The organism is Herbaspirillum sp. Her2, assembly GCF_057961375.1.
Genome location: NZ_CM176331.1, coordinates 1,885,127 through 1,942,797, shown reverse-complemented (window position 1 = coordinate 1,942,797; position 57,671 = coordinate 1,885,127). Strand labels below are relative to the sequence as shown.

The following is a 57,671-nucleotide window of genomic DNA, read 5'->3' as shown; positions in this document are numbered from 1 at the left end:
AAGTCTTCGGCGCTGATGCTGCGGGTGGGGGCTTCTGCAGAAACGTTCATTACGCGCCCCGTCCAAGCCGATTCAGCAGCAGGCGCCCGGCAAACGTGATGTAGGGCTCGTCGGCAAAGCGGCGCATGAGCGTGGTCACCGGACCGATGGCTGCCGGCGTGCCGATGGTGGTCAGCACTTCCAGCGCGGCACCGCAGACGTTGACATCGGTCTCGGCATCGATCAGTTGCAGCAGCCAGTCTTCCACTCGCGCATGGCGCAGCGTGTCGAGGATGCCCACGGCCAGGATGCGGATATCGTTTTCCGGATCAATGAGCATGTGCGCAATCACGGGAGCCACCTGCTCGGGCATGCCGCGCAGGAGGTCGATGGCGGCGTTGCGCAGCCACGCGTCCTCGCTGCGCAGGCAGCCGGCCAGGGCTTGCACGGCCTCATCGCCGGGCGTGGCCGCCAGGGAATCGAGCAGGGCCGTGCGCACGGCCAGGCTCGATTCGCGTTCCAGGGCATCGAGGATGACCGGTACCGCCTCCGGCTGTCCGGCCAGGGTCTGGGCCGCACTGCGGCGCAGCGCCGGGTCCGCCGCCTGCAGGCTGGCCAGGGCCGTGGCGCGGGCCACTTCCGGGATACTGGCGCTGGACATTCCTGTGGACTTGTTCAAGGGCATGATGGATTCCGTGTCAGTGTGAGTCGTGTTGGGTGAAGGGGCACAGCCACTGGATCAGCTGGCCCGCAATCCGGTCGGCCGGCAGTACGCTGCTGGCGCCGCCACGGCGGATCAGTTCAGCCGGCATGCCGAAGACCACGGCGGATTGTTCGCTTTCGGCGATGGTGCGTCCGCCGGCTTGCCGGATCTCGGTATAGGCCTCGGCCCCATCGCTGCCCATGCCGGTGAGCATGACGCCCACGATGGCCTGGGGCGGATACAGCTGCAGGGCGCTGGCCCCCAGCAACTGGACCGAGGGATGCCACAGCTGGGTCGCGTCCGGCGGGCGGCTGACCAGCGTGGGTCTGCCGTTGCGCGTGGTGAAGATGCTGTCGGCACCGCCCTTGCAGACATAGACCGTGCCCGCTTCCAGAGGCATGGGCTGCGCCGCCTCGACCACGCGCAGGGCGCACAGACGGCCCAAGCGCTCGGCGAAGGGCGCAGTAAAACTGGTTGGCATGTGCTGCGCCACCACCACCGGCCAGGGGAAGTGCGCCGGCAACTGCGGCAGGATGCGCTCCAGCGTGCGCGGGCCGCCGGTAGAGACTCCGATGACCACCACTCCTGGCTGGCGGGCATCCAGCGGCGTGGAGGGGGCTGGTGCCACTGCCGCTGATCCGACAGGATCGGCCGGCCGTGCAATGGTGCGGGTACGGGCTGCGCTGCGCGGCGAAGGGACCGGCGGCACTGCGTCGGGCCCGCGCACCTTGGCCTTGGCAGCGCCCCGTACTTTGGCCACCAGTTCGGTGCGAAGCACATCGATGCCCAGGCTGATGGTGCCGCCCGGCTTGGCCACGTAATCCACCGCCCCCAGGGCCAGGGCTTCGAAGGTCGCCAGCGCCCCCTGGGCAGTCAGGGAGGAGAGCATGATCACCGGCACCGGACGTTGCAGCATCATTTCCGCCAGCGCTGAGAGACCATCGAGTTCGGGCATGTTGATGTCGAGGGTGACGACATCGGGCGCGAATTCCAGGTTCATGCTGACGGCTTCGCGGCCATTGCGAGCAAAGGCCACCGCAAAGCCACCGGCCTGCTCGAAGAGCTCGCCCAGCTGCTTGCGCATGAGGGCTGAATCATCGACGATGAGCAGCTTCATCCTTCTCTCTCCTGTCCTTTCTCGTGCGTAGGCTTACGCGGCTTGTCCCATGCCGGCCAGCAGGGCCAGCTCTTCGCCTTCCACCAGGTAGCGGGGTTCCACCAGCTGGATCATGCGTTTCTGTTTCTCGATGTTGGCCATGCGCGAGAGCAGGCGCACCTGCTGGCTCGACAGCGAAGGCGCGGGCCCGATGGCGCGGCGTTCAATTTTGAGGACCTCGGCCACCGAATCGACGATGAAGCCGGTGCACACCTGGTCGATCAGGAACACCATGATGCGCTGGCGATCACTGCGCTCCAGCCGCGGCAGGCCCAGCCGCATGCGCAGGTCGATCACCGGCAGTACGGCGCCGCGCAGATTGATGACGCCTTCCACAAATGTCGGGGCGCGCGGTACGTGGGTGAGTTGCTCCGGCACGCGCACGATCTCCTGCACACTGTCGATGGGCACGCCGAATTCCTCCTCGCCGAAGCGGAACACCACGACCTGCTCCTCATCGTCGCTGCGGGTCTCGGGCTGCTTGTCCTGGTTCATCTCGTTGTCCTCCAGCAGGGTTTCGATGGCCGGTTGGCGCAGCAGGCTCACGGCATCGATCACCGACACCAGCCGCTTTCCGTTGTCCAGCCGGCAGATGCGGGCGATGTCAGCCATCCCCTGGTCGCGCGCCAGCAGCGTGGGAACCGCTTCCACGGTGTTCAGCGCCACCCGCAGCACTTCGTTGACGGTATCGATGACCACTCCCACGGCGCCTGCCGATTCCCCGGCCGCCGGCGCGACCACGGCGATGCGGCTGCTGTGGTCCTGCTGCCGCGGCGGCAGGCCGAACATGTGGCGCAGCGATACCAGTGGCAAGAGCCGGTTGCGCAGGGTCATGATGCCCAGCACGTGCGGCTCCGCATGCGGCACTTGCACGATGGTCTGCGGCATCTGCACGATTTCCTGCACGTCTTCGATGGCTACCGCATATTCCTGGCCGGCCACCATGAAGCTGACCAGTTGCAGTTCGTCGCCACCCTGAGCCTGCACTTCCTCGGCGCTACCGCCATCCATGGCGGCCTGGCCGGCGCGCGTGCCGGTAGCGGCTTCGGCAAATTCGGCCGCCACCAGGCGGGTAAAATCCAGCACCATGATCATGGGGTGGCCGCCGACGTCCTTGATCAGGCCGGACAGCAACTCGGTGCGCACCGAGGAGGCGATGCAGGCCACGTCTTCGATCTGGCGCAGGTCCACGCCGACCACGCTGGCCACGTGATCCACCACGAAACCCAGCGGCTGGCCAAGGTCGATCACCACGGCACGGCTGGCATCGTCGGCCGGCCGGTCCGGCAGCCCGAAGATGCGGCTCAGGCTGACGATGGGCAGCACCTTGCCACGCAGGTTGGCCAGGCCCAGGAGGGCCTGCGGGGCCAGCGGCACATGCACCACTTCCGGCACGCGGATGATTTCCTGTACCGGCGCCATGTCCACGCCAAACACCTCGTCGCCTACCGTGAAGGTGACGAACTGGCGCAGTTCGGTGTCGCCGGCGGCTGGCGGGGGCAGGTCGTCGTCGGCTGTGCCGGCGTAGGCCGGCGGCGTCGCTGCGCCGGGTGCGGGCGCGATGGCGGCCGGGGCCACCTCGCGCTCGATGAGGGATGCGTCATTCATGTTGTGTGTGCCTTTCTCGGGTCCACGGGTTCACTGGAGCAGCGAGTCAGGTGCTTTGCAGCTCATCGGCCAGCGAGGCCACTTCCTCGACGGCGGCGGCCAGTTGCTCGGCCCCTTGGGACTGCTGGCGCGCGGCGGCAGCGGCTTCGGTGGCGGCACGGTCGGCTTCCTGGGCGGCGGCGGCAATCTGCTCGGTGCCGGTGCGCACCTGCACGATGGCCGCAGCCACCTCGCTGGCGGCCGACAGGATTTCCTGCGTGCCTTGCTCCACGGCGGCCACATCGCTTTCGATGCTGACCAGGGCGCTGGTGATGGCCTTGGCTTTTTCGGCTTCGCCGATGGCAGCGTCGGCAATTTCTTCCAGGTCGCGTTCGACCACGGCGATCTGGTCCTGCACTGCCTTGACCAGGTCCTTGATGTTGTCGGCATTGCCGGCCGAGTCGTGGGCCAGGTTGCGGATGTCTGTCGCGACCACCACGAAGCCCTTGCCGAACTCGCCGGCGCGGGCCGCTTCGATGGAGCCGTTCACGGCCAGCATGTTGGTCTGGATGGAGACCGTGGTGATGGCATCGACGATCTTGTCGATGCGGCGCGAAACCAGAGCCAGGTCCTTGATCTGGCGGATCGAGGCGCGTGAGGCGTCGACCGAATTGGCGATGCCGGCGATGAGCGAATCGACGGCCTTCTTGTTCTCGCCCAGCAGCGTCCGGATCGCGGTGGCGCGTTCGCCGCTGGTGCCGGCCCGTGCTTGTGCCACCTGCAGGCCGCGTGAGATCTGTTCGATGGCCGTGGCCGATTCTTCGGTGGCCACTGATTGCACCTGCGTACCTTTGCGGATCTGTTCGATGGCCGACATGATCTGGGCGCTGGCGCGGCTGATTTCCTGTACGGCCGCCGAGAGTTCTTCGGCACTGGCGGCGACTTCTTCGGCACTCTTGGCCACATCGGTGGAGTTCTTGAGGTCTTCGGACAGTTCCGAGAGCGCTTGCGAGGTGGTTTCTGCTTCCGACAATGCCTGGCCTTGCTCGGCCACGGTCTTGGCGGATTCGACGGCAGCGGCCGATTGTTCTTCGGCGGCAGCGGCGATTTCCTGGGCGCCATCAAGCGCCTGCTTGGTCGCGGCGACCGACTGCTGGGCGCCTACGGCAATCTCTTGCACGCCGGCGACGATCACCTGGGCATCGCGGCGGATGTTCTCCAGCTGGGCGCTGATCATCTTGCCGCTTTCGACCTCGCCCAAGACAGTGGTGGCGGCCGCGCCGATGCCTTCGACCACGGCCTTGACTTCACGCTGGATCTGGCCGACCAGCTCCTGGATCTGCTTGGCGCTTTTTTCCGAGGTCTCGGCCAGGGTGCGCACCTCGTCGGCCACCACCGCAAAGCCCTTGCCATGCTGTCCGGCGCGGGCCGCTTCGATGGCCGCGTTCAGGGCCAGCAGGTTGGTCTGGTCGGCGATGCGGGCCACGGCCTTGACGATGTCGCCGATGTTGGCGGCCTGCTTTTCCAGTTCGGCCACCATGGTCACCGAGCTGGACTGGCGCTGGGCGGCGATGCCCACGTTGGTGACCAGGGTGGCGATATCGCCGCTGGTGCGGGTGACCTGGTTCTGCACGGCCAGCATGCGCGCCTGGCTTTGATCGGCATTCTGCAACTGGCGGCCGATGGCCTGCTCGACCTGACGGAAGGCCGCCAGCGACTCCTGGGCGGCGCTGGAGGCCTGTTCGGCGCCGCGCGCGATCTGGTCGGAGGCGCTTTTCAGTTCTTCGGTGGCCGCCGAGGCCTCCGAGATGCCGGCGCTGAGTTCGGCGGTGGCGGCGGCGATACGCTCGGCGGCCTGCTGCTGCTTGGCCAGGGTGCGGGCCTTCTTGCGCAGGGCATCGGCCTGGCGCGAAGTCGAGGCGGCCGCGCGCTGGTCGGTTGCACCCTCATAGTTGGAGTTCTGGATAGTCTTGACGAGCGCCATGTGCGCCTCCTGGAAAAAAGTTGTGCTCAAACGGACGGTCTTGCAGGAGAAATGGTAGGCGGCAATATTGCCGGGCGGAATCGGTTCTGGTCCTAGGAGATACATAGGAAATTTCCTAGGCAAACCGAGCAGCCCGGTTGCGCTTGCCTAGGGCCGTGTTGACGCCTTGGCCATGTGCGCAGGACCGCGCTTTGCGCAAGGCAAGCGCGAAAGCACGCGTGCCGCGGTCAGCGGGCGCTGGTCCGTACAAAGGATGGGGTGGAAAGTCGCCGCACTGGCGTACCGGGTGGCAGGAGCGGGGACAGACAGGGCGCGGGAAGTTGCGCGAAGAGATCAGGAAAAAACGGCTGCAGCAGCTGCTGGAGGAGGGCTCAGGTCTGCCGTTCCACCAGGTTGTTCTTGACGGCCCACAAGACCAGCCCAACCACGTCGCGCACGCCGATGCGGTCCATGATCTGGGCGCGGTGGGCGGCGATGGTCTTTTCGCTCAGGTCCAGTTCGTAGGCGATTTCCTTGGTCGTCTTGCGATGGGCGATCATGGCCAGGATCTGGTGCTGACGCGGCGTAAGCGGATCGGCCTGGGTTTGCCGGGCGGGCCCCGTGTAGAGGCAGTGGCTGATCATGGACTTGGCCACGGCCGGGGTCAGGTAGCACTCGTTGCGGGCGACGGCCTGCAAGGCGATATCGAGTTCAGCGGGATTGGATTGCTTGAGCAGATAGGCCGCTACCCCCATGCGCATCACCTCGGCCAGCAGCTCGGCATCGGGCTGGTTGCCGACGATGACCACGCGGCTGGCAGGGCATTTGCTGCAGATGTCGGCCAGCAGGGCCAGTCCCTTGCGGGTGTCGGTGGAGATATCGATGATGACCGCGTCCGGCGCCACGCTCTGGATCACATGCAGGGCCACCGGCCCGGCTTCCACTTCGCCAATGACTTGTTGGCCTTCCAGCTTCTCGATCAGGCAACGCAGGCCCGCGCGCATCATGATCTGGTCGTCCACCAGAACTATGTTCATGTTCAGGATCCCCCACTGAGCAAATTGATGTGGCAACCCTCAGTGTGCCAGCGACAGCGCACGGCACGCGCAGCGGTCTCGGGATGCCTATTCTCAGCGGTGAATTTACCGGTTTTTCTTAATCATTTCAATCAAATATATCGAATAGCTGCAAATTCATCAAAAATATGATTTTTGATGAAGATGATCTGGTCATTCTGTTCACGTTCAGCACGCCCATTCGCGGCTGTTACGCCTCACCCATGAAAAAAACGGGCGCAATCATCATTGCGCCCGGTCCGTATGGCTTTGCGCTGCGCCGTCCTGCCTTGGGGGCCGGGCGGCGAGCACCTCATTGCGAGTGTTACTCGTGGATGTTGTTGCGCACGGTTTCCTTCACGAACAGCAGACCGATCACCACGGTGATCAGCGAGATCACGATCGGATACCACAGGCCGTAGTAGATGTCGCCCTTGAAGGCCACCAGTGCGAAGGAGGTGGTGGGCAGCAGGCCGCCGAACCAGCCGTTGCCGATGTGGTAAGGCATGGACATGGAGGTGTAGCGGATGCGGGTCGGGAACATTTCTACCAGGCAGGCGGCGATCGGGCCGTAGACCATGGTCACGTAGATCACCAGGATGAACAGCAGCAGCAGGACCATCGGCTTGTTGATCTGCTCCGGATCGGCCTTGCTCGGGTAACCGGCGGCCTTGATGTCGTCAGCCAGGGCCTTGGACAGTTCCTTGTCCTTGGCGGCGGCGTCTTCCTTGGACAGGCCGGCGGCATCATACGAGGTGATGACGCGGTCGCCGATCTTGACGGTGGCCACCGAACCCGGTGCACCAGCCACGTTCTGGTAGTTCACCGAAGCGGCCGACAGCTTGGCCTTGACGATGTCGCAGGACGAGGTGAACTTCTTGGTGCCGGTCGGGTTGAACTGGAACTGGCAGCTGGCCGGGTCGGCGGTGACGATCACCGGGGACTTTTGCAGTGCGGCTTCCAGCGCCGGGTTGGCGAAGTGGGTCAGGCCGTTGAAGATCGGGAAGTAGGTGACGGCGGCAATCAGGCAGCCACCCAGGATGATGGGCTTGCGACCGATCTTGTCCGACAGCGAACCGAAGAACAGGAAGAAGGGCGTCGCCAGCAGCAGCGCGGCGGCGATCAGGATGTTGGCGGTCGGGCCATCCACCTTCAGGGTCTGGGTCAGGAAGAACAGGGCATAGAACTGGCCGGTGTACCACACCACGGCTTGACCGGCGGTCAGGCCGACCAGCGCCAGGATCACCAGCTTCAGGTTCTTCCATTGGCCGAAGGCTTCGGTCAGCGGGGCCTTGGAGGTCTTGCCCTCGGCCTTCATCTTCAGAAAAGCCGGGGACTCGTTCATGGACATGCGGATCCACACCGAGATGGCCAGCAGCAGGATGGAGACCAGGAAGGGAATGCGCCAGCCCCAGTCGGCGAAGGCGGCTTCACCCACGGCCGTACGCACACCCAGGATCACCAGCAGCGACAGGAACAGGCCCATCGTGGCAGTGGTCTGGATCCACGCGGTGAAGGCACCGCGGCGGCCTTCGGGCGCGTGCTCGGCCACGTAGGTGGCAGCACCGCCGTATTCACCGCCCAGCGCCAGACCCTGCAGGATGCGCAGGATGATCAGGATGATCGGGGCGGTGATGCCGATCGAGTTGTAGTTGGGCAGCACGCCGACGATGAAGGTCGAGGCCCCCATGATCAGGATGGTCACCAGGAAGGTGTACTTGCGGCCGACCAGGTCACCCAGGCGGCCGAACACCAGCGCGCCGAAGGGACGCACGATGAAACCGGCAGCAAAGGCCAGCAGGGCGAAAATGAACGCGGTATTGGGGTCGGTGCCGGCAAAGAACTGCTTGGCGATGATGGCCGCCAGCGAGCCGTACAGGTAGAAGTCATACCATTCGAAAACGGTGCCTAGCGAAGAGGCGAAGATGACTTTCTTCTCCTCCGGGGTGATGCCGCGCGCAGTCGTATTGACTGATGCTGTGGTCATGTCTGTCTCCTTGGTTTTAATGAGTGTGCTACTGCATGGAATGCAACCAGGTACTCGGGGCAACAGGGCAACAATGCAACAGATGGCCGAATGGGGCGTTATGCAAGAACGCACCGGAGAACAAAGCATGAAGAGCATGCAAAGCATGAAACATCGACACCCCTCGCTTCCCCGTCTGACACAAACCGCGATATTGGCTTCGCATTGCTTGCGTAAGGACCCACTTGTCCATGCGGCGAGTGTGCGACGCCAAACTTACGCAGGACTTGCTCCAAACTTACACAAGCTTACAGCGCAGCAAGTCGATTTCTGGTTGCGACGCAGCAGCAAAAAGCGCGTCAGCCAAGGCCTTGCGGGGTGGTGGTGGATATTGCGGCGCAGCGACTGCAGCGCGCGGCTCGCCTTTTGGGGAGGATGCTCAAAAAGATTTTTCTGTCAGGAATCAGCACGGGCAAGTGAAGCGTCGTGCCAGGCATGCGGATCAGCGGCAGGCCCTCCCGGGCGGGACGGCAGGCGGGATGGCGGTGACAGGGCGGCATCACCGCCCTGTCACCGCTCAGGTGCGGGGATCAGGCCAGCGCGGTGGCCGGGGTTGCTTGCGCTGTCGGTGTGGGCAGGCTGTCGCCCTCCAGCAGCGCCTTGACCACGCGTTCGCCCAGGCCCAAGCCAACGCTCATGCCGATGCCGGTATGCATCAGTACCACCGAGGTGTGGTCGTCGATGGCCAGGGCCGAGAACGGGCCCGGGCCCTTGCTGCCGTAGACGCCTTGCCAGCGCTCGATCACCTGCACGCGCGAAGCCAGGGTATGTTCGACCAGGCCGATCAGCAGTTCATCGATTTCCTCACTGTTGAACGGGGGCGAATCGGTACCGTAGTGATGCGAATCGCCGACGATGAGCTCCTGATACGGGGTCGGGCTGACCAGAAGGTGGATGCCGTGCTTGTTCAGCAGCGGGGCGTTCGCCTCGATCTCCGCGTGCACTGCGCGGGCGGTCGGCAGGTCCGAGAAAGCGCCGTAGTGGGTGCAGGACAGGCCGGTCAGCACGGCATGGGTCAGCGGCACCGCTTCTTCAGTCTTCAGGCGCAGCATCTGCAGGCGGCACTGCTTCAGGTTCATCGGCTGCAGACGGTCGGCAAAGAGCGTCAGGTAATCGTGACCCGAGCACACCACCACGCGCTCGGCGCGGAATTCTCCGGCCGTGGTCGAGAGGCGGCCGTCGGCGGTGCCATGCACCAGCGTGTTGAAACGGAAATGCACGCCCTGCGAATGCAGGTAGGCCACCAGGGCCGGCATGGCTTCGCGCGAATACAGCTGCAGGTCTTCGGTGCCGTGCAGGGCCGAGCGGTGATGGCGGAAACGGCCGTTGTAGAGCGCGTCCAGCTTGTCGCCTTCGAGCAGGGAGGCGCGGTAGTCGTACTGGCGTGCACGCACGGTCATGAATTCCAGCAGCACGTCGTGCTCGGCTTGGCTGCGGGCAAACAGCAGGGTGCCGGCTTCGCGTGCGCTGAAGTGGGCACGCGCGGCCAGGTGCAGCCAGAGGGCGCGGCTTTCGCGGGCCAGGTCGAGCATGATGCCGGGGGGCTGGCCGGTCACCAGGCCCATGCCGAAGTTGCGTACGGACGCGCCCAGCGGCGTGCCGGTGCGTTCGAAGACGGCCACCTTGAGGCCGCGCTTGACGGCGGCATAGGCGTGGGCCAGGCCAAGGATGCCCGAGCCTACCACGGCCAGGTCGAAGTGCTGCGGATCGTGTTCTGAGAGGGAATTGTTCATGGGAAGTGCTCCATCGGAGTCAGTTGCGAGATGTCGTGTGGCGTCTTGTGCGGGGACGCTCTGGCGGCGTCCTGCGGTCCTCTCCGTGCGCCGTCACGGTGCGGCCCGAAGGTGTCGGGCCCGTGACGGCGCGGTATTGCGGGCAAGTCCTGGAATTACTGCTTCTTCTCCGACTTGCTTTCGTAACGCTTGCTCCACTCGGTCAGGATGCGGTCACGGCTGGTGCTGGCCCAGGTGAAGTCGTTCTTGATCAGGCGCTTTTCATAGTCGGCCGGCAGCAGCTCGTCCGGCTTGGCCACGCCAGGAATGGCGACCACGGCGAAGTTCTTTTCATACAGGGCCATGGCTTCCTTGCTGGCGGAGAAGTCGGCCAGTTTTTTGGCGGCTTCCAGGTTCTTGGTGCCCTTGACGATGGCGGTGGCTTCGATATCCCAGCCCAGGCCTTCAGACGGCAGGATCACGTCGATCGGTGCGCCTTCCTTCTTGGTCTTGACGGCACGGTACTCGAAGGCGATGCCGATCGGGAATTCACCGGTGGCGGCCTGCTTGCAGGGCTTGGAGCCGGAGTGGGTGTACTGGCCGATGTTCTTGTGCAGGGCGTCCATGTAGGCCCAGCCTTTTTCTTCACCCATCATCTGCAGCCAGGCCGAGACATCCAGGTAGCCGGTGCCGGAGGAAGCCGGATTGGGCATGACGATCTTGCCGGCATAGACCGGCTTGGTCAGGTCGGCCCAGGAGGTCGGCTTGGGCAGGCCCTGCTTTTGCGCTTCCACGGTGTTGAAGCAGATGGCCGAGGCCCACACGTCCATGCCGACCCAGGCCGGCGGATTGGCGGCGCTGCGGTACTTGGCGTCGATCGCTGACAAGCCTTGCGGGGCGTACGGGGTCAGCATGCCTTCCTTGTCCAGCAGGGCCAGGCTGGTGGCGGCCAGGCCCCAGATCACGTCAGCCTGCGGGTTGGCTTTTTCGGCCAGCAGCTTGGCGGTGACGATGCCGGTGGAGTCGCGCACCCACTTGATCTCGATGTCCGGGTTGGCCTTCTGGAACGCGGCCTGGTAAGCCTTGATCTGGTCGGCTTCGAGGGCGGTGTAGACGGTCAGCGTGGTAGCGGCGTGGGCCTGGGCCGAGAACAGCAGGCCGGCACCGATCACCGATGCGAACAGGGAAAACAGCTTGGTTTTTTTCATGATGGCCTTCGTCAGTGAATGGCTGGGTTGAAAACGCGTCGGGGACGCAAGGTGGAGAAATCGTAGGGCTGCCGGTCCGGCTCAATGCGCGCGTCCACGGCGCCAGGCCTGGGCCCGCGCCAGCCAGCGGCTGCCGGCCAGGTGCATGAAGAGCGAGGCCGCAGCCGAGGTCAGCAGGATCAGCGTGGACATGGCGGCCGCCGGGCCGACATCGCCGGCGTCGTCCATGTTCAACACCGCCACCGAGGCCAGTACCGTATCCGGGCGATACAGGAAGATCACCGCCGACACCGTGGTCATCGAGGAGACGAACAGGTAGCGGAAAATCTCCAGCATCTGCGGCAGGCACAGCGGCACCGTCACGCGCAGGAAGGTCTGCAGCAGAGGCACCTTCAGCGACAGCGAGGCCGCTTCGAATTCAGGATCGAGCTGCTTGAGCGCGGTGACGGCGGTGAGATGGGCCGTGGTGTAGAAGTGCACGATGGAGCAGAGCACCAGCAGCGTCATGGTCCCGTAGAGGAAATTGAACGGGTTGGACGGATGGTTGAAGAACAGCAGGCTACCCAGGCCCAGCACCAGCCCGGGCACGGCCATCGGCAGGAAACTCAGCATGCGCAGCAGCGGTGCGAGCCAGGCCTGGCCACGCGTCTTTTCCATCAGCCAGGCACCGGTAAAGATGACCAGGGTCCCGGCCACGCTGGTGCCGCAGGCCAGTTTCAGGCTGTTCCAGTAGGCCAGCCAGCCGCCGCCATCCATGTTGTCGAAGTCGTAGTGCTGCAGCGTCAGTTGCAGGTTGTAGGGCCACAGCTTGACCAGGGATGCCCCCATGGCCACCACGATCATCATCAGGATGGCCGCCGCGATCAGGGCCACCGCCAGCAGGTTGATGCCATCACGGCGCCAGTCGGGGCGGGGAACGTAAGCTTCGGAGCGGCTGCTCATGGTGGCGCGCTGGCGGCGCTGCAGCCAGGCGTCCAGGGCAAAGGTCAGCAGGGCCGGCACCAGCAGCAGCAAGCCGATCAGCGCACCGCGTCCGAACTGCTGCTGGCCGACCACGGCCTTGTAGGCCTCCACGGCCAGCACGCTGTAGGCGCCGCCGGTGATCTTGGGCACGCCGAAGTCGGTAATGGTGAGCGTGAACACCAGGCAAAGCGCTCCGAAGATGCCGTAGCGCGTGGCCGGCAGGGTGACGGTGGTGAAGATGCGCCAGCGCGATGCGCCCATGGCGTGCGCCGCGTCGTACAGACGGCCATCGGCCTGCGACAGCGCCGACAGCAGGATCATCATGGCGTGCGGGAAGGTGTAGAACACTTCGCCCAGCAGGATGCCCCAGAAGCCGTAGATGCTGCCATCCATCCACTCCTTGAACAGGCCCTGGTTGCCGAACAGGTAGATCAGTGCGATGCCGGGCAACAGCGACGGCGCCAGCAGCGGCAGCAGGCCGATGCCGCGCCACAGGCCCTTGAAGGGAATGCAGGTGCGCTGCAGGGCGTAGGCGAACACATAGGCCAGCGGCACCGTCACCACGGCGGTCACCGTGGAGACCCACAGGCTGCGCCCCAGCATGGGCAGGAAATTGATGTTGGAGAACAGCGTCACGAAAGGCTGGCTGCCCGCCCAGTTGCCCTCGGGCGTCAGCACGGCCTGCGCCAGGATGAACAGCAGCGGACCGCCCAGGCCCAGCAGGAGCAGGGCCAGCAGCATCCATTTCATCGCGCCCGGCAGCCACTGGCTGCGGTCGGTCAGGGAACGCCGCGCCGCCGGGGCGCCAGCTTGGGTGCGATCGCGCGCCAAGGCAGGCATGGGGGAGGTGGGCGGCAAGGAAGATTGCATCGTCATGAACGGTCCGGCTCAGGCAAAGACCTGCAGGGCCTGACGCGGCAGCGCCACCCACAGTCCGTCGTGCGCCGGCAAATCGGCCAGGCGCTCGTGCGATTCACCGCTGACATCGGCCAGCAGCGTCTGGCCCGGCAGGGCATCGGCCGCCAAGGCCAGGCGATAGCGGTTGCCGAGATAGATGCGATCGATCACGCGTGCCTGGAAGCGGTTGGCGCAGGACTCGGTGGCAAACAGTTCCACCGCTTCGGGGCGGCAGAACAGGCGACCGGTTTGCAGCTCCGCTTCTTCAGGGCGGACTTCGAAGCGCAAGGCCCCGACCGTGACCTGCGAACCCGAGATGCGCGAAAACGGCAGCCAGTTGGCGTGGCCGATGAAATCCGCCACGAAGGGCGTGGCCGGGCGACGGTAGATCTCGGCGGGCGTGCCGAACTGTTCGATGCGGCCATGCTGCATGACGGCGATGCGGTCGGCCATGACCATGGCTTCTTCCTGATCGTGCGTGACCATCAGGGTAGTGATGCGGAATTGCTTCTGCAGGCGGCGGATTTCCAGTTGCAGGTGTTCGCGCACCTGCGCGTCCAGGGCCGAGAGCGGTTCGTCGAGCAACAGCAGCGAAGGCGAGGGGGCCAGCGCGCGCGCCAGGGCCACCCGTTGCTGCTGGCCGCCTGAAAGCTGGCCGGGATACTTGGATTGGCTGCCGGCCAGGCCGACCATGGAGAGCATTTCCGTGACGCGCTCCTGGCGTGCCTGGCGCTTCATATTGCGCAGGCCGTAGGCGACGTTGTCGGCCACGGTCAGATTCGGGAAGAGGGCGTAGGACTGGAACAAAATGCCGTAATCGCGCGATTGCGGCGGCAGATCGGAAATGTCGCGGCCAGCGGCGAAGATCTGGCCGGCATCCTGGCGCTCCAGGCCGGCGATGGTGCGCAGCAGGGTGGTCTTGCCGCAGCCCGAGGGACCCAGCAGGCAGACCATCTCGCCTTGGCGCACTTCCAGCGAAACGCCGTCCAGCGCGGTGAAGGCGCCGAAGCGCTTGTCGATGCCGCGCACCGACAGGAAACGCTCGTTGCCGTCGGTGTCATCAGGCGGGCAAACCGGCATCGCAAGGGCGGCGGCGGAAGAGGGTGTCTGCATCATTTCGGAGGGTTTCCAGCTGGTTCGCGATGTTGCCCAAAGGCAGTCCCCATGCGGACTTTCGCCGGATGGACTGGCCCGTTCAGAGGCAAGCGGATGGTACGGGCCAAATATGACTGCTGGATGACACCCCCTGCTGTGATAGCAGCCCGGAATCCTTGCTATAGATTGAAGCTATGGATCATCTTGGAAGCTCTCGCGGCGAGGGAATCCGGGCGGCGCAACGCTGTCCAAATTCGGTCAGATCATTCATTGACGCCATGCGGCGAGTGAAGCAAGATCGGACAGTGATCAGGAGGAGAAAATGAACAAATACGGTAGGCCTGCCCGCCGGCCGGGCGTGCGCCTGGCGATGTCGGGCGTGGGCATTGCTGCCATGCTGGCGGCCTGCTCCGCACCCGAGAGCACCCAGCAGGAGCGCGATGCGCTGGCGCGCTCCCTGATCGAGCAGAAGAAGACCACCGAGGATGCCACCTCCACCGCCACCACCGTCGACGGCTACAAGGTCGACCTGGCCAAGCGCATTTCCCAGGTCAATTTCACCAGTGTCTACGTGGAACGCCCGCAGGCCTTGCTGCGCTCGGTGATCGTCATCAAGTACGTGGTCGATGGCGACGGCAATCTGGTCAAGAGCGAGATCCTGCGCAGCAATCGCGACAAGCACGCCGAAGCCAGCGCCCTGGGCAGCCTGAAATCGGCCGCTCCCTTCCCCAAGCCGCCGCCGGCGCTGCTCAAGCAGGGTCGCATCGAACTGTCGGAGAGCTGGCTGTTCAACAACGACGGCCGCTTTCAGTTGCGCAGCGTAGCCCTGGCCCAGATGGACCGCTAGCGGCAGCCTTGCCAAAGATGCCGCCCGGCATTGGCATGTGTATAATGTCGCGCGAGCACGACGGTGTGCGTTGTGTCTCCCGGGCCTGACGGGCCTGCGCCGGATCAGGGCGAACGCGAGTTCGCCTTTTTTCTTATGGGCGCGCACCAGCGGCAGTCTGCGCTGAACCCCGCTGTCCTTCATTGACCAGATCGTTTATTGATTGGCTATACATGTTTGATTTCATTCGTACTCACCAGCGTCTGATGCAGTTCCTGCTGCTGCTGTTCATCTTCCCGTCGTTCGCTTTCTTCGGCCTGGAAGGCTACAGCCGCCTGACCGACGACAACGGCGTGGCCAAGGTGGCCGGCCAGACCATCACCAAGGAAGAGTGGGACGCCGCGCATCGCCAGCAGCTGGACCGCATGCGCCAGGTGTATGGCAATCAGTTCGACAGCAAGATCTTCGACAGCCCGCAGGCGCGCCGCGCCATCCTCGACAACCTGATCGCCCAGCGCGCTCTGGGTGCCGAAGTGGTGGCCAGCAAGCTGGTGGTGCCGGACCAGGTGCTGCAGCAAAGCATCCTGCAGATCCCCGGCCTGACCAAGCCGGACGGCAGCTTTGACAACGAGCAGTACCGCGTACTGCTGGCCGCGCAGGGCATGACCCAGAAATCCTACGAAGCCGGCCTGCGCCGCGAGATGGCCCTGCAGCAGCTCAATGCCGCGATCCAGACCACCGCCTTCGCCCCCAAGACCGTGGCCGAGAACCTGTCCAGCCTGAACGACCAGGAACGCACGGTCCAGATGCTCAACTTCAAGCCGGACAGCTACGCTGGCCAGGCCAAGGTGACCGACGAGCTGCTCAAGGCCTATTACGACAAGAACGGTGCCCGTTTCGAGACCCCGGAACAGGCCGACATCGAGTACGTGGTGCTGGATGCTGCCGCCGTGGCCGCCCAGGCCAGCGTCACCGATGACGACATCAAGGCCTACTACGAGCAGAACCAGAAGCAGTACGCCACCGAAGAACAGCGTCGCGCCAGCCACATCCTGATCACCGTCAAGAAGGATGCGTCGGCCGCCGACAAGGCGGCCGCCAAGACCAAGGCCGAAGGCCTGGTGGCGCAGCTGCGCAAGAACCCGGGCGACTTCGCCAAGCTGGCCAAGGCCAATTCGCAGGATCCGGGTTCGGCCGACAATGGCGGCGACCTGGGTTACTTCAGCCGTGGTGCGATGGTCAAACCCTTCGCCGATGCCGCCTTCAGCCTGAAGCAGGGTGAGATCAGCGATCCGGTCGAATCCGATTTCGGTTATCACGTCATCGAAGTGACCGGTATCAAGCCGGCGTCGGTCAAGCCGCTGGAGTCGGTCAAGGCCGAGATCGGAGCCGAGATCAAGAAGCAGATCGCCGCCAAGAAGTATTCCGAAATGGCCGACCAGTTCAACAACCTGGTCTATGAAAACGGCGACAGCCTCAAGGCCGTCTCCGACAAGCTCAAGCTGAAGATCCAGACCGCCTCGGGCGTGACCCGCAATCCGAATCCGGCTGCCGGCGCTGCGCCGTACAACAATGGCAAGTTCCTGGCCGCCCTGTTCACCGACGATGTGATCAAGGCCAAGCACAATACCGAAGCCGTGCAGATCGCCCCCAACACCCTGGTGGCCGGCCGCATGACCAGCTACAAGCCGGTGGCCAAGCGTCCGTTCGAGGAAGTCAAGGCCGATGTGCAGAAGGCCGTTCTGTTGGCCGAAGAGCAGTCGCTGGCGGTCAAGGCCGGCCAGGAACGTCTGGCGCAGCTGCAAGCCAAGGATGATGCGACTGGTTTCAGCGATGCCAAGGTGGTCTCGCGCGTGAAGTCCGAGGGCTGGACCCAGGAAGCCTTCAACGCCGTCATGAAGGCCGATACCGCCAAGCTGCCGGCCTACGTCGGCGCCGAGACCCCGGGCATGGGCTACCAGATCTACCGCATCACCAAGGTGGAACAGCCCAAGACGGTCGACACCGCGCGCCGCAAGGCCGAGCAGGAACAGATCACCGCCGCCTTGTCGCAGCAGGAAGCACTGGGTTACCTGGACTATCTGCGCGAGAAGGCCAAGACCAAGCTGTTGAAGGGCGCCGCCGCCGTCAGCGCGGATGACGCCGCCAAGTAAGGTGAAGGGCATGGCCCGCCTTTGGGGCAATGCGTGCAGAGGGCGCACCGGGATCGTGAATCGGTGCGCAGTGCCGCCCCAAGGCGGGGAATTGTCGGCATGACTGCCACAATTTGCTAAAAAATTTACACGGGCCGCTTTTCCAGCGGCCCTTTTTGTTTCATCATGGACACCGGCGCTGCATTCGGGCGGGATGCACAAGGGAGCCGGCACCGGGGAATCCGCTTCATTTCTTCCATCGCCGTTGGCGTTTCGTCAGCTTTCCATCTAGCGGGAAAAGGCAGTTTTTGTGCTGTCGAGATGAATTTCCTGTCATCCGCACGTCATGTTGCGCCGTTTCGGAAACAAACGGCTGCCGTACTTGTTGTCGCTTTCTCCAGTCGACATTCGAAAAGCATCGCAGGGGGTATTTCCACGAGGAGTGCGTCCGATGCGAGTCTTGCCCTGAATACGACCACGTTTTTATGCCTGCCCCAGTCCTGATCATACAAACCGGCGATGCCAATCCCGCCCTCAAGACCAACTACGGTGGTTACGCCGACCAGATAGGCTGCGCCGCCGGCCTGTGCCACACCGAGATCGAAGTCGTCACCGTCTATGAAGGCCAGCGCCCGTCCTGCCCGCGCAGCTACCGGGCAGTCTTCATCACCGGCTCACCGGCCATGGTGACCGACAAGGAAGACTGGAGCGAGCGCACCGCCGAATGGATCCGCGACGCCGCCGAGCTCGACACCCCCATGTTTGGCATCTGCTACGGCCACCAGCTGCTGACCCACGCCTTTGGCGGCGAAGTCGGCTACAACCCGGCCGGCCGCGCGGCCGGCACCATGCACGTGAAGACGCTGGAATGCTGCCGCCAGGATGAATTGCTGGGCGTGCTGCCTTCGGAGTTCCCGGCCCACATGCTGCACATGCAGTCGGTGCTGCGTCCGCCCAAGGATGCCATCGTCATGGCGCGTTCGCCGATGGATCCCCACCACGTCATCAAGCACAAGCACAACGTCTATTCGACCCAGTTCCACCCCGAGTTTTCGCCGGAGTTCGTGCGGGCGCACCTGCATTACTACACCGATATCTATCGTGGCTGCGGCATCGATGCCCAGGCGCTGTGCGAGAAGGTGTGTGACACGCCGCAATCGACCGGATTGCTGCGGCGATTCCTGGAGTTGTACGCACGGCATTGAAGCGCCTGCGCTCAATGAAATAGCCCCTGTGGCCAGCGATGGCACAGGGGCTTTGTTTTTTGTCGCAACGGAGAGGGCGCTTACTTCACCCCGACCAGCGGCTTCAGATGCGGCCACACATTGTCCAGCAGCCTGGGCTGGGCCTGTTCATTGGGATGGATGCGGTCGGCCTGGAACAGCGAAAGATCGGCGGCAATCCCCTCGAAGAAGAACGGCACCAGTGCCACCTTGTTGCTCTTGGCCAGATCCTGGTACATCCCGGCGAAGCGGCGCGTGTAGTCGGGACCGTAATTGGGCGGAATCTGCATGCCCACCAGCAGCACCTTGGCCTTCTGCTGGCGCGCCAGGTCGATCATGGCCTGCAGGTTGTCCTGGCTGGTCTTCAGCGGCAGGCCGCGCAGGGCATCGTTGGCGCCCAGTTCGATCACCAGGACCTCCGGCTTGTGCTGCGTCATCAGCGCCGGCAGGCGGTTGCGCCCGCCGATGGTGGTGTCGCCGCTGATGCTGGCGTTGACCACCCGGTAATCCGCTTTGCTCTGTTGCAGCCGCTGCTGCAGCAGGCCGGTCCAGCCGGTGCCGCGCTGCAGACCGTATTCGGCCGAGAGGCTGTCGCCGAGCACGAGCAGGTTTTTTGGGGCAGAATAAGCGCTCGTCGCCGCGACCACCAGCGCGACGCCCGCCAGCAGCCGCACTGCCGCGCCCAACAGCGCCTTGCGCCTCGCCCCTGTTCCGGACCCTCTTGCCCGATTGCCCTGCATGCCTGCTTCCGCTCCTGCCAGTTCCGCCGTCATTGCCGCCATTGAAGTCCTTCAGTTATCCAAACACGTTGCCGATGTCTCCGCGCCTGCCGGCCGGCTGACCATCCTGAGCGACATCGATTTTACCGTGGCCGCCGGGACCACGGTGGCCATCGTCGGCGCCTCCGGCTCCGGCAAGTCCACCTTGCTGGGCCTGTTGGCTGGACTGGATACGCCCAGCGAAGGTTCTGTGCGGCTCGATGGTGAAGACATCTACGCCCTCGACGAAGACGGCCGGGCGCTGCTGAGAAAGCGCAAGCTGGGGTTCGTGTTCCAGTCCTTCCAGTTGCTCGGGCACCTCAATGCCCTGGAAAACGTGATGCTGCCGCTGGAACTGCGCGGGGACAGCCAGGCCCGATCCAAGGCTGAACAGATGCTGGGCCGCGTGGGGCTGGGCAGCCGGCTGAAGCACTATCCCAAATATCTCTCCGGCGGTGAGCAGCAGCGCGTGGCGCTGGCGCGCGCCTTCGTCACCGAGCCGCCACTGCTGTTCGCGGATGAGCCGACTGGCAGCCTCGATGCGGCGACCGGCGAATCGGTCATTCAGTTGATGTTCGAACTGAACCGCGAGCGCGGCTCCACGCTGGTGCTGGTGACCCATGACCCCGGCATCGCGGCGCGCTGTGAGCGCACCCTGACCATCGCGGCCGGACGGCTGGTGAAGTAATTCCGACCGATCAGACGGATTCCATCGGATCGGCCGGCGGCAGCGGGTGCGCCCGCTTGTGTTCGATATAGGCAATGCCGATGCCGCTGGTGCAGATGATGGCAATGCCCAGCACCGTGATCTGGTCCGGGAACTGCCCGAAGACCAGCCAGCCCATGCCGCAGGCCGAGATGATCTGGGCGTAGAAGAAGGGCGTGAGCACCGAGGCTTCCGCGTGCCGGTAGGCCGAGTTCTGCAGGAAATGGCCAATGGTGCTGGTGATGCCGGTCGAGACCAGGATCGCCAGTTCCACCACCGTCGGCGTATGGCTGGTCCAGAAGAAGGGCACCAGCAGAGTCGAGACGATGCTGCCCACCAGCGCGCCATAGAACAGCGTCACCATAGGATTGTCCGCCTGGCTGGCCTTGCGGTTGAGGATGGATAGCAAGGCCTGGGTGAAGGCCGAGACCAATCCCAGCGCCACGCCCACCGGCGGGATGTCGCCGCTGGGGCGGATCACGATCAGCATGCCCGTAAAACCGATCAGCACCGCAATCCAGCGTGACAGATAGCTGCGCTCGCCCAGCAGCCAGGGAGAAATCGCCAGCACGATCATGGGCGCGCAGAAGTTCATGGCCGTGCCTTCGGCCAGCGGTACGATCTTCAACACCGAGAAGAAAATCAGCGTCGAGGCCAGCAGCAGTGCGCCGCGCCCCAACTGCAGTCCCAGCCGGTTCGACTTCAGGATGCTGCGCCCGTGACGCCGCCGGTAAAGCGGTGCCAATGTGGCCGCCATGAAGAACAGGTTGATGGTGTAGCGCATCCACGCAATCATCACCACGTGATACCCGGCCAGCGCCAGCAGCTTGCCGGCCGTATCGAGCAGGGACAGCGTCCACAGGCCCGCGATGAGGAAAATGATGCCCAGCTTATGGTTGTGGGCGATGCGGATGTAAGGCAGGACGGCGCTGGACATGGTCTCGGAGGATCTGGTTGAACACGGCACGGATGGCCGGGATGAATTCGCTGGCGGTCAGCCCCACTGGCCCCTGGCCGGCAGCCACCAGCTGGTCGGCGGCGGCGCCATGGATCCAGGTGGCGGCCAGTGCCGCGGCACGGGTCGGCCAGCCCTGCGCCAGCAGTGCGCCGCACAGGCCGGACAGCACGTCGCCGGTGCCGGCGGTGGACAGAGCAGGATTGCCGCTGGGGTTGATGGCGATCTCGCCATCGGGGAAGGCGATGACGGTCCCCGCGCCCTTGAGCACGGTGATGACGTTGAACTGGCGGGCCAGCAGGCGCGCGGCCTGCGGGCGGTCCTGCTGGATTTGCTGGGTGGTGCTGTCGAGCAGGCGTGCTGCCTCCAGCGGATGGGGCGTGATGATGCTGCAGGCCTCCTTGCTGCGCTGGCTGCGGCGATGCAGCTTGTGCTGCAGCGTGGGTTCGGCCGAGATCAGGTTCAGGGCATCGGCATCGACCACGATGTCGGCTTCGCTGTCGAGCGCCCGCGCCAGGATGTCATGCGCATGGCGCGAGGTACCCAGGCCGGGTCCGATCACCAGCGCCGCGCTGGCGCCGAATTCGACACGGTCGGCCAGGCGGAACATCAGTTCGGGATGCTTGTCGTCATAGGCCGGGCCATCGTCGACGAAGGCCACATAGACCCGTCCAGCCCCGCCGAAGGCGGCGGTGCGCGCCGCCAGCACCGGCGCACCGGCCATGCCGCGCGCACCGCCCACCACGATGACGTCGCCGTAGCTGCCCTTGTGGCTGTTGTTGGCACGTGGCTTGAGCGCGGTGGCAAAACTCTGCGGACCATTCAGGAAGGCACGCGCCGGCGGCAGCAGGGCGGTGTGGATCTCCAGCGCGTCGACCACGATCTGGCCGCTGTGGTCGCTGCCGTCACAAGTGTGCAGTCCCGGCTTGTCGCCGATGAAGCTCAGGGTATGGGTGGCCTGCACCGCCACGCCCTCGCGGCCGCCCACGATGCTGCCGGTATCGGCATTCAGTCCGCTGGGGACATCGATGGACAGCACCGGGCAGCGCAGGCTGTTGATGTACTCGATGATGGGCCGCAGGGTCGGGCCCGGCGGGCGCGTCAGGCCGATGCCGAACAGTCCGTCGATCACCAGCGCCCAGGAGCGGGCGCGCAGCGGGACATCCCCCGTTCCTTCAATGAACTCCAGCTCGGCCTCGCGCGCCCGTGCCAGGGCACGGCGCGCATCGGCAGGCTGGCGGCTTTCATCGGCGTGCAGCTGAACGCTCACCTCGATGCCGGCTTCTTCCAGCAGGCAGGCGGCTTCCAGTGCGTCACCGCCATTGTTGCCGGGCCCGGCCAGTACCAGCACCGAGGGCGAGGAGGCCGTGGTCGAAGACAGCAACTGCTGGGCCTGCTCGGCGATGGCCGCGCCGGCGCGCTGCATGAGGGTGTAAGGAGGCAGGGCGGACAGGGCCGCTTGTTCAACCTGGCGGATCTCGGCAACGGAATGGAGCGCGCTCATGATCGGGGTGGCAGGGACGTTGAGTGGATGGGCGTCAGTGCAGCAGGCAGATCGCTGGAACCCGCTAAAGATCGGCGCTGGGGAGCCAAGTGCAGAAAAATTCACCTGCTCAAGCGCTGGTCACGCGGGTGCTTGATTTTAAGTGAATTGTTCTGCCAGCGCAGGCGCTTCGGCGATTTTCATCGATGAAAAGAATGCACGCGGTCGGGCTGCACCGCGTGGTTCGGCAACTGCTCGCTCAGCCGAGCACGTCACGCGGCAGCAAGCCTTCGACCGGGATTTCGCTGTCATCGCCGCTGATCATGTCGCACAACAGGCGCGCCGAACCGACGCTGGCGGCCCAGCCGGTGGCACCGTGGCCGACGTTGACGAAGACGTTGCCTTGCCGCGTCGGTCCCACCACAGGCAGGCCGTGCGGCAGCAGGGCCATGGTATTGCTCCAGAAATGCGCCTGGTTGTAGTTGGCGGCATTGGGGTAATAGTCGCCGGCAATCTTGAGCAGGTTGCGCAGCGCCTTGGGCGGCAAGGTCTGGCTCTGCGGCACGAAGCCCAGCAAACCACTGATGCGGATGCGGCTGCCCAGGCGCGTCATGCTGACCTTGTAGCTGTCGTCATGCAGGGCCATGCTGGGTGCATCATCCGGATTCTTCACCGGCACCAGCGCCGAATAGCTCTGCAGGGCCAGCAGCGGCAGGTCGGTATCGAGCGGACGCAGCAGTTCGGCGCTGGACATGCCGGCTGCCACCACAACGGCATCCACCCGCATTTGCGAGGCCAGATGAGGCGAGCTGACGTGCAGCGTCAGGCGGCCGCCGAATTCGGCGTTGATCGAGGTGACGGTGGAATCGAAATGGAAGCTCACCCCCAGCTCCTGGGCCGCATTGCGCATTTGCTTGGCAAACAGCACGCAGTTGCCGGCCATGTCTTCCGGGTAGTAGAGCGCGCCGGAGAGCTTCGCTTCCGACGAGAAGGCCGGTTCCAGTGTGCGGATGCCGGCCGTGTCCAGGGCCTGGTGCTTGAACTCGCATTGGCCGGCGGCTTCCTCCAGCTGCGCCATGCGGGCCGCTTCGGCCGGTTGGCGGAAGAGGTGGAACACGCCCTGGCCATTTTCATGGTCCAGGTTGTGATGGGCCTGCAATTGCAGGGTCAGGCTCTGGCCGTAGGCCGACAGGCGCGTCAGGCGCAGCTTGTTCCCGGCAAAATCGTGGTGCTGGGCCTGGCGCGTGGCACGCATCCAGCGCCGGCGGCCGAAATCGGTACCGGGGGCCAGCAGGACCCGCGGCTCGTCCTGGAAGCGGCAGGCGAAGGTCGCCATGGCCCCCGGCAATGTCAGCGGCATGGCCGCCCCCGGAGCCAACAGTCCTGAATCGCCGAAGGTGGCTTCTTCGGCCACGTGCGCACGGCGCTCGATGACGGCAACTTCATAGCCTCTGGCGGCCAGGAAGTAGGCGCTGCAAATCCCTGAAAGTCCCCCGCCGATGACGGCGATCTGTCGTTGTGTGCTGTTCACTCTGTTCGTCTTGGAAGCGGCAGGGCCGCTGTGGTCGTGGGCATCGGCCATGAATCGCCGGGCTGGCCCTGCGCCGATGCGGGCCGAATGATACCGCGAAATTTCCTTGCAGTTTGGATATTGCCGCAGGGCTACGTGCGTCCTGCCCGAAAGGGGGGACATTTTCTGCTCCAAATGACAACGTCTGGCGACAAGGCGCGGATGACAGCGGTCTGCTGCATCGCGCTGCCGCCCGCTTGGAGGCAGCGCGGCCCCACCGCTCGCTTTGCGCGGGACTTGGCGCGGTGTCCACTGTATAATGCCGGCTCTGCCAGCAAACGCGCGCACGATCCATCATTCCGCCAGTCCCCGACCTGCACGATTTTTCCTTGTGCGATGCGTCATCCGGGGCGGTTGGTGTCGGTGGACCGGTCCCTGCCGCGATGCTGCGACGGTTTTCCCGATTCAAGCTAACTGCCTCGACCTCGCCATGCTGATCCTGCCGGGCTCCAATGCCCTTTCCGCTTTCCGTACCCAACGCCTTCTGACCCAATTGCAAGCAGTGGATGCCGCCATCACCGGCGTATCCGGCCGCTATCTGCACTTCGTCGACGCCGGCCAGGCCCAGGCCCTGACGCGGGAGGACGAGGCACGCCTCAACGGCCTGCTGACCTATGGCGATCCCTTCAATGGCAGCGACGAGGGCGATGCCTTCGTGGTGATCCCGCGCTTCGGTACCATCTCGCCGTGGGCCAGCAAGGCCACCGACATCGTGCGTAACTGCGGTATGGGCCACATCCACCGGGTCGAGCGCGGCATCATCTTCCGCGTGCAGGTCAAGAACGGCCTGCTGGGGGGTACCAAGAAACTGAATGAAGCCAGCATCCCGGCCGTGGCCGCGCTGCTGCACGACCGCATGACCGAAACCGTGCTGCGCGATCCGCAGGACGCCGCCGGCCTGTTCTCGGAACTGCAGGCCAAGCCGCTGGAATCGGTGGACGTGATCGGCGGCGGCCGTGCCGCGCTGGAACGCGCCAACACCGAACTGGGCCTGGCCCTGTCGGATGACGAAATCGATTACCTGGTGGACGCCTTCACCAAGGCCCAGCGCAATCCGACCGATGTCGAACTGATGATGTTCGCCCAGGCCAACAGCGAACACTGCCGCCACAAGATCTTCAATGCCGACTGGACCATCGACGGCGAAAAGCAGGACAAGTCGCTGTTCGGCATGATCAAGAACACCCATCAACTGGCGCCCAAGGGCACCGTGGTGGCCTATTCGGACAACTCCTCCATCATCGAGGGCGCGACCGTTTCGCGCTTCTACCAGCGTGGTGCCACCAAGGGCAACGTGTATGAAGCTTCGGACGAGCTGACCCACATCCTGATGAAGGTCGAGACCCACAACCACCCGACCGCCATCTCCCCGTTCCCGGGTGCCTCCACCGGCGCCGGCGGCGAGATCCGCGACGAAGGTGCGACCGGCCGTGGCTCCAAGCCCAAGGCCGGTCTGACCGGCTTTACCGTGTCCAACCTGATGGTCACGCATGCGGTGCAGCCGTGGGAAAACGCCCGCGACGTCGCCCAGCCGGTGGACCAGCGCGATGAACACGCCCAGGGCGGCATCTACGGCAAGCCGGAGCGCATCGCTTCGCCCTTGCAGATCATGATCGACGGCCCGCTCGGTGGCGCGGCCTTCAACAACGAATTCGGCCGTCCCAACCTGGGCGGTTACTTCCGCACCTACGAGCAGAACGTGGGCGGGCAGGTCATGGGCTATCACAAGCCCATCATGATCGCCGGCGGCATGGGCAACATTTCCGCCAAGCACACCAAAAAGAACGACCTGCCGGTGGGCAGCCTGCTGATCCAGCTGGGCGGCCCCGGCATGCGCATCGGCATGGGCGGTGGTGCTGCGTCCTCGATGGCTACCGGCGTGAATACTGCCGATCTGGACTTCGATTCGGTCCAGCGCGGCAACCCGGAAATGGAGCGCCGTGCCCAGGAAGTCATCAATGCCTGCTGGGCGCTGGGCGACGACAATCCCATCCAGTCCATCCACGACGTGGGTGCGGGCGGCCTGTCCAACGCCTTCCCCGAGATCACCAATGATGCCAAGCGCGGTGCCATCTTCGACCTGCGCAAGGTGCCGCTGGAAGAAAGCGGCCTGGCTCCGCGCGAGATCTGGAGCAACGAATCCCAGGAGCGTTACGTGCTGGCCATCCTGCCGGAACACCTGGAACTGTTCAAATACCTGTGCGAGCGCGAGCGCGCCCCCTTCGCCGTGGTCGGTACCGCCACTGAAGAACGCCAGCTGAAGGTGATCGATCCCGAGCACAACAACAGCCCGGTCGACATGCCCATGGATGTGCTGCTGGGCAAGCCGCCCAAGATGCACCGCGACGTGCAGCACCTCGAGAAGCAATTGCCGCCGGTGGACCTGACCGGCATGGAGCTGGTGGACGTGGCCCAGCGCGTGCTGCGCCTGCCGGCCGTGGCCGACAAGTCCTTCCTGATCACCATCGGTGACCGCAGCGTCGGTGCCATGACCGTGCGCGACCAGATGGTCGGCCCGTGGCAGGTGCCGGTGGCTGACGTGGCCGTGACCGCCATGGGCCTGGAAGGCTACCTCGGCGAAGCCATGGCCATGGGCGAGCGTACCCCGCTGGCCGTGATCGACGCCCCGGCTTCTGGCCGCATGGCTGTCGGTGAAGCCATCACCAACATCGCCGCCGCCCCTATCGCCGAAATCGGCGACATCAAGCTGTCAGCCAACTGGATGGCGGCCTGCGGCCAGCCCGGCCAGGACGCCGCGCTGTTCGATACCGTCAAGGCCGTGGGCATGGAGTTGTGCCCGGCACTGGGGATCTCTATCCCCGTGGGCAAGGATTCGCTGTCCATGCGCAGCACCTGGAGCGATGAAGAGGGCGCCAAGTCGGTGACCTCGCCGGTCTCGCTGATCGTCTCCGGCTTTGCGCCGGTGACCGACGTGCGCCGCGTGCTGACCCCGCAACTGCGCAAGGACAAGGGCGAAACCGTCCTGATCCTGATCGACCTGGGCCGTGGCAAGAACCGCATGGGCGCCTCGGCGCTCACGCAGGTGATGCAGCAGATCGGCAACCAGACCCCGGACGTGGACAGCGCAGAAGACCTGAAGGCCTTCTTCAACGCCATTCAGCAACTCAATACCGAAGACCGCCTGCTGGCCTACCACGACCGTTCCGATGGCGGCCTGTATGCCGCCCTGGCCGAAATGGCCTTTGCAGGTCACACCGGCATCTCGGTCAACCTCGACATCCTGACCATGGAAGCCGAGCACGCCGCAGACTGGGGCGATTCCAAGAACTGGACCACGCAAGTGGCCGAACGCCGCAATGAACTGACCCTGCGCGCGCTGTTCAGCGAAGAACTGGGTGCGGTGATCCAGGTTCCGGCCGAGCAGAAGTCGGACGTCATGAACGTGCTGCGCAGCTACAACCTGGGCGCGTGCAGCCACATCATCGGCAAGCCCAACGACCGCGACGTGATCGAATTCATGCGCGACGCCAAGAACATCTACAGCCAGCCGCGTGCCGAGCTGCACCGCGTCTGGAGCGAGACCAGCTGGCGCATCGCCCGCCTGCGCGACAACCCGGCCTGCGCCGATGCCGAATACGAACGCCTGCTGGACGCAGCCGACCCCGGCATGACGCCCAAGCTCACCTTCGATCCGCAGGAAGACATCGCCGCACCCTACCTGTCTCTGGGCGCAGCGGCGCGTCCCAAGGTCGCCATCCTGCGCGAGCAGGGCGTGAACTCGCACATCGAGACCGCCTACGCCATGCACAAGGCCGGCTTCACCGCCGTGGACGTGCACATGAGCGACCTGATCGCCAACCGTGCCAAGCTGGATGACTTCAAGGGTTTCATCGCCGTCGGCGGCTTCTCCTACGGTGACGTGCTGGGCGCCGGCGAAGGCTGGGCCAAGACGATTCTCTTCAATGCGCAGCTGGCCGAGCAGTTCTCGCGCTTCTTCCAGCGCCAGGACACCTTCTCGCTGGGCATCTGCAACGGCTGCCAGATGATGAGCAACCTGAAGTCCATGATCCCGGGCGCGGAAGCCTGGCCCAAGTTCACCCGCAACAAGTCCGAGCAGTTCGAGGCGCGTTTCGTGATGGTGGAAGTGGCCGATTCGCCGTCCATCTTCATGCAGGGCATGGCCGGTACCCAGGCACCGATCGCCACTGCCCACGGTGAAGGTTTTGCCGACTTCTCGCAGACCGGTGACATCGACAAGGCCCTCATCGCCATGCGCTACGTTGACCATCGCGGCGCGGCCACCGAAGCCTATCCGTTCAACCCCAACGGTTCGCCGCAGGGCATCACCTCGGTGACCACCCCGGACGGCCGCTTCACGGTCCTGATGCCGCACGCCGAACGCGTGTTCCGCACCGTGACCCAATCCTGGCACCCGGAATCGTGGGGCGAGGATTCGCCGTGGATGCGCATGTTCCGCAATGCCCGCAAGTGGGTGGGTTGAGCCGGAAATGGCTTGAAATGAAGTTTCCTGTTCCGACTGCCCGCTGTGCGGGGCACTCGGGCAGGGGCTGAAAAAGCAGGATGAAAAAAAACGCAGTTCCTTTCGGAACTGCGTTTTTTTGTTTCTGCTGCGCGGTCGGATGATGACGCTTCCCCGAAGGAAAGCGCCATCCTCAAGCCGGATCAGAAGATGTGACGAATGCCAACGCCGACGGTGGTCAGGTTGCTCTTGCCGTTGGCCGAGTTGGTGATCTCGTACACGGCAGCATCCTTGGCCTTGTTGTAGTCAACGGTGGTGTACAGCTGGGTGCGCTTGGACAGGGCGTATTCGGCCACGCCCACGACGGTGTAACGCTTGCCGTCGCCGACATTGCCCAGGGCCTGGTAGGCCACGTTCTTGCTCTTGTCGTAGTACACGCCGCCGGTCAGGCTCAGTGCAGCGGTGGCCTGGTAGTTGGCACCGAAGAAGTAGCCATCATCCTTGCGTTCCACGCCGACGGTGTTGCCACCTGCGGTGTTGGCCAGCGAGTAGTTGGTGGTTTCCATGAACAGACCGTTCAGGCCGGTCGCGTCCTTCATGCGGTAGTAACCGGCGAAGACCTTGGCCGCGCCGAAGGCGTAGGAAGCCGACAGGTTGTAGGTCGTGGCCTTGTTGCGTGCAGCCGTGGTATCGACGGTTTGCTGGAAGCCGCCACCGATGGCGAAGCCACCGTTGTTGTAGCGCAGGGCGGTGCTGATCTGGCTGCCGCTGCGGGTCGAACCGGCTTGCTCGCCGAAGGCGTAGCTCACGGAAGCGGCCACGGGGCCGAACTGGCCGTCATAGCGCACGGTGTTGTCGCTGCGCACGCGGGTGGCGGCAGCCGGCATCCAGGAGTTGGTTTCGTAGTTGCCGACGGTCAGCGGATCGAAGTGATCGGCCATCAGGTCGAACAGGGCGGTGTTCTGGCGGCCCACGGAGACCTTGCCGAAGTCACCGGCCAGGCCAACCCACGATTGACGACCGAACAGACGGCCACCTTGTTGGGCGGCGCCGGTGTCGCTGCTGAAACCGTTTTCCAGACGGAACACTGCCTTCAGGCCGCCACCCAGGTCCTCGGTCCCCTTGAAACCGATACGGCTGTTGGAAATGGCGCCATTGTCCATGCGCACGTTGCTGCTGCCCTGGGCATTGTCATTGCTCAGATAACGAATGCTGGTGTCGACGATGCCGTAGATGGTCACGGAGGACTGGGCAAAGGCTGCGCCGCCGGTGGTCAGGCCGGCTGCCAGCAGCAGCATGGAACTCTTCTTCATAGGTTTCTCTCCAGAAAGCACGATGTTGTGTTGTTGATGGCGCCGCGGATCAGCCTTGTGTGCCTCTCCCCGAAACACCTCTTTTATCGCCGCGACCGCATTCAACGTGGCCGGCCGCAGCCTGTCCCTATTTGGAACTGGGTCGAAGAATATCAGAACGATGGTTCGCAAAATGCGCGAAATGCTGCAGGAAAATTCCTCTTTTTTAATTATTTAGTGAATTTATATGATTATAAAAAATATATTGCGTAAATCTTTTATAAAAATAAATCTTCACTATGAAGCTGGATTTGTGTCTTCCATATGACAGGAAAGCCAATTTCAGCGGTTTTTTGGAGGAAATCCGGGGTTTACAAGCGACTTTTTGACGTTTCAAGCAGAACTTGTGCGTGCAAACGTAGCTAAAAAGCAACATGCCCGGCAAGGAAACCTGGCCGGGCATGCGGGGAGAGCGATGAAGAGGAGGGCGCGCAGCCGTCCTCTTCGGCGATCAGGGCGTCAGGCTTATTGCACCTTGGCCTTGGCGCGCAGTTGCTCCTGGTAAGCCTGCAGCTTCTTCTGTTGCAGGGCTTCGGCGATCTGCGGCTTGACTTCGTCCAGGGTCGGGACCTTGGCCGGGCGCACATCTTCCAGCTTGATCACGTGCCAGCCGAACTGGGTCTGCACCGGAGTCTGGGTGATGTCACCCTTCTTCAGGGCCACCATGGCGTCGGAGAACGGCTTGACGAAGGAGGCCGGGGTCGCCCAGTCGAGGTCGCCACCGTTGGCTGCCGAACCGGTGTCCTTGGATTGCTTGGCCAGGTCTTCGAACTTGGTACCGGCCTTCAGCTTGGCGATGATGGCTTCGGCGTCTTCCTTCTTGTCCACCAGGATGTGGCGGGCGTGGTATTCCTTGTCGCCGGCCTGGGTCTTGAACTTGTCGTATTCGGCCTTGATGTCGGCGTCGGAGACCGGGTTCTTCTTCAGGTAGTCAGCGATCAGGGCGCGGATGACGATGGACTGGCGGGCCAGTTCCAGCTGGTTCTTGACGTCGGTGCTGTTGGACAGGCCTTGCTTGTCGGCTTCCTGCATCAGGATTTCACGATTGATCAGCTCTTCCTTGATGGCACCGCGCAGTTGCGGGCTGTCAGGCTGGCCTTGCGCAGTCATCTGCTTGACCATCAGTTCGGCGCGTGAGGAAGGGATCGCCTTGCCGTTCACGACGGCCAGGTTTTGAGCGAAGGCCGGGATGGAAGCGATGGCGAACAGCAGCACCAGCAGACGAGCGGGTTTGAATGTCATTGTTGAATCCTAGAAAAGAAAGGAATGAATCAAAACGGAGAAGAAAAACAGGAGGGGCTTGGATAAAAGCAGGCGTCGGTCTTTGTTCTTGGTCTCAGTTCGTTGCCTCTGATGGGGAGAGCGCCACTATGGCCAGCGCATGGATCTCCTGCTGCATCAGGTCGGACAGGCAATCATACACCAGCCGATGGCGGTTCAACCGATTTTTGCCCTCGAACAAGTCGGAAACCAGGCGGATCCTGTAATGTCCTCCGCCAGAGGCGGCACCGGCATGTCCAGCATGCAGGGCCGACTCATCCTCGACCAGACAGACCTGCGGCGAGAAAGTTGCAGTCAGGCGTTCGGTGATGCGCTGCACGCGGGTGTCAGCGGCGCTCATTCGGCGTCCTTCATGTACTTGGAGAGGAACAGGCTTTGCCCGATGATGAAGGCAAACATCAGGCCCATGCTGCCGAACATCTTGAAGTTGACCCAGGTATCCAGCGAGTAATTGAAGGCGATGTACAGGTTCAGCACGCCCATGACCGCGAAGAACACGATCCAGGCCAGGTTCAGGCGCGGCCAGATCGCTTCGGGCAGGGTGACCTGCTTTTCCATCATGACGCGGATGAGATTTTTCTTCATGAACAGCTGCGACACCAGCAAGGCCAGGCCGAAGGCCCAGTACAGGATGGTCGGTTTCCACTTGATGAAGGTATCGTCACGGAAATAGATGGTGGCACCGCCAAAGACCACGATGATGGCCAGCGACACCCACAGCATGCCGTCCACCTTGCGCCGGCGCAGCAGCAGCCAGGCGATCTGGCCCAGCGAGGCGACGATGGCGACCGCGGTCGAGAGCAGGATCGGGGCCTGGCTGGCCGTGACGGCACCGGCCGACATGGCCCCGCCCAGGTATTGCATCACCAGGTCCTGCGCGGCCGAGGGATGGCCCTCGGCCCATTTGAAGACGCCGAAAAACAGGATGACGGGGAACAGGTCGAACAGAAACTTCATCGGGTTGGCTTCTTCAGTGAGTCAATGAAACGGTGGAGGAGCGGCTTACGCCGGGTCGAAACGCAGCGAAGCCGAATTGATGCAATAGCGCAGTCCGGTCGGCGGCGGGCCGTCGGGGAAGACGTGGCCCAGGTGGGCGTCGCAGACGTTGCAGATGATCTCGGTGCGAATCATGCCATAACTGCGGTCCACTTTCTCGCGCACGTTGGCCGGATCGATGGGTTCGAAGTAGCTGGGCCAGCCGCAGCCGGAATCGAACTTGGCGTCCGACGTGAAGAGCGGCGTGTCACAGCAGACGCAGGTATAGGTGCCGGCTTCATGGTGATCCCAGTAACGGCCGGTGAAGGCGCGCTCGGTGGCGGCTTCGCGGGTGACCTGGTATTCCATCGGGTCCAGTTGTTCGCGCCATTGCGCTTCGGTCTTTTCTACACGTTTGTTCATGCTTGGCTCCTTGGGGGATGACGGGCGGCGGGCAACTGCGGCCTGCTCAGGAAGAAAGTTTCAGATGTGTCAAAAGTCAGGCCATGCTTCAGGATGAGCAGCTCACTTCCAGGTGACGGGCCCACTCCGGCGGCAGCGCCGCATAGCGCTCGAATTCGGGCTGTTCGTCAAAGGGATGTTGCAGGATCTGCTGCAGGCGGGCCACTTCCCTGAAATCCTTCTCCAGCGCACGGTCGATGGCGTCCTGAGCGAGGTAATTGCGTAGCACGTACTTGGGGTTGACCGCGTGCATTGCAAGCCGGCGGTCAGCGTCGTCGCTGTCTTCGGCGCGCAGGCGGGCGCGGTATTGCGCGGCCCAGGCATCGAAGGCGGGGCGGTCGAGGATGAGATCGCGTACCGGCTCGTCGTCAGCCGTATTGCCGATGCGCAAGTCGCCCAGGCGGCGGAAGAACAGGGTGAAATCCACGCCATTGGCTTGCAGGATGGCAAACAGCGCTTCAATCAGTTGCTCATCCTCGGGCTGTTGCGTACGCAGCCCCAGCTTGGCGTGCAGCAATTCGGCATGGCGCGCCTGGAAGATGGCTTCATAGTCGGCCAGCGCCGCTTCGGTCTGCTCCACCGAGCCGATCAGCGGCAGCATGGCCTGGCCCAGCGCGAAGCAGTTCCATTGGCCGATGCGCGGCTGCATCTGGTAGCTGTAGCGGCCCTGGCGGTCGGTGTGGTTGCAGATGTGGCGGGCGTCGAAGGCTTCCATGAAGCCGAAGGGGCCGTAATCCAGCGTCAGGCCCAGGATGGACATGTTGTCGGTATTCATCACGCCATGCATGAAGCCCACGGCCTGCCATTGCGCCATCAGCGTCGCCGTGCGGCGGGTGACTTCTTTCAGCAGGGCCTGATACGGGTTCTCTTCAGACAGCAGTTCCGGATAGAACTGCTCGAGTACGGTATCGGCCAGAATCTTCAGTTCATCGAAGCGCTGGTTGTAATACCAGTGCTCGAAAGAACCGAAGCGGATGAAGCTGGGGGCCATGCGGGTGACGACGGCGGCGGTTTCCGGGGCTTCGCGCATGACGCGCTGGTCCGAGCCGATCACGGTCAGGGCACGCGTGGTCGGGATGCCGAGCGCAGCCATGGCTTCCGAACAGAGGAATTCACGGATCGACGAGCGCAGCACGGCACGGCCATCACCCATGCGCGAATAGGGGGTCATGCCCGCGCCTTTGAGCTGCAGCTCGATGCGTCCCTGGCCGTCGGCGGCCGGCAGGTCGCCCAGGGTGATGGCGCGGCCATCGCCGAGCTGGCCGGCCCAGACGCCGAACTGGTGTCCGGAATAGACCGCCGACAGCGGCGTCGAACCGGGCGGGATCAGGTTGCCGGCGAAGATGTCGAGGAAGCTGAAGTGCTCATCGGCCGGCCGTGGCAGCCCGGCCGTGGCCGCGGCTGCCTCGCTGAATCCGACCAGGTAGGGCGCGGGCAGGGGCGTGGGCTGCAGCCGGGTATAGAAGGCCGGTGGCAGTTCGGCGAAACGGTTCCCGAAAGGGGGCAGCGGATAGGATTGCGTCATGGTCAGCCTGTGGCGCGCAGCCCGGACCGGGCCGCAATCCGCTATTTTGACAGAGAAGCGCGAATCCCATAGGATCGCTGCACTTTTGCGTCCTGCCGCGCCTGGCCGGACGCGGCAAGCTCTTCAACCTCCTCGATACGGCATCTCCCCGCAAGGCTGGCAATTTGGAATTCGCGCTGATCACCTTCCTGAACGGCCTGGGCTACGGCTTTTTGCTGTTCCTGCTGTCCTCGGGCCTGACGCTCATCTACAGCATGATGGGCGTGCCCAATTTCGCCCATGCCAGCTTCTACATGCTGGGTGCCTATGTTGCCTATGCACTGGCTGGCGTCCTCGGATTCTGGTGGGCGCTGCTGCTGGCGCCCCTGATCGTGGGTGTGGCCGGGGCGCTGGTGGAGCATTACGGCCTGCGCATCGTGCATCGCTATGGGCATGTGCCGGAATTGTTGTTCACTTTCGGTCTGTCCTATCTGGTGGTGGAACTGGTGCAACTGGTGTGGGGCCGCTCGCCGGTGCCTTATCGCATCCCGCCCGAACTGGACGGCACGCTGTTTACCCTGTATTCGACCGCCTTCCCGGTCTATCGCGGCTTCATGCTGCTGGTGGCGGCCTTGATGCTGCTGGCCTTGTGGCTGTTGCTGCGCCATACCCGCATCGGACTGGTGATCCAGGCCGCGCTGACCCATCCGCAGATGGCCGAAGCGCTGGGCCACAACGTGCCGCGCGTGTTCATGCTGGTATTTGGCGGCGGCTGCGCACTGGCGGCGCTGGCAGGCGTGATCGGTGGCAATGCCTTCGTCACCGAGCCGGGGATGGCGGCGGCCGTGGGCAGCATCATCTTCGTGGTGGTGGTGGTGGGCGGGCTGGGCTCGCTGGCCGGAGCCTTCATCACCTCCCTGCTGATCGGCATGATGCAGACCTTTGCGGTGGCGCTGGATGTCTCGCTGGCCAGCCTGAGCTTGCAGGTGCCGTCCGGCAGCGCGCTGTCACCGCTGGCGCGGCTGACATTGGCGCAGGTGGCACCGGTCTTGCCCTATCTGCTGCTGGTGGTGATGCTGATCGTGCGTCCCAAGGGCCTCATGGGCCGGCGGGAGAGTTGAGCCATGCGACGGATCGTGCTTCCCTGGCTGCTCTTTGCCCTGATGCTGCTGGCCGCACCGCTGGTGTTTCCGCAGAGCGCAGCGTTGTCGCTGCTGTCGCAGATGGGCACGATGGTGCTGCTCTGCCTCTCATACAACATGCTGCTGGGCGAGGGTGGCATGCTTTCTTTCGGGCATGCGGTGTATTCCGGCCTGGGCGCCTTTGGGGCCATTCACCTGATGAACCGCATGGCCGATGGCGTGCTGGCCTTTCCGGTGACGCTGGTCCCGCTGGCCGGCGGCCTGACCGGCGCGCTTTGTGCGGTGGTGCTGGGCTATCTCACCACGCGCCGCGCCGGCACGACGTTCGCCATGATCACGCTGGGACTGGTGGAACTGGTCTCGGCCTGCGTGTTGATGTTTCCCGAGGTTTTCGGCGGGGAGGGCGGCATTTCGGGCAACCGCGTCATCGGCGAGCCCGTGCTCGGGATCAGCTACGGCCCGCAGATTCAGGTGTATTACCTGATCGCCGGCTGGCTGCTGGTCTGTGCCGTCGCCATCCATGCCCTGCGCCATACCCCGCTGGGCCGCATCCTCAATGCCGTGCGCGACAATCCCGAACGCGCCGCCTTCCTCGGCTACGATCCGCAGCGGGTGCGCTATCTGGCCTTGATCCTGTCGGCTTTCTTTGCCGGGGTCTCTGGCGGGCTGTCGGCCATCAATTTCGAAATCGTCAGTGCGGAATACGTCGGAGCGCTGCGCTCCGGCACCATCCTGCTGTTCACCTTCATCGGTGGCACCGCCTATTTTTACGGGCCCGTCATCGGGGGCGTCGTCGGGGTGCTGTTTTCTTCCTGGTTGTCGGCCTATACGCAGGCCTGGCAGTTCTATCTGGGTGCGTTCTTCATCCTGATCGTGATGACTACGCCGGGCGGGCTGGCCAGCCTGATCGACCGCAGCTGGCACCTGCTGCAAGGCGGCCAGATGAATGCCCGTCTTGCGGGACGTCTGGCATGGTGGCTGGCGGCTGCATTCTGTACCTTGACGGGTGTCATCCTGGCGACCGAGATGGCGTATCAGGCCAGCCTGGGCAGCCTCGCCGATACCGGCGAAGGTGCTGCATCGCTGATGCTATGGGGCTGGCGCATCGACGTTCATGCCGCTGCCCCGTGGGGCATTGCAGCGCTCTGCGTGGTGGTGGGCGCGGGTGCGCTGGTGGCCTGGCAACGTTCGGGGAGGGCGCGATGACGGCCCCTTTGCCACTGGTACTGCAGGATGTGCACAAGGCCTTCGACCGCAGCGAGATCCTGCGTGGTGTCGATCTGCAATTGCAGCCCGGCGAGCGCTGTGCCCTCATCGGACCGAATGGAGCCGGCAAATCCAGCCTGTTCCACGTCGTCTCGGGACGCTATCGCGCCGATGCCGGCCGCGTGCTGCTGCACGGACGCGACATCACGCGCCAGCCGCCCCAGCAGATTCACCGGCTGGGACTGGCACGCAGCTTCCAGATCACCAGTCTGTTCCCGCGCCTGAGCGCTTTTGAGAATGTGCGTTGCGCGCTCTTGTGGACGCTGGGCTACCGCTATGCCTTCTGGCGTCGCATCGGCCAGTTGCGCGACGCCAGCGAGCGGGCGCTGTCCGTGCTGGACAAGGTCGGTCTGGCCCAGCGTGCCGAGGTGGCCGCGGGCGAGCTGAGCTATGCCGAGCAGCGCGCCCTGGAGCTGGCGGTGACCATCGCGGCCGATGCCTCCGTGATCCTGCTGGACGAGCCGACCGCCGGCATGAGCCGTGCCGAGAGTGCCGCCATGGTCGCGCTGATCCGCGAAGTCACCGTCGGCAAGACCCTGCTGATGGTGGAACACGACATGCAGGTGGTCTTCGGCCTGGCCGACCGCATCGCAGTCATGGACAACGGCCGCGTGATCGCTTGCGACAGCGCCGAGCGCATCCGCGCCAATCCGGATGTCCAGGCGCTGTATCTGGACCGGAGGCCCCATGGATAAATCCTCTGCGTTGCTCAGGCTCACCGGCCTGCAGGCCTGGTACGGCCAGAGCCACGTGCTGCATGGCGTTTCGCTGGAGGTGGCACGCGGCGAGATCGTCAGTATCCTGGGCCGCAACGGCGCGGGCCGTTCGACCCTGCTCAAGGCCGTGATGGGCCAGGTGCGCAGTACGGGGGAGATCGATTTCGAGGGCCGTTCGCTGGCCGGTCTGGCCACCTACGCCATCGCGCAGCGCGGCATCGGCTACGTGCCTGAAAGCCGCGATGTCTTTCCGGCGCTCACCGTGCAGCAAAATCTGCTGCTCGGCCGCAAGAGCGGGACGGTACCGGACGATGGCTGGCGCGAAGAGGAAGTATTGACCTTGTTCCCGTCCCTGGAACGGCGCTACAAGGTGGCGGCCGGGGCGCTGTCGGGCGGGGAGCAGCAGATGCTGGCGCTGGGCCGCGCACTGATGGGCAATCCCCGGCTGTTGCTGATTGACGAACCGACCGAGGGCCTGTCGCCACAGATGGTCGGGCAGGTCGCCCATTACCTCGCACTGCTGCGCCAGCGGCAGGTGGCGGTGCTGCTGATAGAGCAGAAACAGGCTCTGGCGCTGGAGCTGTCACAGCGAGTTTACGTGATGGGACGCGGCGAAATGGTCTTTCATGGCACGCCGGCGCAACTGGCGGCGGACCAGGCCTTGCAGCAGGAGTGGCTGGCTCTCTGAGGCCATCGCCGGCGAAAGGGGGCAATTCTCGTGCCGCCACGATGGTCGGGCCATCAGGGGACGCGCACAATCCCCGCTTTAGCCGATCGGGAGATGTTCATGCTGCTCTGGCCCCTGCTGATTTGCCTGGCCGTCCTGGCCCTGTATGCGGCTGACCGCGCCTGGTTGCGTTACGTCCGCCGCGAGGATGTGCCCTTGCACGATCCGCAGGGCTATCTGGAGATGACCGCCCGCATGACCGAACTCTGCCACGGGGACCGGATGCGGGTTGACCAACTGATTGCCCGCCAGCGGCAGCGTTTCCCGCAGGCGGGGCATGCCGAGCTGGTGCGGCTGGCGATGCGGGCATTGCTGGAGCCGCAATCCGCAAGCCAATCGGAACGCAGACGTTGATTCAGGGCGTGCGGATTTTTCTCTTCTGATTACAGCATGGCCGGTGGCAAATCCAATCCCAGGGTGCGCAGCATCTCCTTGCGACGCAGGCGCAGGTCGTCGTCGCTTGCCGGCCATTTGCGGTAGATCGACAAATAATCCAAGGCGATCGAACCTTGGGACTTGGCGTCGTTGTTGCGGCTCTGGCCTTCATTGATGTGCACGACCGGCCCGGAAATGCCGAGGAAATTGAAGTCGTATTTGACCACCAGCGAAATCAGGTAATCCCAGTCCTCATGGCTTTGCAGCGCGGCATCCACCAGATGGCGCTTGGCGATGGACGAGGAGAGGATGATGGTGTTGTTGGGGATGAAATTGCTGACCAGCAGGCCGCGGATGTCGGTGCCGCTCATATCGATGTCGGTGCTGGAGATCACCTGGGTGCTCTCGGCTGTACGCATTTCCCTCACCTGGCTATAGGACACGTAGTTGACGGCATCGCTGCGGAAGCGGTTGCATTGGACGATGGCCTGCAGGAAATCGGGCCGATAGCTGTCGTCATCATCCAGGAACAGGATGAAACGGCCACGCGCCAGCTGCACACCCGCATTGCGTGATTCGGCCGGGCCCTTGGCACCGGGCAGGCAGAGGAAGACATCAGTTTCGCGCAGCAGGCGGCTGGCGACTTCCTTGGTCGCGGCAGTGCCTTCATCAGCGACCAGGACAATCTCGAAATCCCTGAAACTCTGGGCCAGCAAGGATTGCAGAGCGCGTTCAAGGATGGCCGGGCGGCGGTGCGTGGAGACGACGATGGAAAACACGGGCGCAATATGCATGGTCATGAGTCAGTAGTGGGCGGTGGATGTCAGCCGGCCTGGGCCGGTAATCCTGAAAGGAGATCGTCAGGCCATTCGTCCGGCTGGCAGGCAATGCTCTCCCGGCGAACGTAGAAGAGGTGCAGGGTGTCGATGGACATCGGCCCGGCGGGCAGACGATGCAGCAAGATGGGATCCCCCCCGGAATCGACTTTTATTGGGGGCTAACTATAGCGCCCAAAACAGGCACTGTAAACTTGATGCGGGGAGCTGCATGAAGAAGTCCACCTGCCGGGAGGCAGGTGGAGGGCTGACCTGAATGCGAAGAGGATTGCCAGGCCGTCTTACTTGTTGACCAGCTTGGCTGGCAAGCTCAGCGTGAGCAGACCGCCGATCACCAGCGAGGCCGCCAGCACATACATGCCGGCATTGGTGCTCTGCGTGGTGTCCTTGAGCCAGCCGACCAGGAAGGGGCTGACGAAACCGGCCAGGTTGCCCAGCGAATTGATCAGCGCAATACCGGCCGCAGCTGCGGTGCCCGACAGGAAGGCCGTCGGCAGGCTCCAGAACAGCGGCAGGGTGGTCAGGATGCCGACGCTGGCCAGCGTCAGCGAGGCCATCGCCAGCGCCGTGTTGTGACCATACAGGGTGGACAGCAACAGGCCGATGCAACCGACGAAGGCGGGAATGGCCACGTGCCAGCGGCGTTCGCGGCGGGCGTCGGCGCTGCGGCCGATGAGCACCATGGCCGCAGCGGCGAAGGCGTAGGGGATGGCCGTGAGCAGGCCCACGTTCAGGGGATCGGAGACGCCGGTGGCCTTGATGATGGTCGGCAGCCAGAAGCTCACGCCGTACAGCCCCATGACGAAGCAGAAGTAGATCAGCGCACCCAGCCAGACACGGCCGTTGGCGAACATGGCGCCCAGGGACAGGTGTTCCTTCTGGCTTTCTTCGTGGCTGATGTTGGTTTCCAGCAGGCGCTTTTCGTCTTCGGTGAGCCACTCGGCGTCACGGATGCGATCCTTCATATAGAGGATCACCAGGGCGCCCAGGATCAGCGAAGGAATGGCTTCCAGGATGAACATCCACTGCCAGCCGGTATGACCCCACACGCCCGGCATGGCGTGCATGATCCAGCCCGACAGCGGTCCGCCGATCACGCCCGAGAGCGCGATGCCGGTCATGAACAGCGCAGTGATCTTGCCGCGCCGCGCAGCCGGATACCAGTAGGTCAGATACAGGATCACGCCCGGGAAGAAGCCGGCCTCGGCCACCCCCAGCAGGAAGCGCATGATGTAGAACATTTCCGGCGTGGTGACATAGGCCATCGCACCCGAGATGATGCCCCAGGTGATCATGATGCGGGCGATCCAGAGGCGCGCGCCGACCTTGTGCAGGATCATGTTGCTGGGCACTTCAAAGACGAAGTAACCCAGGAAGAAGATGCCCGCGCCCAGGCCGTAGACGGTATCGCTGAATTTCAGGTCCTGCAGCATCTGCAGCTTGGCAAAGCCGACGTTGACCCGGTCCAGGTAGGAAGCCACATAGCACAGGAACAGCAGCGGCAGCAGCCGCCAGGTGACCTTGCTGTAGGTCGCGTCTTCAAAGGATGCGCGCGCGCCGTCGGCGGCTGCGCCTGCGTGGTAGGTCATGTCTCGCTCCAGATGATGTTTGACGTATCGTTGTTGTGCGTCGCCGGTTCTTTGTGACCGCTTGACGGTGCCACGCATTGTAGTGGCGGTGAGGACATTGTCAAATCATTATCCTCACCGCGTGCATGAAGATTTTTACACCGCCGTCCTACACGCAACGCCCGCCATCGACCTCGATGCACACGCCGGTGACGAATTGCGCTTCATCCGAACCCAGGTAGAGGCAGGCATTGGCGATGTCTTCCGGGGTGGAGAAACGGCCCATGGGAATGGTGGCGACGAACTTCTTGCGGTTTTCCGGGGTGTCGGGCACGCCCATGAATTCGGACAGCAGGCCGGTGGCCGAGATGACCGGATTGACGCAGTTCACGCGGATCTTGTCCGGCCCCAGTTCGGCCGCCATCGACTTGCTGGTGGTGATGACGGCGCCCTTGCTGCCGTTGTACCAGGTCAGGCCGGGACGCGGGCGGATGCCAGCGGTGGAGGCGATGTTGACGAAAGCACCGCCGCCGACCTGGCGGAAATAGGGCACGAAGGTCTTGGCCGAGAGGAAGATGCTCTTCACGTTGACTGCATAGACGCGGTCGAACTCGTCTTCTTCCACTTCCAGCATGGGGCGGTTGCGATGCGTGGTGCCGGCATTGTTGACGACGATGTCGAGCTTGCCGAAGTGCTCCAGGGCGCTGGCCAGCAACTGGTCCATGTCAGCGCGCTTGGAGACGTCGGCCTTGGCGAAGACCGCACGGCCGCCCGCCGCCTTGATCTCTTCGACTACCCGCAGGCCGCCGGTTTCGCCGATATCGGCCACCACGACGGAGGCGCCTTCACGGGCATAGGCCTTGGCGATGCCTTCACCGAAACCCGAACCGCCACCGGTGACGATGGCTACCTTGTCTTGCAAACGCATGATGTGTCTCCTTGAAAATTGTGTGTGTTGAATGAGGGGGGAGGTCAGCCGTGGCGGATGGCGATGGTCTTGAGGACCGTGAAGCCATAAAGGGCTTCGAAGCCCTTCTCGCGCCCGTGGCCGCTGGCCTTGACGCCGCCGAAGGGCAGTTCCACGCCGCCACCGGCGCCATAGTTGTTGATGAAGACCTGGCCGCTGCGAATGGCGCGCGCCAGCCGCAGCTGGCGGCCGCCGTCGCGGGTCCAGACGCTGGCCACCAGGCCGTAGTCGGTGCCATTGGCCAGGGCGATGGCTTGGGCTTCATCCTCGAAGGACATGGCCGACAGCACCGGACCGAATACTTCTTCCTGCGCCAGCCGATGCTGCGGCGGCACGTCACGCAGCAGCGCCGGGGCCTGGTAGAAACCGCCGGCCGGGGCGCCGGGCGCGATCTCGCCCTGCGCCACCAGGGCGATGCCGTCGCGCCGCGCATCCGAGAGGAAGCCGGCCACACGTTCCTGCTGGGTCTTGCGGATCAGCGGGCCGCAATCCAGGTCCATCTGCGAGGAACCCACCTTGAGTTGCGAGAACAGCCCGCCAAGCCGTTCCAGCACCTGCTCGTATGCGCCACGTTGCACCAGCAGGCGGCTGCCGGCCGAGCAGGTCTGGCCGGCGTTCTGCACGATGGCATTGACCACCACCGGCAGCAGGGCGTCCATGTCGGCATCCTCGAAGACCACCTGCGGCGACTTGCCGCCCAGTTCCAGGGTGACCGGGGTGTGATGCTCGGCGGCCGCGCGCACCACCAGCTTGCCCACGTTGGGCGAGCCGGTGAAGGACACGTGGTTCACATCGGGATGCTTGACCAGCAGGTCGCCGGCCTCGTGGCCATAGCCGGTGACGATGTTGAGCGCACCCTCGGGGAAGCCCGCCTCGGCGGCCAGTTCGGCCACCCGGAGGATGGACAGGCAGGCATCCTCGGCCGGCTTGACCACGCAGGTATTGCCGGCAGCCAGGGCGCCGCCCACGCAGCGTCCGAAGATCTGCATCGGATAGTTCCACGGCACGATGTGGCCGGTCACGCCGTGCGGCTCGCGCAGGGTCAGTACCGTATAGCCGGCCTGGTAGGGAATGGTGTCGCCGTGCAGCTTGTCAGCGGCACCGGCGTAGAACTCGAAGTAGCGCACGATGGCCGCAGCATCGGCACGTGCCTGTTTCATGGGTTTGCCGCAGTCGCGTCCCTCCAGCTGGGCCAGTTCTTCCTGGTGATCCTGCAGCTTGTGGGCCAGCTTCATCAGCAGGCGGCTGCGCTCGGCGGCGGAAAGCTTGCCCCACGCACCTTCATACGCGCGGCGTGCTGCCTGCACGGCCTGGTCGATGTCGGCGGCATTGCCACGGGCGATGGCCTCGAAGGCCTGGCCATCGGAGGGATCGATGACGGGGATGCTTTCGCCGGAGGCGGGGGCAACCCAGCGATTGTCGATGAAGTGCTGTTTCATGGCGGTGCGGTCCTTGGAGGCAAATCACGAAAAGGAGCAGGACAGGGAAGCAGCAAGAGGGCATGCCATGCAGGCGCGGGCCAGCGTCGGACGGTCAGTCCGAACGGGGCCGGGAAGGGGCTTGTCTCCTGGTGTCTTGTCGTGTGCTGCTGTTTTTTGTTGTGCCTGAATCTAAGCCTGTGCATCCAAGATGTCAAATATATTTACTACTTTGATGACTACTTGCATCGGATGGCTGGCGGTGAGACTGACAAATCCGCTACCATGCGGCCCATGCCGTTCCTGTCCTTTCCTGCCTAACTGGAGTGTCGATGCCCTCATCGAGCAAGTCCCCACGCCCCGGCGCTTCCGGTGACATCCTGAGCCTGGCGGCGGCTGGCCTGGGTCCGGTGCGGCCGGAACGCTTCGCTGAACGGGTATATGAAACCTTGTTCCATGCCATCGTTGAAGGCCGCATTGCCGTCGGCAGCAAGCTGCCTTCCGAAAATGACCTGGCCACGCTGTTCGAGGTTTCGCGGCCGGTGGTGCGGCAGGCGCTGGATCGGCTGCGTGAAGATCAGCTGGTGGAGTCCCAGCGTGGCTCCGGGACCTATGTGAAGGAAAAGGCAGGATTGGCCCCGGCCCGTCCCGATGGCGAACCCGAGACCCGCATCGGCCACATCATGAACGGGCTGGAACTGCGGCTGGTGCTGGAGCCGGAATGCGCCTACATGGCCGCCCTGCGACGCAACAAGCAGGATCTGGAAAAGATGGATGCCTTGCTGCTCGGATTCGAGGAAGCCAACCGCGTGGGCGGCATCGCCCATCACTATGATTTCGGCTTCCATGAAGCCATCGCCCAGGCCACCGGCAACCAGCGCTTCGTGCAGGTGATGAAGACGCTGGAATACGATGTCAGCCACGCCGTCAACATGCTGCGCCACCTGATGCAGATCCCGCCCTGGAAGCGCTCGCAGGATGCCATGGACGAACATCGCCAGATCTTCGAGCTGATCCGCCTGCAGGATGCCGAAGGCGCACGGCGCGCCATGCGTGGGCATATCGAGAATGCCCGCACGCGCATGTTCAACAGCCGGCCCGGCTTGTAAGGCTGCTTGTCATTCAGGCTGTCAATTTAGTTAACTACTTATCGTCAAGCAGGAAGCTCTTCGCATGGAATTACGCCAACTGCGCTACTTCGTGGCCATCGTCGATCACGGCTCGCTCTCACGCGCGGCGCGTGTGCTGCACATCGCCCAGCCGGCGCTGACCCAGCAGATCCGCCAGCTGGAGGACGAGATGGCGGCGCAATTGCTGCATCGCTCGGCCCAAGGGGTCATCGCTACCGATGCCGGCAAGGTCTTCTATGAGCACGCGCTGGCGATCTTGAAACAGGTGCAGGATGCCAAGCAGGCCGTGGCGCAGTCCACCGACAAACCCTCCGGCACGGTGGCGCTGGGCATTCCGCAGAGTGTCTCCAATGCGCTGGCCTTGCCGCTGCTCAATGCAGTGCGCTCGATCTACCCCGAGATCACCCTGCAACTGACCGAGGAATTGACCGGTAACCTCATCACCCAGTTGAAATCCGGCCGCATCAATCTGGCGGTGCTGTTTGACGATGGCCAGCTGTCGTCCTTCGCAGCCACGCCCATGATCGAGGAAGAGATGATGTACATCACCCGCGCCAAGTCGCGCTATGGGGTGAAAGGCCGCAAGGGCGTGCCGCTGGCCAAGGCCATCGAAGCCCCGCTGATCCTGCCGGGCCTGGCCCATGGGGTGCGCCCGCGCATCGAGAGCCTGGTGCGCGGCCAGGGCATGAGCCTGGACAACGTCATTGAGATCAACTCGGTGGCCATCCTCAAATCCGCCATCCTGGCCGATATCGGGGCCACCATCCTGCCGGTGGCGCCGCTGCTGGCCGACATCGAGCGCGGCGAGATGGTCGCCCATGCCATTGCCGGCGAACAGATCTCGCGCACCCTGGTGCTGTGCGCCTCGCGCAATATCCCGCTGACCACCGCGGCTGCTGCGGTGGAACGACTGGTGCTGGATGTGACCGATGCGCTGTGCCGTTCCGGCCAGTGGGGACATACCCGGCTGTTGGAACGTACATGAACCACGCTAATAAAGTGAATAAAATTGAACAAGCGCCGTCTTTTTGAGCTTAAAAGTTCAGATTTTTTGATGAATTGCTGAAAATCACTGCTGAGCTGGCGCCTTCGGTTACACTGGCGACGACCCTGGCCGTCCTCGAGCCCCAAGCCAACTGAGGATGCCGCCGATGCGCTGAGGGGCGCATCCTCCGCATCGCTTGCCGCGATGCCTTCTATACCTGCCCGCAAGGGCAAGCGAATCCGCATGAATCCTTTCACCGCCAGCATTGCGCTGGCCATCGTACAGTTTTGCAGTGGCGTGATCATGACCGGCCTGTTCATCAGCACGCCGTCAGAGCGCTTCACGCGGCTGTGGGCGCTGTCGGGCGTGTTCTCGGCACTGGGGATCTGCGTTACCGTTGCAGTGTATGCCGGGCTGGCTGGCAGCCTGCGGCCGCTCGGCTTGTTGCTGGGCAATACGCTGGTTTTTTCTTCCGGCATCGTTGCCTGGTGCGGACTGCGCAGCTTTTACCAGCGCCAGTCGGGCGACTGGCCTTGGATGCTGCTGATCGCCTATGCCGTCAGCTTTACCGCGCTGCTGATCGGCGGCGCCGATTTCACCCATCGTGCCTACCTCGCCGTGGGCGGCATGCAGGTGGTGTTCTGCCTGGTGCTGCTTGAATTCTTCAAGGGCTTGTCCGGGCCGCTGGTCGCGCGCTATCCACGCTGGACCTTTGGCCGCTGGATCGGCATCGTGGCCTTGTTGATCCTCAGCGCCACCCATGTGAGCCGGCTGCTGCTGTCGCTGTCGCATCCAGAACTGTTCATGCCCCCCGAGATGAGCAGTCTGGGTGTAGGCCTGATCTATCTGATTCCCATCAGCGGTACCTTGCTGCTGTCGGTCTCGTTGATGATGATCTACTTCGAACGGCTGCTGGCCGACAAGCAGCGCCTGGCCACCGAAGATGAACTGACCGGCACCCTCAACCGCCGCGAGCTGGTGCGCTGTGGCGAAGAGGCGCTGGCCCGGGCCGTGCAGGGCAGGCGGGTCCTGACGCTGGCCTTCATCGATGTGGATCACTTCAAAGACATCAACGACACCCACGGCCACCTGGTCGGGGATCGGGTGCTGGCTGACATCGGCGCCTTGCTGCGCGAGCACTGTTGCCAGGGCGGCATGGTGGGCCGTTACGGTGGCGAAGAATTCTGCGCGGTCTTCCCGGACTGGTCGGAAGCCCAGGCACGCCAGATTGCCCAGCATCTGCTGGAAACCGTACGCAACCACGATTTCGGTCATGGGCAGACAGTTACCATCAGCGTCGGATTGGCCGTGCTGTCACCGGGCCAATCCAGCAGCTGGGATGCGCTGGTGCACGAAGCCGACCTGGCCCTGTACCGTGCCAAGAGCGAAGGGCGCAATGCTTTCCGGATGGCGCTGGCGGCTTGATCCGGACGCTGCCTTACAGGGCAGCTTCAGAAGAAATCCCGGCTGCGCGGCTGCAGCTCCCCCAGCAGATGGCTCCAGTCTTCCAGCCGTCCCGCCACCAGGTGGCGCACTTCTCCATGGCACTGCCAGCTGCCATACACCCCCAGCAAGCGCGCATTCAAGACCTCGCTGCGCTGCCTTTCCAGCACCGAAGGCCAGACGATCACGTTGGCCGAACCGGTCTCATCCTCCAGCGTCATGAAGATCACTCCCTTGGCCGTGCCCGGCCGCTGGCGCACAGTGACGATGCCGCAGCAGCAGGCGAACTGGCGGTTCTGCAAAGTGTTCAGGTCGGCCACGCTCATGAAGCGGCGCCGCTGCAAGGTCGGGCGCAAGAGCGCCAGCGGATGGCGGCGCAGCGTCAAATTCATGGCGCGGTAGTCGTCGACGATCTGGTCGCCTTCGCCGGGTGCTTCCAACTGGACCGCGTCATCACCGCGCGGTGCCGTGCGCAGCAGGTCACGGTCGGGCACTGCGCCCACCGCATGCCAGAGCGCAGCGCGCCGGTGTCCGGCCAGCTCGCGCAAGGCATCGCCCGCTGCCAGCGCTTGCAGGGCGTGGCGGTCCAGTCCGGCGCGCCGGGCCAGGTCATCGACATCGGCAAAGGGGCGTTCGGCCCCGGCCTGCTCGATACGCTGCGCCGCCTGTTCGGGCATGCCGCGCAGCAGGCTCATGCCCAGCCGCACGGCCGGACGCGCCTGCCCGGCGGGGTCCAGCTCCAGAATGGATTCCCAGCGGCTGCGCAAGACGTTCACCGGCAGGACCTTGACCCCATGCCGGCGTGCATCCTGGATCAATTGGGAGGGCGAGTAAAAGCCCATGGGCTGGCTGTTGAGCAGGCCGCACAGGAAGGCTTCCGGCTCGTGGCACTTGAGCCAGCTGCTGAAATAGGTCAGCAGGGCAAAGCTGGCGGCATGGCTTTCGGGGAAACCGTATTCGCCGAAGCCCTCGATCTGGTTGAAGATGCTCTCGGCGAATTCACGTGAATAGCCATTGTCGGTCATGCCCAGCACCAGCCGTTCATGGTGCGGTCCCATGCCGCCCTTGCGCTTCCAGGCGGCCATGGAGCGGCGCAGGTCATCGGCTTCGCTGGGGGAATACCCGGCAGCCTCGATGGCCACATCCATCACCTGCTCCTGGAAGATCGGGATGCCCAGGGTACGCTCCAGCACCTTCCTGATCTTGCCGCTCTTGCTGGTGTTGTCCGGATAGTCGAAGCTGCCGCCGCTGCGCACCAATTCCCGCCGCCGCAGGTAGGGGTGGACCATGCCGCCCTGGATCGGCCCCGGCCGCACGATGGCCACCTGCACCACCAGGTCGTACTGGGTGCGCGGCTGCATGCGCGGCAGCATGCTCATCTGGGCGCGGCTTTCGATCTGGAATACGCCGATGGTATCGGCCTTGCAGATCATGTCGAACGTGGCCGGATCTTCACGCGGAATGTCGTACATCTGCATGACTTGGGGCAGGCCGCGCCGCAAACTCACCAGTTCCAGCGAGCGGCGCAGGGCGGTCAGCATGCCCAGCGCCAGGACGTCGACCTTGAGCAGCTTCAGTGACTCCAGGTCATCCTTGTCCCATTCGATGACGGAACGCTCTTCCATGGCCGCATTCTGGATCGGCACCAGCCGCGACAACTGCCCGCGCGCGATCACGAAGCCCCCGGTGTGCTGCGACAGATGGCGCGGGAAGCGCAGCAGCTTGCCGGTGATGCTGGCCCATAGGCCGATCTGCGGCAGTTCCGGGTCCAGCCCGGCTTCGGCAAAGCGGGCCAGCAATTCTTCCCGGCTGTCGAACCAGTGCTGCGACTTGGCCACCGTATCGACGATGGCCGCATCCACACCCAGTGCCTTGCCGACCTCGCGCAGGGCGCCACGCGGCCGGTAGCTGTGCACGGCGGCCGCCAGTGCGGCGCGGCGGCGGCCGTACTTGCGGTAGATGTGCTGGATCACTTCTTCGCGGCGCTGGTGCTCGAAGTCCACGTCGATGTCGGGTGGTTCTTCACGTTTTTCGCTGATGAAGCGGGCAAACAGCAGCCGGGTCGAAGTGGGATCAACCTCGGTCACGCCCAGGCAGTAGCACACCGCCGAGTTGGCCGCCGAGCCGCGCCCCTGGCACAGGATGCCGCGTGAACGGGCGAACTTGACCAGGTCGTACACCGTCAGGAAATAAGCTTCATATTCCTTTTGGGCGATCAGGGACAACTCCATCTCGATCTGCGAGCGCACCTCGCCCGGTATCCCTTGCGGATAGCGTTTAAAGGCCCCGGCCAAGGTTTCCTGGCGCAGATAGTCGGCCGGGCTCATGCCCAGCGGCACCAGTTCGTCAGGATATTCATATCGCAATTCAGCCAGGCTGAACTGGCAGCCGGCCGCCACCGCCAGTGTCTGGGCCAAGGTGGCCGGGCTGTGCACCAGCGACAGCCGCATGCGTGGCCGCAGGTGCTGTTCGGCATTGGGGGCCAGGGCCAGGCCGCATTCCTGCACCGGCTTGCCGACGCGGATGGCCGTGACCACATCCTGCAGGTATTTGCGCGAACGCTGGTGCATCTGCACGTCGCCTACCGCCGCCAGCGGCAGGCCGTGCAGCCGTGCGGCGGCGTCGATGGCGGCGCGGTGCAGGTCGTCCAGCGGACGGTACAGGCGCGTCATGCCGACCCATGAGCGGCCGGGGGCCAGCGGGGCGAACCAGCGCAATTGCGCATCCAGCGTTTCTTCATCGGCCGGGTAGTCCGGCACCAGGATCAACTGGCAATCGGGCAGGGTGCGCAGGTGCGACAGGGCGGGCGGCGGCTGGCTCAGGTCTTCCGGCGACAGCAGGTAGCTACCTTTTTCGGCGCGGGTGCGCGCCAGCGTGATGAGTTCGCAGAGGTTGCCATAGCCTTCGCGGTTCCTGGCCAGCCCCACCAGGGTCATCCTCGCCAGGGGGTGGGCCGGATCATCCTTCAAAGCCGTGAAACGGAAGCAACTGCCGATGAGCAGCTTGAAATCCTTGGCCTTGCCGCGATTGACCTGTTCCATCCAGGCGGCATGGGCGCGCACCACGCCGGCCATGGTGCATTCATCGGTGATGGCCAGGGCCCGATAGCCCAGTTCGATGGCACGATCCACCAGTTCCTGCGCATGCGAGGCCCCTTGCAGGAAACTGAAGTTGGTGCGGCAATATAGTTCGGCATAGTCGGGCAGGCCGGTCTGGGGGACGCCCAAGGGCAGGGAAGCTTGCATGCCGTGCTCCTAGCCGAACAGGCCGTGCAGGAACCACTGCGGCTCTTCGTCGGACCACTCGCCGCCGCGCCACTGGCGGAAGATCCAGTAATAGGCATGGCTGGCATCGCGCGCCGTGAAGTAGTCGCGCGTCAATGGCCGGCCTTCCCACCAGCCGGCTTCGATGCGTTCGGGCGGCGAAGTGAATTCCAGCGCACTGCGATAGAAGGGCTTGTGCTGCTGCATCCGCAAGGGCAAGGGTTCGGCCAGCAGCCACAGCGGACGCGGCGGCAATCGTGCCGCATCGGTGTTCAGGGCAGCCGGCAGGCTGGCGGGGCTCTGCATCACGCTGCACCAGCGGTTGGCGATCTCGGGCCGGTGATCGGCGCGCGGGGCGGCCTGCTGCACCTTGTCCGCGCCCAGACGCGCCACCAGCAGTTCCAGCAGGCGCTGATGATCCTCGGCACTGCCGCCGGGTTCGGGGAAGAGCATCTCGCTGGCCGCGTGCTGGCTTTCCAGTTCATCGGCGGCCAGCCCCAGGGCGATGGCGGGGGCGGGCAGGGAGGAACGGGCCAGTTTTTCCTTGACCAGGGTGTGCAGGTGGTCTTCCTGCCAGGCCGGGACCGACAGCGCTACCTGCAGCTCGGTGGGCGCCACTGCCTGCCGTCCGCGTTCATGTTCCAGCCACAGGCGCAGCTTCTTGATGGCCAGCTGGCGTGCCGTCAGCCAGCCGGCCAACTGAGCCAGCAAGCCCTGGGCATAGGCGGCCAGGATGTCGGTGTGCTCAATGCGGTCCGGCAGCTCCACCCGGGCCTGGAACGTTGGCGGTGCCACGATCCAGTCATGCACTTCGGGCGCGGCACCATAGGCGCGGTCCAGCATGCCTAGCAATTCCTTGCCGCAGCGGCGCTGCAAGCCGGCGCGGGGCAGGCGCTGCACCTGGCCCAGCTGCCGGCAGCCCAGCCCGTGCAGCCATTCCAGATGGGCACGGGCGGCGGTGAGCAGAACCACCGGGAGACGGTCCAGTCGGCGCTGCAGGGAACGCTGGCTCAGGGTGCGCACGTAGCCATAGCGGGCCAGCAGCCAGGCGCCGGTCGCCGTGACGGCGCAGGACAGGGTGGCCGACAGTCCCATCCGGGCAATGGTCACCCGGATCTTGCGGCACAGGGCTCGAATCCCGCCGAACAGGCGCAGGCTGGCGCCCACTTCCAGCAGGATGCAGGCCTCTTCGGCCAGCGTGACCTGGGGCGTGTATTGCAGCAGGGCCAGGGCGGCTTGCTGCAAGGTGGTTTGCTCCCGCAGGATATCCCGCTCATTCAGATGCGCTTGCGGTGCCAGCAACTGCACGCCGCCGCGCCGCATGCCTTCGTGCACGCCCAGCGCGCGCGCCGGTGCCGTCAGAGCGGATACGCGATCGCGCTCGAAGACCACGGCCGCTTCCTCATCCAGCCAGTTCGGACGGAAGACTTCCAGCGGCAGCAGTGGCAGGTGTACGGCGATCCACAGGGGTGACATGGCGTTGCAAATTCGGTGAAGGCAGCAAAGGGAGAAACAGGCTTTGTTCGCGCAGCGGTCCGCGGCGCTTGAGAAAACCGATCTCCAGCCCGTCGCGCGCCGGCTTGAGCGTCAGCCGCAGGGGTGCGGGGGAAGGCTCGCGCGCGCAGGACAGCGGCCGTAGCATGAAGAACAGCGTCTGACCGGCCTGCGCCGCCACATGCAGGCGTCGCAGCAGGTCATGATCGCCCTTGCGCAAGCGCGGCTGCCACATCAGCAGGGCCTGGCAACTGTCGGCCCGCAAGACCTGCTCGGCAGCCCAGCAGGCGTCGGCCGCATGATCGGCCTGCAACTGCAGCAGCCGTGATGCTTCCACCCCCATATGCGCCCAGCCGGGGGCATTGACCTGGTGTGGGGCCTGCAGCAGGGCGATCCGGCCAGCCTGCGGCGGGCGCCGGGCAGTGGCGGGCGCACGCGCCAGTACCGGGCGCAACAGGCGCAGCTCGCCCACGCCGTCCTGCGGCAGCAGCAGCTCGATGAGCACCCCGGGCGGCCAGCCGCGTTCGGGCAGCTCGGCATCCAGCGCCTCGAATCCGCTGGAGACACCGCGCGCACCACCGCGCGCCAGCTGGGAGGCCAGCCAGAGCGAGGGGTGGATGATTTCCGGACGAGGGACCGGAGAGCTGGATGTCAACATGGCAAGAAAACGAGGATGCGAAACAGCAGGAAAGTGCGGGCAAAAGCAAATAGTCGGGTAGCAAAGGCACGTCGCCGTGCCTCCGCCCCCTAAGAACCGTACGTGCCAGTTTCCCGGCATACGGCTCAAGCCTCTTGAAGGCCCGTGAACCGCGGACCCGGTTTCTGTAACTTGATACCTTGGCTGTGGACCTGCTTGTGGCAGGTGTCATGCAGAAGTACCTCATTGGATGCGATCTCCTTTCCACCATGGCACCGTTCGATGAGATGGTGGATATGAAGGTCGCCAATCTCCAGAAGTTGATCGCAGACCAGGCACTTGCCTTGCTGAGACATCCATAGATTGGCTAATTTCTTGCGACCTTGGGTCGAACCCTTCATTCGCCAGACAGAGCGATGTTCGAAGTATTCTTCCCAAGCCGGATCGTAAGGATTGGCATCGGATTTGATCTTCTGATGGCGCTTGATAGGGAGTTGTGCAGCGTATCGGAGGACGTAGTATCTGTCCTCGTCGGGCTGCGCCGAGGGTTCCGTCTTGACGGCGAATACCCAGCTACGGTCGCCAATTCGATGGAAGTACCGAGGTGCTATCCATTTGGCCACGCGCTTGGGGTGTCGCCGCTTGGCCCACCGCCATAAACACTCCCAGATCTGGCTGTCCACGTAAGAGAAGGTTTCCTTGGATACGACATGGTGGTGATATCGTGCCCATCCGCTGATCATCGGGTTGAGTTTCTCAATGACCCTTTGTTGCGGCACGGCAGCCAAACGTCGCACCATGGCGCGAATCTTCTGGAGAAACGCGTGCACGTTCTTTTTCGAGGGCTTGATCAACAATTTCTTGTTGTACCGTCGAACGTTCTGTCCCAAGAAGTCGTAGCCTTCTTCGATGTGGGTGATCTTCGTCTTCTCCGGCGAGAGGGATAGCCCTCGGACCGCGAGGAATGCCTCCACTGCTGGCTTGATTTTTTCATCCAACAGTTCTTTGCTAATGCCGGTGATAACGAAGTCGTCTGCGTAGCGGACTAGATTGACTTTGGCCTTCTCGAATTGGTGGCGGTTCTTAAATTGCTCCCGCAGAGCCGCCTCCAGGCCATTGAGGGCAAAGTTCGCCAGTACGGGACTGATGATGCCACCCTGTGGCGTGCCAGTCTCCGTTGGTGCTAGTACGCTTCCTTCCATGTAACCAGCTTTCAACCACTTCCGGAGCACCGCCTTGTCCATAGGGACATGGTGGATCAGCCATTCGTGATCGATGTTGTCGAAGCATCCTTTGATATCCGCTTCCAATATCCAGTCGGCGGAACGTCTTGCCCCAACGCTACTCATGCTGCCATTGAAGCGGGAGTTCAATAGGCATTGCTGGATAGCGTCATGCGTAGACCGGGCCTTCCGGAATCCATATGACTGCTCATCCGATACCGTTTCGGAAACGGGATCAAGTGCCAGCAAGTGGAGCGCCTGCATGGCGCGGTCTCGCATGGTCGGGATGCTCAAGGGACGCATCTTGCCATTACTTTTCGGGATATAGATTCGTTTCAGCGGGAGCGGACGATACCCCTTCCGTTTCAGCGAGTCTATCGCAGCAGCCTTGGCAACTGGCGTCGACCACGTTTGCTTATCGACGCCAGGTGTCCGTTTGCCTTGGTTTTCAGTTACTCGTCGTACAGCTAACGCTTTGCCGTAAAACGAGCAGGTCAGCAGACGTTGCAAGGCTTGCACCTTGTTCCATCGCTGCTCTTTAGTTGCCTTCACGATACGGGCCTGCATTCTTCTTACGTAGCCGTGTGCCTTGGCCCAGTCAATGCTGTGCCAAGCTAGGGGTACGTCGGTGGGCGCACACGTTGACTGCCCGTTCATTTGCCTTCCTACCTTCAAAGATTATTCAGACGATCTCGTGACGAGAGACCTATCGGAAGTCTGCGCGCTTTCGCGTGGAGCGATTTCGACGCTTGTCTACGCTCCTATCCGAGCCATTACAGCTCGGCGTTTGCTTTCTCCGATTTCCTTTACCCGCTCACCCATCAGCATTCCTTACGGTCTGCCTGCCTCAAGGGCAAGTGATCGGGCTTACCCTGTTCCGGGAATTCAACAGAATGGCTAGGTTCCTTCTTTACGCCGAGGATAATGTGGTCTGCGTGCTCCCCCGACAGACGGGATGCACCTCATCCTGTAGCTTTTGCCCTCAGCCTTTCAGCATATTTGGCTGGACTGTATTCACGACGCTTGCAAAGGTTCACATGTGTTAACCGTCTTCCATTCGAGCCAAGCCCAGCCATCCGCGCTATGCTCGCCGATGTCACCCGCCTCACGGCATGGCTTAGGTCTTACGACCGCGGTACTTTATCCTCAGAGCTCCGCACCCAGCCGTTACCAGCTACGCACGTCTAAGTAGGCTACTGCTGGCAGAACAGCAGGTTCCATCACCGATGTTTTGGTGTGGAACGGTTGAATCCGCGACTTTCAGGTCGCACCTGTATAAATATACAGTAAATGTTTTGAGGTGTGAAAAAAACTGCCTTTGGGCTTCCAATCAGGTGAAATTTCCTGAAAGCAATGCCGGAGATCGCTGATCCATCGGCAATTGATACCGAAAATACAAGCTCATCTTCAGTTTTTCCTACATGTCTGACAGCCATTGCTGACCTTGGCAGAAGAGCTCTTCCGATAGTGAGGATCGGTGAGGCTTTCTACACTGCAGATGTGGACAAAAGTTGGGTTGTCATTTGCATGCTCGCGCAGAGCAAGAGGGCGGCGAATGACAAATGTCTGCCCCATTCGATCATCCAAGACAAGGAGTCACACATGGCAAATTCACAAAATCCGGGGAACAGCAATCGCGGCTTCGCCGCCATGGATAGGGAGAAACAGCGCCAGATCGCCAGCATGGGAGGCAAGGCCGCCCACGCCAAGGGTGCCGCCCATGAGTTCACCTCCGCCGAAGCCCGGGAAGCCGGACGCAAGGGTGGTCTCAACAGCCATGGCCGCAAGAACGCAGCAGCTGCAGCGGCAGCAGCGCAAAACGGTGGTGGCGGCAACGGTGCCGCGACCTCGGCCCAGCCGCAGATGAGCCAGAGCACCCCGCAGGAGGGCAACGGCGCCCCCCGGCAACCGCAGCAGTCGGATAGCACCGATAGCACCCCGCAGCAGCAGGGCTGAACGAGAAGAACTTGGCCGCCTGAGGCAGCGCCGGGCGCAGCACGGTCACAACAGCAGAACACGGCCCTCCGAGGCCGCACCGTCGGCGCGAGAGACCGATAACAAGAAAACGAAAGGCGCGTTCAGCGCCTTTTTTGTTGCCTGTTGCCTTTACGCTGTACGGGCAAGGGTGGATCAAGCCGTTCCTCTCAGGGGCGCGCCAGATCATCCATCATTGGCACCAGCGCCAGCAGGAACAGCGCGGCCGCCAGCGGCATGGTCGCCAGGAAACCCAGCGCCTTGAAACCGAAGGCCCCCGCCACGCCGCCCAGGAAGAACATCAGCAGCAAGGACGACAGCAGCATGAACTTGCGCCGCGCACCCGGCACGGGATCTTCCGTCACCGCCTCATGGGGCTGGCGGGGGGCCAGGGTCCAGTAGCACATCTTGCCGATCTCGATGCCGATGTCGGTGACCAGGCCCGTGACGTGGGTGGTACGGATCTCTGATCGCGAAATCTTGCTGATCATGGCATTTTGCAGACCCATCACGAAGCACAGCAAGGCCGCGGTCACCGGCACGAACAGCAGACGGTGATTTTCCAGATTGCTGCCGAGGATGCCAAAACACAGCAACAGCATGGCTTCCAGCATCAGCGGCATGGCGTATTCGCTGTGCAGGCCGCGCCGCCGCGCCCAATTGATCATCACCGCCGAACAGGCCGCTCCCAGCAGGAACGACAGCAAGGCACTGGCGCCGGCCACCAGCAGCAGGGTTTCCCCCAGCACCAGGTTGTCGGCCAGCGAGGAGACGATGCCCGACATGTGCGAGGTGTATTGGCCCACGGCCAGGAAACCGCCCGCATTGACGGCGCCGGCGATGAAGGCCAGCGAACGCCCCAGATGGCGGTTGGAGAGATCGGTGCGCGCCGGACTGGTCAGACGGCGCAGGTAATTGATGGGCATGACGGTTCCAGACAGAGAGGCAAGCACCCCAGGCGACAGCATCCCCCAGCCACCCCTGCGCGACGTCTGCCTCTCCTGTTCCCCCGGAGAGACTCATCTTCGCCGCTTCCTACGCAGAGTGCCGGTGGCTTCTTGCTGCCTTTGCCTTCAGTGTTTCTTATGCTGACAAGAATACTTCTTCCTGGCCCGACGCGGGGAAAGAGGCTGCATTGCCTGACCTGCGTCAGTGGCGCGGGCCGCACAGGTTTCTTCCTGCCAGGTCTTTCACCTTGAACAGAGGAGCACACCATGAGCATTCCCATCGACATTCCCGGCGGTCACCATCTGGGCGAACTGAGCGGCCCCGTGGCCGATGCGCAAGGAGGACCGGTCATGCAGCCAGGCGTGCAGCAATCCGAGGAAGGCGGCTTTCGCGGCATCGTACTCATCGGCGCTTCCCCGCAAGCGCCGCAGGAGCCGGTCTCCACCCATGTCTGCCCGATGTTGCGCACGACCAGCGAACTGGCCTATGCCGATGCTCTGGCGTTTATCGCCGGACAGGGCAACTGAATCATTCGAACCATGCGAACCATTCTTCAGGTGAAGAAACCAATGCGGATAAACATGAAGATAAAAAAAAGGCCGCCTGGGGAGGCGGCCTGAGGGGGAGGGATATAAGACGCCGGGGATCGGGGGAATCGCCGGAGAATTTCTGCTTATGAAAACGACTCGTGGGGATAAACCGATGGGGGATGGACTGTATTCATGACACGACGGAGGGGGACGTTCGTATCGGAATGTGGGGTCCTCGGTTTCGAGTTCGTTGAGATGCATAGTAGCGATGCAGCGCAAAAAAGAAGATCGGACAGTGTCCAATAAACGCGTAGGAAAACACCTACAGCGCGTCTCTTCAGATGCCCCGCAAAGCCGCGCCAGTACTAGTTGTGGCCGATATTGACCTCGTGCATGTCACTATTGCGCACTTCCGGCAATTCGAAGTCGCCAGAAGGCGACACTTCCTGTGCCGGACGCACCGGTGCAGCGGGCAAGGAAATCTCCGCCAGTGCGTTGCCCACGCCGCGATTCTGGGGCTTGGCGGCGACGTCGCCCAAGCTCACCATGCCGACCAGATTCTTCTGGCGGTCCATCACGGGCAGGCGGCGGATCTGGCGCTGCACCATATCGTCCAGCACATCATCTACAGGCTCATCTTCGTAGCACCACAGGACCTCGTGGCTCATTACCTCGGTCAGCGGCAGGCTCTCGGAAAGACGATTGCGGGCTACGGCGCGCAGGACGATGTCGCGGTCGGTGACCAGGCCGACCAGATTGTGCTGGGCATCGCAGACGGGCAGGGCGCCTACGTCGAGTGACTCCATCGCCTGGGCGGCACGGATGACGGAATCATCCGGGCTCAAGGTATGGGCACCGCGTGTCATGACGTCGGCAATGGTTCGGGTAGCGTGCATGTTGACCTCCTGAGTGGATGGAAATGGCTGTAAAGGGGGATCCCGACTTCCACTCCAGACTAGGGAAGTGAGGCCGATGCCGCAATGCCACATGCGCCCTTTGTCGGGTCGGCCAATTCGC

Annotated in this window: 47 protein-coding genes (1 of these 47 cut by a window edge); 15 read left to right on the top strand and 32 right to left on the bottom strand. The window is 63.6% G+C overall.

The window, feature by feature from the left end:
* From ACWHXP_RS08790 to ACWHXP_RS08740, 11 genes are all read right to left on the bottom strand, one after another.
* A protein-coding gene (locus ACWHXP_RS08790) for a CheR family methyltransferase (RefSeq protein ID WP_489633990.1) crosses the window boundary here: on the bottom strand, positions 1-50 show its 5' end (the start). It extends 811 nt beyond the left edge of the window; only the first 50 of its 861 coding nucleotides appear in the window; it begins with the start codon at positions 48-50; the stop codon falls past the left edge of the window.
* Positions 50-664, bottom strand: coding sequence for a HEAT repeat domain-containing protein (locus ACWHXP_RS08785; RefSeq protein ID WP_489625421.1), 615 nt, complete (start codon positions 662-664; stop codon positions 50-52). The genes ACWHXP_RS08790 and ACWHXP_RS08785 overlap by 1 nt, the downstream gene beginning before the upstream one ends.
* A gap of 13 nt (positions 665-677) precedes the next feature.
* The gene (gene cheB, locus ACWHXP_RS08780; protein WP_489625422.1) at positions 678-1,799 is read right to left on the bottom strand and encodes a chemotaxis-specific protein-glutamate methyltransferase CheB; all 1,122 of its coding nucleotides are present in this window, start codon (positions 1,797-1,799) and stop codon (positions 678-680) included.
* A gap of 33 nt (positions 1,800-1,832) precedes the next feature.
* Positions 1,833-3,446, bottom strand: coding sequence for a chemotaxis protein CheW (locus tag ACWHXP_RS08775; RefSeq protein WP_489633991.1), 1,614 nt, complete (start codon positions 3,444-3,446; stop codon positions 1,833-1,835).
* 46 nt (positions 3,447-3,492) lie between these two features.
* Positions 3,493-5,409, bottom strand: a complete 1,917-nt coding sequence (locus ACWHXP_RS08770) for a methyl-accepting chemotaxis protein (protein ID WP_489633992.1) — start codon at positions 5,407-5,409, stop codon at positions 3,493-3,495.
* A 371-nt stretch (positions 5,410-5,780) separates the two neighbouring features.
* Complete coding sequence (locus ACWHXP_RS08765) at positions 5,781-6,425, bottom strand: LuxR C-terminal-related transcriptional regulator (RefSeq protein ID WP_121040064.1); 645 nt, start codon at positions 6,423-6,425, stop codon at positions 5,781-5,783.
* A 343-nt stretch (positions 6,426-6,768) separates the two neighbouring features.
* Entirely contained in the window at positions 6,769-8,430 is a 1,662-nt protein-coding gene (locus tag ACWHXP_RS08760; RefSeq protein WP_134222306.1) for an MFS transporter, read from the bottom strand.
* 569 nt (positions 8,431-8,999) lie between these two features.
* Complete coding sequence (locus tag ACWHXP_RS08755; RefSeq protein WP_489633993.1) at positions 9,000-10,202, bottom strand: TIGR03364 family FAD-dependent oxidoreductase; 1,203 nt, start codon at positions 10,200-10,202, stop codon at positions 9,000-9,002.
* Between the two features lie 155 nt (positions 10,203-10,357).
* Positions 10,358-11,389: a putative 2-aminoethylphosphonate ABC transporter substrate-binding protein gene (locus tag ACWHXP_RS08750; RefSeq protein ID WP_039788217.1), complete on the bottom strand. Its 1,032-nt coding sequence runs from the start codon at positions 11,387-11,389 to the stop codon at positions 10,358-10,360.
* 81 nt (positions 11,390-11,470) lie between these two features.
* Entirely contained in the window at positions 11,471-13,228 is a 1,758-nt protein-coding gene (locus tag ACWHXP_RS08745) for a putative 2-aminoethylphosphonate ABC transporter permease subunit (protein WP_489633994.1), read from the bottom strand.
* 12 nt (positions 13,229-13,240) lie between these two features.
* On the bottom strand, positions 13,241-14,329 hold the full coding sequence (locus ACWHXP_RS08740) for a putative 2-aminoethylphosphonate ABC transporter ATP-binding protein (RefSeq protein ID WP_489625550.1): 1,089 nt from the start codon (positions 14,327-14,329) through the stop codon (positions 13,241-13,243).
* Positions 14,330-14,666: 337 nt separating this feature from the next.
* Here ACWHXP_RS08740 and ACWHXP_RS08735 point away from each other — a divergent pair, with 337 nt between their 5' ends.
* The 3 genes from ACWHXP_RS08735 (at position 14,667) to ACWHXP_RS08725 (ending at position 18,507) form a co-directional block, all read left to right on the top strand.
* Positions 14,667-15,191 carry a TonB C-terminal domain-containing protein gene (locus ACWHXP_RS08735; protein WP_259435006.1) on the top strand — a complete coding sequence of 175 codons (525 nt, stop codon included), beginning with the start codon at positions 14,667-14,669 and terminating at the stop codon, positions 15,189-15,191.
* A gap of 212 nt (positions 15,192-15,403) precedes the next feature.
* Positions 15,404-17,323 carry a SurA N-terminal domain-containing protein gene (locus ACWHXP_RS08730; protein ID WP_489633995.1) on the top strand — a complete coding sequence of 640 codons (1,920 nt, stop codon included), beginning with the start codon at positions 15,404-15,406 and terminating at the stop codon, positions 17,321-17,323.
* A 464-nt stretch (positions 17,324-17,787) separates the two neighbouring features.
* Positions 17,788-18,507, top strand: a complete 720-nt coding sequence (locus tag ACWHXP_RS08725; RefSeq protein WP_039788210.1) for a glutamine amidotransferase — start codon at positions 17,788-17,790, stop codon at positions 18,505-18,507.
* Positions 18,508-18,587: 80 nt separating this feature from the next.
* Here the strand turns inward: ACWHXP_RS08725 and ACWHXP_RS08720 are convergent, their stop codons facing one another.
* Positions 18,588-19,265 carry an arylesterase gene (locus ACWHXP_RS08720; RefSeq protein WP_420840887.1) on the bottom strand — a complete coding sequence of 226 codons (678 nt, stop codon included), beginning with the start codon at positions 19,263-19,265 and terminating at the stop codon, positions 18,588-18,590.
* On the opposite strand from ACWHXP_RS08720, the gene ACWHXP_RS08715 reads away from it, so the two are divergent.
* Positions 19,264-19,971, top strand: a complete 708-nt coding sequence (locus ACWHXP_RS08715) for an ABC transporter ATP-binding protein (RefSeq protein ID WP_039788208.1) — start codon at positions 19,264-19,266, stop codon at positions 19,969-19,971. The two genes, ACWHXP_RS08720 and ACWHXP_RS08715, sit on opposite strands and share 2 nt — an antisense overlap.
* A gap of 10 nt (positions 19,972-19,981) precedes the next feature.
* Here ACWHXP_RS08715 and ACWHXP_RS08710 read toward each other — a convergent pair whose 3' ends face one another.
* The 3 genes from ACWHXP_RS08710 to ACWHXP_RS08700 form a co-directional block, all read right to left on the bottom strand.
* Positions 19,982-20,926, bottom strand: a complete 945-nt coding sequence (locus tag ACWHXP_RS08710) for a DMT family transporter (protein ID WP_489625432.1) — start codon at positions 20,924-20,926, stop codon at positions 19,982-19,984.
* Entirely contained in the window at positions 20,880-22,448 is a 1,569-nt protein-coding gene (locus ACWHXP_RS08705; RefSeq protein ID WP_489633996.1) for an NAD(P)H-hydrate dehydratase, read from the bottom strand. The genes ACWHXP_RS08710 and ACWHXP_RS08705 overlap by 47 nt, the downstream gene beginning before the upstream one ends.
* A gap of 238 nt (positions 22,449-22,686) precedes the next feature.
* Positions 22,687-23,958: an FAD-dependent oxidoreductase gene (locus ACWHXP_RS08700; RefSeq protein WP_489633997.1), complete on the bottom strand. Its 1,272-nt coding sequence runs from the start codon at positions 23,956-23,958 to the stop codon at positions 22,687-22,689.
* Positions 23,959-24,427: 469 nt separating this feature from the next.
* Between ACWHXP_RS08700 and purL the strand changes: the two genes are divergently transcribed.
* Positions 24,428-28,459 carry a phosphoribosylformylglycinamidine synthase gene (gene purL / locus ACWHXP_RS08695; protein WP_489633998.1) on the top strand — a complete coding sequence of 1,344 codons (4,032 nt, stop codon included), beginning with the start codon at positions 24,428-24,430 and terminating at the stop codon, positions 28,457-28,459.
* A gap of 182 nt (positions 28,460-28,641) precedes the next feature.
* Here purL and ACWHXP_RS08690 read toward each other — a convergent pair whose 3' ends face one another.
* The 6 genes from ACWHXP_RS08690 to ACWHXP_RS08665 all read right to left on the bottom strand — a co-directional run bounded on the left by ACWHXP_RS08690 (position 28,642) and on the right by ACWHXP_RS08665 (position 34,033).
* Complete coding sequence (locus ACWHXP_RS08690; protein ID WP_121040093.1) at positions 28,642-29,751, bottom strand: porin; 1,110 nt, start codon at positions 29,749-29,751, stop codon at positions 28,642-28,644.
* Positions 29,752-30,255: 504 nt separating this feature from the next.
* The gene (locus tag ACWHXP_RS08685) at positions 30,256-31,032 is read right to left on the bottom strand and encodes a peptidylprolyl isomerase (protein WP_489625434.1); all 777 of its coding nucleotides are present in this window, start codon (positions 31,030-31,032) and stop codon (positions 30,256-30,258) included.
* A gap of 94 nt (positions 31,033-31,126) precedes the next feature.
* Positions 31,127-31,411: a BolA family protein gene (locus ACWHXP_RS08680; protein ID WP_121040099.1), complete on the bottom strand. Its 285-nt coding sequence runs from the start codon at positions 31,409-31,411 to the stop codon at positions 31,127-31,129.
* Positions 31,408-32,028, bottom strand: coding sequence for a septation protein A (locus ACWHXP_RS08675; RefSeq protein ID WP_039788195.1), 621 nt, complete (start codon positions 32,026-32,028; stop codon positions 31,408-31,410). The genes ACWHXP_RS08680 and ACWHXP_RS08675 overlap by 4 nt, the downstream gene beginning before the upstream one ends.
* Before the next feature lie 45 nt (positions 32,029-32,073).
* Positions 32,074-32,469: a peptide-methionine (R)-S-oxide reductase MsrB gene (gene msrB / locus ACWHXP_RS08670; RefSeq protein WP_034335690.1), complete on the bottom strand. Its 396-nt coding sequence runs from the start codon at positions 32,467-32,469 to the stop codon at positions 32,074-32,076.
* Between the two features lie 88 nt (positions 32,470-32,557).
* The gene (locus tag ACWHXP_RS08665) at positions 32,558-34,033 is read right to left on the bottom strand and encodes a protein adenylyltransferase SelO (RefSeq protein WP_489633999.1); all 1,476 of its coding nucleotides are present in this window, start codon (positions 34,031-34,033) and stop codon (positions 32,558-32,560) included.
* Between the two features lie 164 nt (positions 34,034-34,197).
* Here ACWHXP_RS08665 and ACWHXP_RS08660 point away from each other — a divergent pair, with 164 nt between their 5' ends.
* The 5 genes from ACWHXP_RS08660 to ACWHXP_RS08640 all read left to right on the top strand — a co-directional run bounded on the left by ACWHXP_RS08660 (position 34,198) and on the right by ACWHXP_RS08640 (position 38,217).
* Positions 34,198-35,133 (top strand): branched-chain amino acid ABC transporter permease, encoded by a 936-nt coding sequence (locus tag ACWHXP_RS08660; RefSeq protein WP_489634000.1) that lies wholly within the window; start codon positions 34,198-34,200, stop codon positions 35,131-35,133.
* 3 nt (positions 35,134-35,136) lie between these two features.
* Positions 35,137-36,360, top strand: coding sequence for a branched-chain amino acid ABC transporter permease (locus ACWHXP_RS08655; RefSeq protein ID WP_489634001.1), 1,224 nt, complete (start codon positions 35,137-35,139; stop codon positions 36,358-36,360).
* Positions 36,357-37,115, top strand: a complete 759-nt coding sequence (locus tag ACWHXP_RS08650) for an ATP-binding cassette domain-containing protein (RefSeq protein WP_121040107.1) — start codon at positions 36,357-36,359, stop codon at positions 37,113-37,115. The genes ACWHXP_RS08655 and ACWHXP_RS08650 overlap by 4 nt, the downstream gene beginning before the upstream one ends.
* Positions 37,108-37,824 carry an ATP-binding cassette domain-containing protein gene (locus tag ACWHXP_RS08645; protein WP_121040109.1) on the top strand — a complete coding sequence of 239 codons (717 nt, stop codon included), beginning with the start codon at positions 37,108-37,110 and terminating at the stop codon, positions 37,822-37,824. Before ACWHXP_RS08650 ends, ACWHXP_RS08645 begins: the two co-directional genes overlap by 8 nt.
* 99 nt (positions 37,825-37,923) lie before the next feature.
* Entirely contained in the window at positions 37,924-38,217 is a 294-nt protein-coding gene (locus tag ACWHXP_RS08640; protein WP_034335679.1) for a hypothetical protein, read from the top strand.
* Between the two features lie 29 nt (positions 38,218-38,246).
* Here the strand turns inward: ACWHXP_RS08640 and ACWHXP_RS08635 are convergent, their stop codons facing one another.
* From ACWHXP_RS08635 to ACWHXP_RS08615, 5 genes are all read right to left on the bottom strand, one after another.
* Positions 38,247-39,032, bottom strand: coding sequence for a glycosyltransferase family 2 protein (locus ACWHXP_RS08635; RefSeq protein WP_227022690.1), 786 nt, complete (start codon positions 39,030-39,032; stop codon positions 38,247-38,249).
* A gap of 29 nt (positions 39,033-39,061) precedes the next feature.
* Positions 39,062-39,199: a hypothetical protein gene (locus tag ACWHXP_RS08630; protein ID WP_166675572.1), complete on the bottom strand. Its 138-nt coding sequence runs from the start codon at positions 39,197-39,199 to the stop codon at positions 39,062-39,064.
* 156 nt (positions 39,200-39,355) lie between these two features.
* Complete coding sequence (locus ACWHXP_RS08625) at positions 39,356-40,663, bottom strand: MFS transporter (RefSeq protein WP_489625439.1); 1,308 nt, start codon at positions 40,661-40,663, stop codon at positions 39,356-39,358.
* A 148-nt stretch (positions 40,664-40,811) separates the two neighbouring features.
* Positions 40,812-41,570 (bottom strand): SDR family oxidoreductase, encoded by a 759-nt coding sequence (locus ACWHXP_RS08620; RefSeq protein ID WP_310835638.1) that lies wholly within the window; start codon positions 41,568-41,570, stop codon positions 40,812-40,814.
* Between the two features lie 44 nt (positions 41,571-41,614).
* Positions 41,615-43,048: an aldehyde dehydrogenase family protein gene (locus tag ACWHXP_RS08615; RefSeq protein WP_489634002.1), complete on the bottom strand. Its 1,434-nt coding sequence runs from the start codon at positions 43,046-43,048 to the stop codon at positions 41,615-41,617.
* 311 nt (positions 43,049-43,359) lie between these two features.
* Here ACWHXP_RS08615 and ACWHXP_RS08610 point away from each other — a divergent pair, with 311 nt between their 5' ends.
* The 3 genes from ACWHXP_RS08610 to ACWHXP_RS08600 all read left to right on the top strand — a co-directional run bounded on the left by ACWHXP_RS08610 (position 43,360) and on the right by ACWHXP_RS08600 (position 46,567).
* Positions 43,360-44,136: a FadR/GntR family transcriptional regulator gene (locus ACWHXP_RS08610; RefSeq protein WP_034339205.1), complete on the top strand. Its 777-nt coding sequence runs from the start codon at positions 43,360-43,362 to the stop codon at positions 44,134-44,136.
* Positions 44,137-44,200: 64 nt separating this feature from the next.
* A complete protein-coding gene (locus ACWHXP_RS08605) occupies positions 44,201-45,142 on the top strand; it encodes a LysR substrate-binding domain-containing protein (protein WP_121040118.1) in 942 nt (313 codons plus the stop codon).
* Between the two features lie 243 nt (positions 45,143-45,385).
* Positions 45,386-46,567, top strand: a complete 1,182-nt coding sequence (locus ACWHXP_RS08600) for a GGDEF domain-containing protein (protein ID WP_489634003.1) — start codon at positions 45,386-45,388, stop codon at positions 46,565-46,567.
* 26 nt (positions 46,568-46,593) lie between these two features.
* Here the strand turns inward: ACWHXP_RS08600 and ACWHXP_RS08595 are convergent, their stop codons facing one another.
* The 4 genes from ACWHXP_RS08595 to ltrA all read right to left on the bottom strand — a co-directional run bounded on the left by ACWHXP_RS08595 (position 46,594) and on the right by ltrA (position 53,859).
* Positions 46,594-49,830, bottom strand: coding sequence for an error-prone DNA polymerase (locus ACWHXP_RS08595; protein WP_489634004.1), 3,237 nt, complete (start codon positions 49,828-49,830; stop codon positions 46,594-46,596).
* A gap of 9 nt (positions 49,831-49,839) precedes the next feature.
* On the bottom strand, positions 49,840-51,324 hold the full coding sequence (locus ACWHXP_RS08590) for a Y-family DNA polymerase (RefSeq protein WP_489634005.1): 1,485 nt from the start codon (positions 51,322-51,324) through the stop codon (positions 49,840-49,842).
* Complete coding sequence (gene imuA / locus ACWHXP_RS08585; RefSeq protein WP_489634006.1) at positions 51,251-52,000, bottom strand: translesion DNA synthesis-associated protein ImuA; 750 nt, start codon at positions 51,998-52,000, stop codon at positions 51,251-51,253. Before imuA ends, ACWHXP_RS08590 begins: the two co-directional genes overlap by 74 nt.
* 125 nt (positions 52,001-52,125) lie before the next feature.
* Complete coding sequence (gene ltrA / locus ACWHXP_RS08580; RefSeq protein WP_489634007.1) at positions 52,126-53,859, bottom strand: group II intron reverse transcriptase/maturase; 1,734 nt, start codon at positions 53,857-53,859, stop codon at positions 52,126-52,128.
* A 945-nt stretch (positions 53,860-54,804) separates the two neighbouring features.
* On the opposite strand from ltrA, the gene ACWHXP_RS08575 reads away from it, so the two are divergent.
* The gene (locus ACWHXP_RS08575) at positions 54,805-55,158 is read left to right on the top strand and encodes a KGG domain-containing protein (RefSeq protein ID WP_209580476.1); all 354 of its coding nucleotides are present in this window, start codon (positions 54,805-54,807) and stop codon (positions 55,156-55,158) included.
* A gap of 188 nt (positions 55,159-55,346) precedes the next feature.
* On the opposite strand, the gene ACWHXP_RS08570 is transcribed toward ACWHXP_RS08575, so the two are convergent.
* A complete protein-coding gene (locus ACWHXP_RS08570) occupies positions 55,347-56,102 on the bottom strand; it encodes a YoaK family protein (RefSeq protein ID WP_209580474.1) in 756 nt (251 codons plus the stop codon).
* A gap of 288 nt (positions 56,103-56,390) precedes the next feature.
* On the opposite strand from ACWHXP_RS08570, the gene ACWHXP_RS08565 reads away from it, so the two are divergent.
* Complete coding sequence (locus tag ACWHXP_RS08565) at positions 56,391-56,651, top strand: hypothetical protein (RefSeq protein WP_134222331.1); 261 nt, start codon at positions 56,391-56,393, stop codon at positions 56,649-56,651.
* Positions 56,652-57,019: 368 nt separating this feature from the next.
* On the opposite strand, the gene ACWHXP_RS08560 is transcribed toward ACWHXP_RS08565, so the two are convergent.
* Positions 57,020-57,550, bottom strand: a complete 531-nt coding sequence (locus tag ACWHXP_RS08560) for a CBS domain-containing protein (RefSeq protein WP_489634008.1) — start codon at positions 57,548-57,550, stop codon at positions 57,020-57,022.
* Positions 57,551-57,671: the final 121 nt, after the last annotated feature.

Coding starts and splice junctions, on each gene's coding strand:
- ACWHXP_RS08785 (WP_489625421.1), bottom strand. CDS start 664: ATGCCCTTGAACAAGTCCACAGGAATGTCCAGCGCCAGTATCCCGGAA.
- cheB (WP_489625422.1), bottom strand. CDS start 1,799: ATGAAGCTGCTCATCGTCGATGATTCAGCCCTCATGCGCAAGCAGCTG.
- ACWHXP_RS08775 (WP_489633991.1), bottom strand. CDS start 3,446: ATGAATGACGCATCCCTCATCGAGCGCGAGGTGGCCCCGGCCGCCATC.
- ACWHXP_RS08770 (WP_489633992.1), bottom strand. CDS start 5,409: ATGGCGCTCGTCAAGACTATCCAGAACTCCAACTATGAGGGTGCAACC.
- ACWHXP_RS08765 (WP_121040064.1), bottom strand. CDS start 6,425: ATGAACATAGTTCTGGTGGACGACCAGATCATGATGCGCGCGGGCCTG.
- ACWHXP_RS08760 (WP_134222306.1), bottom strand. CDS start 8,430: ATGACCACAGCATCAGTCAATACGACTGCGCGCGGCATCACCCCGGAG.
- ACWHXP_RS08755 (WP_489633993.1), bottom strand. CDS start 10,202: ATGAACAATTCCCTCTCAGAACACGATCCGCAGCACTTCGACCTGGCC.
- ACWHXP_RS08750 (WP_039788217.1), bottom strand. CDS start 11,389: ATGAAAAAAACCAAGCTGTTTTCCCTGTTCGCATCGGTGATCGGTGCC.
- ACWHXP_RS08745 (WP_489633994.1), bottom strand. CDS start 13,228: ATGACGATGCAATCTTCCTTGCCGCCCACCTCCCCCATGCCTGCCTTG.
- ACWHXP_RS08740 (WP_489625550.1), bottom strand. CDS start 14,329: ATGCCGGTTTGCCCGCCTGATGACACCGACGGCAACGAGCGTTTCCTG.
- ACWHXP_RS08735 (WP_259435006.1), top strand. CDS start 14,667: ATGAACAAATACGGTAGGCCTGCCCGCCGGCCGGGCGTGCGCCTGGCG.
- ACWHXP_RS08730 (WP_489633995.1), top strand. CDS start 15,404: ATGTTTGATTTCATTCGTACTCACCAGCGTCTGATGCAGTTCCTGCTG.
- ACWHXP_RS08725 (WP_039788210.1), top strand. CDS start 17,788: ATGCCTGCCCCAGTCCTGATCATACAAACCGGCGATGCCAATCCCGCC.
- ACWHXP_RS08715 (WP_039788208.1), top strand. CDS start 19,264: ATGCCTGCTTCCGCTCCTGCCAGTTCCGCCGTCATTGCCGCCATTGAA.
- ACWHXP_RS08720 (WP_420840887.1), bottom strand. CDS start 19,265: ATGCAGGGCAATCGGGCAAGAGGGTCCGGAACAGGGGCGAGGCGCAAG.
- ACWHXP_RS08710 (WP_489625432.1), bottom strand. CDS start 20,926: ATGTCCAGCGCCGTCCTGCCTTACATCCGCATCGCCCACAACCATAAG.
- ACWHXP_RS08705 (WP_489633996.1), bottom strand. CDS start 22,448: ATGAGCGCGCTCCATTCCGTTGCCGAGATCCGCCAGGTTGAACAAGCG.
- purL (WP_489633998.1), top strand. CDS start 24,428: ATGCTGATCCTGCCGGGCTCCAATGCCCTTTCCGCTTTCCGTACCCAA.
- ACWHXP_RS08690 (WP_121040093.1), bottom strand. CDS start 29,751: ATGAAGAAGAGTTCCATGCTGCTGCTGGCAGCCGGCCTGACCACCGGC.
- ACWHXP_RS08685 (WP_489625434.1), bottom strand. CDS start 31,032: ATGACATTCAAACCCGCTCGTCTGCTGGTGCTGCTGTTCGCCATCGCT.
- ACWHXP_RS08680 (WP_121040099.1), bottom strand. CDS start 31,411: ATGAGCGCCGCTGACACCCGCGTGCAGCGCATCACCGAACGCCTGACT.
- ACWHXP_RS08675 (WP_039788195.1), bottom strand. CDS start 32,028: ATGAAGTTTCTGTTCGACCTGTTCCCCGTCATCCTGTTTTTCGGCGTC.
- msrB (WP_034335690.1), bottom strand. CDS start 32,469: ATGAACAAACGTGTAGAAAAGACCGAAGCGCAATGGCGCGAACAACTG.
- ACWHXP_RS08665 (WP_489633999.1), bottom strand. CDS start 34,033: ATGACGCAATCCTATCCGCTGCCCCCTTTCGGGAACCGTTTCGCCGAA.
- ACWHXP_RS08655 (WP_489634001.1), top strand. CDS start 35,137: ATGCGACGGATCGTGCTTCCCTGGCTGCTCTTTGCCCTGATGCTGCTG.
- ACWHXP_RS08650 (WP_121040107.1), top strand. CDS start 36,357: ATGACGGCCCCTTTGCCACTGGTACTGCAGGATGTGCACAAGGCCTTC.
- ACWHXP_RS08645 (WP_121040109.1), top strand. CDS start 37,108: ATGGATAAATCCTCTGCGTTGCTCAGGCTCACCGGCCTGCAGGCCTGG.
- ACWHXP_RS08640 (WP_034335679.1), top strand. CDS start 37,924: ATGCTGCTCTGGCCCCTGCTGATTTGCCTGGCCGTCCTGGCCCTGTAT.
- ACWHXP_RS08635 (WP_227022690.1), bottom strand. CDS start 39,032: ATGCATATTGCGCCCGTGTTTTCCATCGTCGTCTCCACGCACCGCCGC.
- ACWHXP_RS08625 (WP_489625439.1), bottom strand. CDS start 40,663: ATGACCTACCACGCAGGCGCAGCCGCCGACGGCGCGCGCGCATCCTTT.
- ACWHXP_RS08620 (WP_310835638.1), bottom strand. CDS start 41,570: ATGCGTTTGCAAGACAAGGTAGCCATCGTCACCGGTGGCGGTTCGGGT.
- ACWHXP_RS08615 (WP_489634002.1), bottom strand. CDS start 43,048: ATGAAACAGCACTTCATCGACAATCGCTGGGTTGCCCCCGCCTCCGGC.
- ACWHXP_RS08610 (WP_034339205.1), top strand. CDS start 43,360: ATGCCCTCATCGAGCAAGTCCCCACGCCCCGGCGCTTCCGGTGACATC.
- ACWHXP_RS08605 (WP_121040118.1), top strand. CDS start 44,201: ATGGAATTACGCCAACTGCGCTACTTCGTGGCCATCGTCGATCACGGC.
- ACWHXP_RS08600 (WP_489634003.1), top strand. CDS start 45,386: ATGAATCCTTTCACCGCCAGCATTGCGCTGGCCATCGTACAGTTTTGC.
- ACWHXP_RS08595 (WP_489634004.1), bottom strand. CDS start 49,830: ATGCAAGCTTCCCTGCCCTTGGGCGTCCCCCAGACCGGCCTGCCCGAC.
- ACWHXP_RS08590 (WP_489634005.1), bottom strand. CDS start 51,324: ATGTCACCCCTGTGGATCGCCGTACACCTGCCACTGCTGCCGCTGGAA.
- imuA (WP_489634006.1), bottom strand. CDS start 52,000: ATGTTGACATCCAGCTCTCCGGTCCCTCGTCCGGAAATCATCCACCCC.
- ltrA (WP_489634007.1), bottom strand. CDS start 53,859: ATGAACGGGCAGTCAACGTGTGCGCCCACCGACGTACCCCTAGCTTGG.
- ACWHXP_RS08575 (WP_209580476.1), top strand. CDS start 54,805: ATGGCAAATTCACAAAATCCGGGGAACAGCAATCGCGGCTTCGCCGCC.
- ACWHXP_RS08570 (WP_209580474.1), bottom strand. CDS start 56,102: ATGCCCATCAATTACCTGCGCCGTCTGACCAGTCCGGCGCGCACCGAT.
- ACWHXP_RS08565 (WP_134222331.1), top strand. CDS start 56,391: ATGAGCATTCCCATCGACATTCCCGGCGGTCACCATCTGGGCGAACTG.
- ACWHXP_RS08560 (WP_489634008.1), bottom strand. CDS start 57,550: ATGCACGCTACCCGAACCATTGCCGACGTCATGACACGCGGTGCCCAT.